General features: G+C 57.8%; 51 protein-coding genes, 4 tRNA genes and 1 other RNA gene (1 of these 56 running past the window's edge). 24 read left to right on the top strand and 32 right to left on the bottom strand.

Going from position 1 to position 57,671, the window contains the following annotated elements; genetic code table 11:
• Positions 1-348, top strand: partial view of a DUF4191 domain-containing protein gene (locus tag QP891_RS08830; RefSeq protein ID WP_284769476.1) — the 3' portion only. It extends 438 nt beyond the left edge of the window; 348 of the gene's 786 nt are visible here — the last part of the coding sequence; its start codon lies beyond the left edge, outside the window; it ends in the stop codon at positions 346-348.
• Positions 349-492: 144 nt separating this feature from the next.
• Here QP891_RS08830 and QP891_RS08825 read toward each other — a convergent pair whose 3' ends face one another.
• Entirely contained in the window at positions 493-966 is a 474-nt protein-coding gene (locus tag QP891_RS08825) for an RDD family protein (protein WP_284782403.1), read from the bottom strand.
• 118 nt (positions 967-1,084) lie between these two features.
• Here QP891_RS08825 and glnA point away from each other — a divergent pair, with 118 nt between their 5' ends.
• The 3 genes from glnA to QP891_RS08810 all read left to right on the top strand — a co-directional run bounded on the left by glnA (position 1,085) and on the right by QP891_RS08810 (position 4,099).
• Positions 1,085-2,518 carry a type I glutamate--ammonia ligase gene (gene glnA / locus QP891_RS08820; protein WP_284769474.1) on the top strand — a complete coding sequence of 478 codons (1,434 nt, stop codon included), beginning with the start codon at positions 1,085-1,087 and terminating at the stop codon, positions 2,516-2,518.
• 231 nt (positions 2,519-2,749) lie between these two features.
• A complete protein-coding gene (locus QP891_RS08815) occupies positions 2,750-3,694 on the top strand; it encodes an SLAC1 family transporter (RefSeq protein WP_284769473.1) in 945 nt (314 codons plus the stop codon).
• Positions 3,695-3,724: 30 nt separating this feature from the next.
• Entirely contained in the window at positions 3,725-4,099 is a 375-nt protein-coding gene (locus tag QP891_RS08810; protein WP_284769472.1) for a hypothetical protein, read from the top strand.
• On the opposite strand, the gene QP891_RS08805 is transcribed toward QP891_RS08810, so the two are convergent.
• Genes QP891_RS08805 through thrC form a run of 4 tightly spaced genes read right to left on the bottom strand, consistent with a single transcriptional unit; the run spans position 4,096 to position 7,088 of the window.
• Positions 4,096-4,641 carry an NUDIX hydrolase gene (locus QP891_RS08805; RefSeq protein ID WP_284769471.1) on the bottom strand — a complete coding sequence of 182 codons (546 nt, stop codon included), beginning with the start codon at positions 4,639-4,641 and terminating at the stop codon, positions 4,096-4,098. The genes QP891_RS08810 and QP891_RS08805 overlap by 4 nt on opposite strands.
• A gap of 30 nt (positions 4,642-4,671) precedes the next feature.
• Entirely contained in the window at positions 4,672-5,517 is an 846-nt protein-coding gene (locus QP891_RS08800; RefSeq protein ID WP_284796351.1) for a trypsin-like serine protease, read from the bottom strand.
• The gene (locus QP891_RS08795) at positions 5,492-5,638 is read right to left on the bottom strand and encodes a hypothetical protein (RefSeq protein WP_005278279.1); all 147 of its coding nucleotides are present in this window, start codon (positions 5,636-5,638) and stop codon (positions 5,492-5,494) included. Before QP891_RS08795 ends, QP891_RS08800 begins: the two co-directional genes overlap by 26 nt.
• Before the next feature lie 7 nt (positions 5,639-5,645).
• A complete protein-coding gene (gene thrC, locus QP891_RS08790) occupies positions 5,646-7,088 on the bottom strand; it encodes a threonine synthase (RefSeq protein ID WP_284769469.1) in 1,443 nt (480 codons plus the stop codon).
• Positions 7,089-7,126: 38 nt separating this feature from the next.
• Between thrC and QP891_RS08785 the strand changes: the two genes are divergently transcribed.
• Positions 7,127-8,434, top strand: a complete 1,308-nt coding sequence (locus QP891_RS08785; protein WP_284769468.1) for an MFS transporter — start codon at positions 7,127-7,129, stop codon at positions 8,432-8,434.
• Positions 8,435-8,439: 5 nt separating this feature from the next.
• Here the strand turns inward: QP891_RS08785 and QP891_RS08780 are convergent, their stop codons facing one another.
• From QP891_RS08780 to QP891_RS08760, 5 genes are all read right to left on the bottom strand, one after another.
• Positions 8,440-9,201, bottom strand: coding sequence for an AAA family ATPase (locus QP891_RS08780; RefSeq protein ID WP_284769467.1), 762 nt, complete (start codon positions 9,199-9,201; stop codon positions 8,440-8,442).
• A gap of 586 nt (positions 9,202-9,787) precedes the next feature.
• On the bottom strand, positions 9,788-10,120 hold the full coding sequence (locus QP891_RS08775) for a hypothetical protein (RefSeq protein WP_284769466.1): 333 nt from the start codon (positions 10,118-10,120) through the stop codon (positions 9,788-9,790).
• Positions 10,113-10,484, bottom strand: a complete 372-nt coding sequence (locus QP891_RS08770; protein WP_284769465.1) for a Cgl2226 family protein — start codon at positions 10,482-10,484, stop codon at positions 10,113-10,115. The genes QP891_RS08775 and QP891_RS08770 overlap by 8 nt, the downstream gene beginning before the upstream one ends.
• 97 nt (positions 10,485-10,581) lie before the next feature.
• The gene (locus QP891_RS08765) at positions 10,582-13,641 is read right to left on the bottom strand and encodes a bifunctional [glutamine synthetase] adenylyltransferase/[glutamine synthetase]-adenylyl-L-tyrosine phosphorylase (protein ID WP_284769464.1); all 3,060 of its coding nucleotides are present in this window, start codon (positions 13,639-13,641) and stop codon (positions 10,582-10,584) included.
• Between the two features lie 7 nt (positions 13,642-13,648).
• Positions 13,649-14,986: a glutamine synthetase family protein gene (locus tag QP891_RS08760; protein WP_284769463.1), complete on the bottom strand. Its 1,338-nt coding sequence runs from the start codon at positions 14,984-14,986 to the stop codon at positions 13,649-13,651.
• A gap of 195 nt (positions 14,987-15,181) precedes the next feature.
• Here QP891_RS08760 and QP891_RS08755 point away from each other — a divergent pair, with 195 nt between their 5' ends.
• Together QP891_RS08755 and QP891_RS08750 are read left to right on the top strand one after the other, a co-directional pair.
• Positions 15,182-16,222, top strand: coding sequence for a DUF2786 domain-containing protein (locus QP891_RS08755; RefSeq protein ID WP_284769462.1), 1,041 nt, complete (start codon positions 15,182-15,184; stop codon positions 16,220-16,222).
• Positions 16,223-16,397: 175 nt separating this feature from the next.
• On the top strand, positions 16,398-18,155 hold the full coding sequence (locus tag QP891_RS08750; RefSeq protein WP_284769461.1) for a CYTH and CHAD domain-containing protein: 1,758 nt from the start codon (positions 16,398-16,400) through the stop codon (positions 18,153-18,155).
• 69 nt (positions 18,156-18,224) lie between these two features.
• Here the strand turns inward: QP891_RS08750 and QP891_RS08745 are convergent, their stop codons facing one another.
• Positions 18,225-18,419, bottom strand: a complete 195-nt coding sequence (locus QP891_RS08745) for a hypothetical protein (RefSeq protein WP_023023202.1) — start codon at positions 18,417-18,419, stop codon at positions 18,225-18,227.
• A gap of 251 nt (positions 18,420-18,670) precedes the next feature.
• On the opposite strand from QP891_RS08745, the gene QP891_RS08740 reads away from it, so the two are divergent.
• On the top strand, positions 18,671-19,945 hold the full coding sequence (locus tag QP891_RS08740; protein ID WP_284769460.1) for a galactokinase family protein: 1,275 nt from the start codon (positions 18,671-18,673) through the stop codon (positions 19,943-19,945).
• Positions 19,946-19,948: 3 nt separating this feature from the next.
• On the opposite strand, the gene rnpB is transcribed toward QP891_RS08740, so the two are convergent.
• The 4 genes from rnpB to QP891_RS08720 form a co-directional block, all read right to left on the bottom strand.
• Positions 19,949-20,402: RNase P RNA component class A (gene rnpB, locus QP891_RS08735), an RNA gene on the bottom strand.
• Positions 20,403-20,417: 15 nt separating this feature from the next.
• On the bottom strand, positions 20,418-21,593 hold the full coding sequence (locus QP891_RS08730; protein ID WP_284769459.1) for a bifunctional RNase H/acid phosphatase: 1,176 nt from the start codon (positions 21,591-21,593) through the stop codon (positions 20,418-20,420).
• On the bottom strand, positions 21,590-22,309 hold the full coding sequence (locus QP891_RS08725) for a zinc ribbon domain-containing protein (RefSeq protein ID WP_284769458.1): 720 nt from the start codon (positions 22,307-22,309) through the stop codon (positions 21,590-21,592). The genes QP891_RS08730 and QP891_RS08725 overlap by 4 nt, the downstream gene beginning before the upstream one ends.
• Entirely contained in the window at positions 22,310-23,452 is a 1,143-nt protein-coding gene (locus QP891_RS08720; protein ID WP_284769457.1) for a Nif3-like dinuclear metal center hexameric protein, read from the bottom strand.
• A 93-nt stretch (positions 23,453-23,545) separates the two neighbouring features.
• Here QP891_RS08720 and QP891_RS08715 point away from each other — a divergent pair, with 93 nt between their 5' ends.
• Together QP891_RS08715 and QP891_RS08710 are read left to right on the top strand one after the other, a co-directional pair.
• Positions 23,546-24,037 carry a low molecular weight protein-tyrosine-phosphatase gene (locus tag QP891_RS08715; RefSeq protein WP_005285561.1) on the top strand — a complete coding sequence of 164 codons (492 nt, stop codon included), beginning with the start codon at positions 23,546-23,548 and terminating at the stop codon, positions 24,035-24,037.
• 10 nt (positions 24,038-24,047) lie between these two features.
• The gene (locus QP891_RS08710; protein WP_284769456.1) at positions 24,048-25,007 is read left to right on the top strand and encodes an SURF1 family cytochrome oxidase biogenesis protein; all 960 of its coding nucleotides are present in this window, start codon (positions 24,048-24,050) and stop codon (positions 25,005-25,007) included.
• A gap of 5 nt (positions 25,008-25,012) precedes the next feature.
• Here the strand turns inward: QP891_RS08710 and QP891_RS08705 are convergent, their stop codons facing one another.
• From QP891_RS08705 to QP891_RS08690, 4 genes are all read right to left on the bottom strand, one after another.
• Complete coding sequence (locus QP891_RS08705; protein ID WP_284769455.1) at positions 25,013-25,357, bottom strand: hypothetical protein; 345 nt, start codon at positions 25,355-25,357, stop codon at positions 25,013-25,015.
• Between the two features lie 95 nt (positions 25,358-25,452).
• On the bottom strand, positions 25,453-25,782 hold the full coding sequence (locus tag QP891_RS08700) for a hypothetical protein (protein ID WP_237791676.1): 330 nt from the start codon (positions 25,780-25,782) through the stop codon (positions 25,453-25,455).
• A gap of 310 nt (positions 25,783-26,092) precedes the next feature.
• Positions 26,093-26,168, bottom strand: a tRNA-Val gene (locus tag QP891_RS08695).
• A 67-nt stretch (positions 26,169-26,235) separates the two neighbouring features.
• Positions 26,236-26,634, bottom strand: coding sequence for a DUF3052 domain-containing protein (locus tag QP891_RS08690; protein ID WP_284769454.1), 399 nt, complete (start codon positions 26,632-26,634; stop codon positions 26,236-26,238).
• A 358-nt stretch (positions 26,635-26,992) separates the two neighbouring features.
• Here QP891_RS08690 and aceE point away from each other — a divergent pair, with 358 nt between their 5' ends.
• The 3 genes from aceE (at position 26,993) to QP891_RS08675 (ending at position 30,976) form a co-directional block, all read left to right on the top strand.
• On the top strand, positions 26,993-29,737 hold the full coding sequence (gene aceE, locus QP891_RS08685; RefSeq protein ID WP_284769453.1) for a pyruvate dehydrogenase (acetyl-transferring), homodimeric type: 2,745 nt from the start codon (positions 26,993-26,995) through the stop codon (positions 29,735-29,737).
• 154 nt (positions 29,738-29,891) lie between these two features.
• Entirely contained in the window at positions 29,892-30,191 is a 300-nt protein-coding gene (locus QP891_RS08680) for an acyl carrier protein (RefSeq protein WP_284769452.1), read from the top strand.
• Positions 30,188-30,976, top strand: a complete 789-nt coding sequence (locus QP891_RS08675) for an HAD-IIA family hydrolase (RefSeq protein ID WP_284769451.1) — start codon at positions 30,188-30,190, stop codon at positions 30,974-30,976. The genes QP891_RS08680 and QP891_RS08675 overlap by 4 nt, the downstream gene beginning before the upstream one ends.
• Before the next feature lie 76 nt (positions 30,977-31,052).
• On the opposite strand, the gene QP891_RS08670 is transcribed toward QP891_RS08675, so the two are convergent.
• Entirely contained in the window at positions 31,053-31,469 is a 417-nt protein-coding gene (locus tag QP891_RS08670; RefSeq protein WP_284769450.1) for a hypothetical protein, read from the bottom strand.
• Positions 31,470-32,288: 819 nt separating this feature from the next.
• Positions 32,289-33,083 carry a serine hydrolase domain-containing protein gene (locus QP891_RS08665; RefSeq protein ID WP_284782371.1) on the bottom strand — a complete coding sequence of 265 codons (795 nt, stop codon included), beginning with the start codon at positions 33,081-33,083 and terminating at the stop codon, positions 32,289-32,291.
• Between the two features lie 145 nt (positions 33,084-33,228).
• Here QP891_RS08665 and QP891_RS08660 point away from each other — a divergent pair, with 145 nt between their 5' ends.
• A complete protein-coding gene (locus QP891_RS08660) occupies positions 33,229-34,929 on the top strand; it encodes an alkaline phosphatase D family protein (protein WP_284769449.1) in 1,701 nt (566 codons plus the stop codon).
• Positions 34,930-35,053: 124 nt separating this feature from the next.
• Here the strand turns inward: QP891_RS08660 and QP891_RS08655 are convergent, their stop codons facing one another.
• Positions 35,054-36,142: an alkene reductase gene (locus QP891_RS08655; RefSeq protein WP_284769448.1), complete on the bottom strand. Its 1,089-nt coding sequence runs from the start codon at positions 36,140-36,142 to the stop codon at positions 35,054-35,056.
• Positions 36,143-36,297: 155 nt separating this feature from the next.
• Between QP891_RS08655 and QP891_RS08650 the strand changes: the two genes are divergently transcribed.
• Complete coding sequence (locus QP891_RS08650; protein ID WP_284769447.1) at positions 36,298-36,885, top strand: hypothetical protein; 588 nt, start codon at positions 36,298-36,300, stop codon at positions 36,883-36,885.
• 3 nt (positions 36,886-36,888) lie between these two features.
• Here the strand turns inward: QP891_RS08650 and QP891_RS08645 are convergent, their stop codons facing one another.
• The 7 genes from QP891_RS08645 to QP891_RS08615 form a co-directional block, all read right to left on the bottom strand.
• The gene (locus QP891_RS08645; protein ID WP_284769446.1) at positions 36,889-38,487 is read right to left on the bottom strand and encodes a mechanosensitive ion channel family protein; all 1,599 of its coding nucleotides are present in this window, start codon (positions 38,485-38,487) and stop codon (positions 36,889-36,891) included.
• Between the two features lie 102 nt (positions 38,488-38,589).
• Positions 38,590-39,645 (bottom strand): trimeric intracellular cation channel family protein, encoded by a 1,056-nt coding sequence (locus QP891_RS08640; protein WP_284769445.1) that lies wholly within the window; start codon positions 39,643-39,645, stop codon positions 38,590-38,592.
• A 108-nt stretch (positions 39,646-39,753) separates the two neighbouring features.
• Positions 39,754-39,827: transfer RNA gene (locus tag QP891_RS08635), tRNA-Ile, on the bottom strand.
• A gap of 358 nt (positions 39,828-40,185) precedes the next feature.
• Complete coding sequence (locus tag QP891_RS08630; protein WP_284769444.1) at positions 40,186-41,706, bottom strand: helix-hairpin-helix domain-containing protein; 1,521 nt, start codon at positions 41,704-41,706, stop codon at positions 40,186-40,188.
• Positions 41,699-42,439: a hypothetical protein gene (locus QP891_RS08625; protein ID WP_284817034.1), complete on the bottom strand. Its 741-nt coding sequence runs from the start codon at positions 42,437-42,439 to the stop codon at positions 41,699-41,701. The genes QP891_RS08630 and QP891_RS08625 overlap by 8 nt, the downstream gene beginning before the upstream one ends.
• A 711-nt stretch (positions 42,440-43,150) precedes the next feature.
• On the bottom strand, positions 43,151-43,285 hold the full coding sequence (locus tag QP891_RS11985) for a transposase (protein ID WP_350309205.1): 135 nt from the start codon (positions 43,283-43,285) through the stop codon (positions 43,151-43,153).
• A gap of 301 nt (positions 43,286-43,586) precedes the next feature.
• Positions 43,587-43,663, bottom strand: a tRNA-Ile gene (locus QP891_RS08615).
• 128 nt (positions 43,664-43,791) lie between these two features.
• Between QP891_RS08615 and QP891_RS08610 the strand changes: the two genes are divergently transcribed.
• The 8 genes from QP891_RS08610 to QP891_RS08575 all read left to right on the top strand — a co-directional run bounded on the left by QP891_RS08610 (position 43,792) and on the right by QP891_RS08575 (position 54,514).
• Positions 43,792-44,706 (top strand): DUF5067 domain-containing protein, encoded by a 915-nt coding sequence (locus QP891_RS08610; RefSeq protein ID WP_284770983.1) that lies wholly within the window; start codon positions 43,792-43,794, stop codon positions 44,704-44,706.
• 92 nt (positions 44,707-44,798) lie between these two features.
• The gene (locus tag QP891_RS08605) at positions 44,799-45,611 is read left to right on the top strand and encodes a PTS sugar transporter subunit IIAB (protein ID WP_284770982.1); all 813 of its coding nucleotides are present in this window, start codon (positions 44,799-44,801) and stop codon (positions 45,609-45,611) included.
• A gap of 11 nt (positions 45,612-45,622) precedes the next feature.
• Positions 45,623-47,212, top strand: coding sequence for a PTS ascorbate transporter subunit IIC (gene ulaA / locus QP891_RS08600; RefSeq protein WP_284770981.1), 1,590 nt, complete (start codon positions 45,623-45,625; stop codon positions 47,210-47,212).
• A 153-nt stretch (positions 47,213-47,365) separates the two neighbouring features.
• On the top strand, positions 47,366-47,785 hold the full coding sequence (locus QP891_RS08595) for an organic hydroperoxide resistance protein (RefSeq protein WP_284770980.1): 420 nt from the start codon (positions 47,366-47,368) through the stop codon (positions 47,783-47,785).
• Positions 47,786-47,910: 125 nt separating this feature from the next.
• Positions 47,911-49,380, top strand: coding sequence for a DUF3375 domain-containing protein (locus tag QP891_RS08590; protein ID WP_284770979.1), 1,470 nt, complete (start codon positions 47,911-47,913; stop codon positions 49,378-49,380).
• The gene (locus QP891_RS08585) at positions 49,380-50,030 is read left to right on the top strand and encodes a DUF4194 domain-containing protein (protein ID WP_023017165.1); all 651 of its coding nucleotides are present in this window, start codon (positions 49,380-49,382) and stop codon (positions 50,028-50,030) included. Before QP891_RS08590 ends, QP891_RS08585 begins: the two co-directional genes overlap by 1 nt.
• Positions 50,023-53,394, top strand: coding sequence for an ATP-binding protein (locus tag QP891_RS08580; RefSeq protein ID WP_284770978.1), 3,372 nt, complete (start codon positions 50,023-50,025; stop codon positions 53,392-53,394). The genes QP891_RS08585 and QP891_RS08580 overlap by 8 nt, the downstream gene beginning before the upstream one ends.
• Positions 53,381-54,514, top strand: coding sequence for a DUF3322 domain-containing protein (locus QP891_RS08575; protein ID WP_284770977.1), 1,134 nt, complete (start codon positions 53,381-53,383; stop codon positions 54,512-54,514). Before QP891_RS08580 ends, QP891_RS08575 begins: the two co-directional genes overlap by 14 nt.
• A 338-nt stretch (positions 54,515-54,852) precedes the next feature.
• Here the strand turns inward: QP891_RS08575 and QP891_RS08570 are convergent, their stop codons facing one another.
• The 3 genes from QP891_RS08570 to QP891_RS08560 form a co-directional block, all read right to left on the bottom strand.
• Positions 54,853-55,233: a hypothetical protein gene (locus QP891_RS08570; protein ID WP_284770976.1), complete on the bottom strand. Its 381-nt coding sequence runs from the start codon at positions 55,231-55,233 to the stop codon at positions 54,853-54,855.
• Positions 55,234-55,295: 62 nt separating this feature from the next.
• Positions 55,296-56,465, bottom strand: coding sequence for an aminotransferase class I/II-fold pyridoxal phosphate-dependent enzyme (locus tag QP891_RS08565; RefSeq protein ID WP_284770975.1), 1,170 nt, complete (start codon positions 56,463-56,465; stop codon positions 55,296-55,298).
• The gene (locus QP891_RS08560) at positions 56,462-57,178 is read right to left on the bottom strand and encodes a 6-carboxyhexanoate--CoA ligase (protein ID WP_284770974.1); all 717 of its coding nucleotides are present in this window, start codon (positions 57,176-57,178) and stop codon (positions 56,462-56,464) included. The genes QP891_RS08565 and QP891_RS08560 overlap by 4 nt, the downstream gene beginning before the upstream one ends.
• 255 nt (positions 57,179-57,433) lie before the next feature.
• Here QP891_RS08560 and QP891_RS08555 point away from each other — a divergent pair.
• Positions 57,434-57,506, top strand: a tRNA-Asn gene (locus QP891_RS08555).
• The last annotated feature ends 165 nt before the right edge of the window (positions 57,507-57,671 follow it).

Genomic DNA, 57,671 nt, shown 5'->3' with positions numbered 1-57,671 from the left:
GGCGTCATCTTCGTGTGCGAAGGCAATAAGAACCGCCTTCGCCCCACCCTGAACCAGCTGAAAAAGCGCGTGGACAAGATTGCCGGTGGCGTGCCGGTCTATGAGGTCTACGTCGGCAACGGCGAGGACGAGGTGCCGGTTTCCAAGCTGCGCAACCACCTCATGAAGCTGCCGCGCAACTACAATAAGAACGCCACCTACGACAATATCCGCCGCATTGAGGCCATGGACTCCATGCCGGGAACGATGCCGGGTATGCCCAAGGGCCCAATGCCGCAGCAGGCACAGAACATGTCGGGCATGAACCGCCGCATGCGCCGCGCGCAACAGCGCAAGGGAAAGGGCTAAATACTGCTTTAGCCACTCGCCCCGGCTAGGCTTTCGGCTCTCGCCTTGCTCTAAAGCACAAACGGTCCCTGCAACCACCCGATTGGGAAAGGTTGCAGGGACCGTCGTAGTTTTACGGTGCGCGGGACTTATCCCCGCGCGCCGCTAAGAGTTAATGACGATGGTGCCGGTTGCTCGGTCGTGCATGCCGCGGCCGTCCGCGTCCACCATGGCGGCGGGGAAGATTACACCGGTAAGCAGCGTGCGCACTGCCGCGCGCCAGAAACCCACCTGCGCGCCCGGCACATCCAGGCGGGCCACGCCCATGCCGAGGATGAGCATGCCCGGGGTGCGTGCAAATAGCCAGCCACATACGATGCCCATTAATGCCCAGAGGGCGTAGCCCAAGAAGGATACGCCGCCGAGCTGCGTGGTGAACATGAGGATGAGATTGGCCAGCAGCATGCAGATGATCCAGTCAATGGCTACGGCGCCTGCGCGGCGGCCGACCGACGCCATGGACCCAGGTCCGGATTCCGGCAAGCCCAAGTGTTCACCGGGCCACCGGCCGGGGGTTCCTGCATCGTCATATTCGCCCGGAATATTGGGCCCATCGAGCCACGTGCGCTTGTCTGCCATACTCACCAATTTAGTTGCCCCTCTCCCAGAAGTGAAACGAGGCCAATGGCCATGCCGGATGGATAAAACTAGTAGGCTATAGGCAGATAATTCATCGGCCAACAAACAGGAGGCAATCTTGTCTTTCGAGACAGTGCAGGACATCGTCCAATTTATTCAGGATGAGGACGTAAAGTTCGTGGATGTCCGCTTTACGGACGTCCCCGGCACCGAGCACCACTTTTCCATCCCTGCCAGCGAATTTACTGAAGAAGAAGCAGAAAATGGTTTGGCCTTTGATGGTTCTTCCATTCGTGGTTTTACCACCATCGAAGAATCCGATATGACGCTGCTGCCGGATCCGGCCACAGCGCATATCGATCCCTTCCGTTCGGCGAAGACCCTGAATATCAAGTTCTTCGTCCACGATCCCTTTACCTTTGAGCCTTTTACCCGTGACTCGCGCAATATTGCCCGCAAGGCCGAGGAATACTTGCAGTCCACCGGCATCGCCGATACCTGTAACTTTGGCGCCGAGGCCGAGTTCTACCTCTTCGATTCCGTGCGCTATGGCACCGATATGCAGCACGGCTTCTTTGAGGTGGACTCCGATGAAGGCTGGTGGAACCGCGATAACGAGACCAACTTGGACGGCACTCCCAATACCGGTTACAAGACCCGCGTGAAGGGCGGCTACTTCCCTACCCCGCCGTACGATAAGCACAGCGAGGTCCGCGATGACATCGTGGCCAACCTGCAAGAGGTCGGCTTCCAGATCGAGCGCTTCCACCACGAGGTGGGCGCGGCCCAAAACGAGATCAACTACCGCTTCAACTCCCTGCTGCACGCCGGCGATGACATCCAGACCTTCAAATACGTGGTCAAGCGCACCGCCCAGGAGTGGGGCAAGGCCGCGACCTTCATGCCAAAGCCACTGGCTGGCGATAATGGTTCCGGCATGCACGCCCACATGTCCCTGTGGAAGGACGGCGAGCCCCTTTTCCACGATGAGGCTGGTTACGCAGGGCTTTCCGATATCGCCCGCTACTTCATCGGCGGCATCCTGCACCACGCAGGCGCCGTGCTCGCCTTTACCAACCCAACGCTGAACTCCTACCACCGCCTGGTTCCGGGCTTTGAGGCGCCGATCAACCTGGTGTACTCCCAGCGCAACCGTTCGGCTGCGATCCGCATTCCAATTACCGGTTCCAACCCAAAGGCTAAGCGCATCGAGTTCCGCGCACCGGACCCATCCAGCAACCCATACCTGGCCTTTGCTGCCATGATGATGGCCGGTGTGGATGGTGTGAAGAACCGCATCGAGCCGCACGCCCCGGTGGATAAGGACCTCTATGAGCTGCCGCCGGCAGAGGCTGAATCCATCCCGCAGGCACCGACCTCCCTGGAGGCTTCCTTGGAGGCGCTGAAGGAAGACATGGACTTCCTGACCGAGGGCGATGTCTTCACCGAGGATCTCCTCGAGACCTACATCAACTACAAGTACGAAAACGAGATCAACCCCGCGCGCCTGCGTCCCACCCCGCAGGAGTTCGAGCTCTACTTCGACTGCTAAGGCGTCGCTAGTTCTCAGCTAGTTTCTCCTACAAGGCAGCCACCTAAACAATGCTTAGGTGGCTGCTTTCTTTTTGCTTGCATCGGCACAGGTAAGCGTGCCCGAGAGTTTCGTCATACCCGCCGCCCACTTTGACAGTGGCCGCTCCCCAGCGCACACATGAGGGTTTTTACTAGGCAAAAAGTGGCGCAGTCTAAGTAAGAAGCTCTGGATGAAACTAGAATCTGGGTAGTGACTGATAAATTCCGCCACCTTCCCCCGCCTGGTCCGGCTTGGGCCGGCAGCCTTATGGGTACTTCCATTGTCTCGCGCATGTTGGTTGAAGAAGACATGTTTGTTGCCGCTGGTGTATTTGCTGCACTTGCGTGCGCTATCTTCGTTGTTTTGACCGCCGGTTACACCCGCTACCGCAGTCCTCGGTTTGAGCGGACCACCATGGCGGAGTGGTCTATGTTTTTCATCGGCGTCCTCGCGCTTGGGGCGGCATTATCCGGTTTGACGGGCATTGGAATATTCCGCCTCGTCGGCTTTTGGGTGGGTGGTCCCGTCACCGTCATCACGTGGGGAATTCAGCTCACTCGCTTCGATGGAGAGCCGCGCTTTACCTGGGGTCTCCCTTTGGTTGGGCCGATGATTTCGGCATCGGTGGCTGGGTGGCTTGCCCTTGATTACGGGCAGACCTACCACATCATGGGCACCGTGCTCTTCGCTATGTCTTTGCTGACGGCAGTCCCGGTATTTGCCTACGTCTACTGGGCAGCCTGGCACGGCAAGGTGGATTTTAGTGGTGGAAAATCCGCCACCGCCTGGGTGCCACTGGGCGTGGTTGGGCAATCTACCACCGCAATGCAGATCCTCTACCCCGGCAGTGTCTCCGTGTACTACGGGCTTATTGCCCTAGCTATTGCCATCCCGCTATCGCTTTATGCGATGGTGACCTTTTATCCGCAAGCAGCCCGCTGGGTCTCCTATTCCCCTGCGTGGTGGGCGTGCACCTTCCCGCCTGGCACCGTGAGCATGGGCGGGCATCAAACGGCATTGGTCAATGGCTCGGAGTGGCTTGACGTTGTCGCGCTGAGCATTCCCTTGCTCCTTATTGCGCACTGGTGCCTGTGCTCAGCGCGGTTCTTAGGCTGGCTCTGGGAAGGCCGCACGCGCAAAGAACTGTCTCACTAAGGGATGTCTTCCCTCGTCTATCATCGGGCCATGAGCTCTTCGCCTATTACCTTCATCGCCTGGGATGCTGCGGACCTTGCTGGAGTGCGGGAGGTGCTCGCCGGCTTGCGGCGCGACGGGGTCTTCTTGTACCGAGCAGGCCTAACGCTTGAAACCTCCTGGCTTGGCGATGCCGCCCAGGATTTCTATGGCACCGCCTGGGAATGGGGTCTAGAAGATAGCGAGCTATTTTTTGAGCTGGCGCGCCGCGGCAAGCTGCTGATGACGATCGATGCCACGGTCATATGCTGCGGATCCGATAAAGACGCGGCGGAGGCTCAGGAGTGTATCGCCCAAGAGTTGGTTGTAGCGAGCAGCGCCGAGGAGCTACGACACCTGCTTATTGACACGCAGGAGACGCGCTAGAGCCCGGGCTGCTCGCTGCGCTTCATCCAGCCCATGCGGGGAGAAAAGCCTTGCGGGTGCTTGAGATGCGCCACGGCATCCGCGATCATCAGGCGATGGCGGCGCGACAAGCTATCCGGAAGGTGGGCCACCGAGAACCACTGCGCTTCAGTATTTTCTTCATCGCTGATGACGGGCTCAGCACCGTCGGCAACAGACAGGCGCAGCGCAGTTCCCATGAACATGCATTCATCGCCATTGGGATAGGTCACTGGGCCGGATTGGCCAACGCCGAGGAGCGCTTCCACCTTGGCATCGAGGCCTACCTCTTCCTTGACCTCGCGCAAGGCGGTGGTCGTAATCTCCTCGCCCGGCTCACAGATACCTTCAACCGGGGTCCACACGGCATTATCGGCGCGCTTGACTAGCAGTACGGACGGCACCTCCCATAGGGCCGCACCGGTGGGGACATCGCGGAGAATGATGGCGCTGCACGCCGGGACGAAGATCTGATCGTGTCCGATGGATTCGCGCAGCTTCACAATATAATCAGGCGTTGGCATACCACCTAGCGTAGCCAATCTTGGCTGGTCTTATGCCACGGGGCCGAGGACCTTCAGCGCCAGTTCCTGGATATCCGGTGCGGTGGTAAAGGCCACGTCGATGTTTTGTTGCGTGTCTTCACAGCTATGCCCCTCGTCCAAGGGCTCGGTAATTCCAGAGACCAGTCCCACGATGGTCTGCCGGCCATCCACATCGCCGTAGACAGGCCCGCCGGAATCCCCGACGGCGCTGCACATCTCCGCCAAGGCGGCGTTGGAATCGTGTTCTAGGCCTTGATAGTTCAGCTGTGTGGAATCCACCGAGTTTTTCAGGTTCCCACAGGTCACAATGGTGGAACTGCCTAGCTTGCACACCGCATCCGGCAATTTGTCTAGCTGCGTCGCCACGGTGGTGGCTACCTCGCCTGGGGTGAAGTACTGCGCATCGCGGTACAGCTCGATAAAGGCAACGTCTAAGTGATTGGTCTCCTTGGCAAAGAAATCCGAGTAAATTACCTCGCCTACTGGATCGGCTGGGTAGGCAAAGTCACCCTCTTGGGTTCCGGCCCAGACCTTATCGCCAGGTTTGCCGCAATGGGAGGCTGTCACGGCGATGGTGCGGCCATCGGCAAGCGCGAAAGACCACGCCGCGGTGCAGGACTGGAAGTTAAAGTACTCGCCCGGCTGCGGGTCACTCGTGGTTAAATTCAGCGCGGCGCCTGGAGGTACCGGCACCACCGCGGGCTCATAAAATTCATTCGGCGGTGCCGGCGGTGGTGTGTCTGTGGATTGCGCAACCACTTCATCCGGCTGCTGGGCAGCATCGGTGCTACACGATGCCACCGCGAACAGCCCTGCTGCTGCCAGCAGGCTACTGGCTATCCGTACCCGCGTCACCTGCAGAGTCCTTGTCCTGTTCTTCCTTATCCGCCTCTGCTTGTGCTTTTAAATCGCGGATGAATTTTTCCGGATCGAATTCGGTATAGTGCTCCGGTCCAGCGAAGTTTTCTAATGCCATGTGGTGGCTACACCTCCGTGTTCTTGATGCTCGAGGTAATAAAGTCCTTGACCGCTGCAGCATCGTTGGGCAGATCCGCCACGTGGCGCTCCGCGCTCAGGATGTCAGCAAAACGCTCGGGTGGCTGCGGTGCGCTCCCGATGGCCTCGGTGATGGTTTCGCTGAATTTTACCGGCAGTGCCGTCTCTAAGCAGACGATGGGCGTCGTCACGCCCTCTTTTTGGGCCGCACGCGCGACCTTGATGCCATCGGCCGTGTGCGGATCCGCCAGGTAACCATAGCGTTCGTTCACGTCCTTGATGGTGGCAAGGCGGTCATCATGGGTGGAGGAACCGGACAAGAAACCGTAGTCTTCACGCGCGGCCGTAATGAGGTCTTCTTCAAGGTTAAACCCGCCTTCTTTGACCTTAGTGCCAAAGAGATCCGCAACGCGGGCAGCATCGCGGCCTAAAAGATCGAAGGCAAAGCGCTCGAAATTGGAGGCGCGGGAAATATCCATAGACGGCGATGAGGTGGCCATGGTTTCCGCAGCTGGGCGCGGGCGGTAGTTGCCGGTGCGGAAGAACTCATCCAAAACGTCATTCTCATTCGTCGCCACGATGAGGCGATCGATGGGAAGGCCCATGCTGCGCGCGATATGCCCGGCGCAAATATCGCCGAAGTTACCGGTAGGAACGCTAAAGGATACCTTTTGCTCGTTATTATCGGTGACCTTGATCCAACAGGAAATATAGTAAACCACCTGGGCCAGCAGGCGCGCCCAGTTAATGGAGTTGACCGCACCGATGCGGTAGTTGGCCTTAAACTCCGCATCACTGGAGACGGCTTTTACCACGTCCTGGCAATCATCAAAGACACCGTCGAGGGCGATATTGAAGATATTCGGATCATCCAAGCCAAACATTTGCGCCTGTTGGAAGGCGGTCATGCGCCCGGCTGGAGTCAACATGAAAACGCGGATGCCATCGCGCCCGCGCATGGCGTACTCGGCGGAAGAACCGGTATCGCCAGAGGTAGCGCCCAAAATATTCAGCGTCTCCCCGCGGCGGGCGAGCACGTATTCAAAAAGCTCGCCCAAAAGCTGCATGGCCATGTCTTTAAATGCAGCGGTGGGACCCTCGGATAGGTGACCGATAAAGAGGTCATCGCCAAGCTCGGTGACCGGGACGATCTCAGGGGAGGCAAACTTCGGGCTGGTATATGCTCGGGCGGCGATTTTATCCAGATCTTCCGCTGGAATATCATCGATAAACAGCTTGATGACCTCGGCCGCAAGGGCGGCATAGCCGTTGGTTTTAGCCACTTCACGCCACGCATCCAGCGTGGCAGAGTCCAGTTGCGGGTAGGTTTCAGGCAGGTATAGGCCACCATCGGGCGCGAGCCCTCCTAAAAGGATATCCGTAAAGGATGCGGGCTGGCCGGTGGTATCACGGGTCGAAATATACTTCACAAGATGAATCCTAGTAGTTAACGCGTAAGGTATCAGCCATGTCGCAGCCAAATCCGAGAGAAGTTATCACAACCCAGGCGTTAATGATTTGGGTGGCGGCCATGGCGGTCTACCTCGTAGCCATTACCGGGCGGTCTTCCTTCGGCGTAGCCGGCCTCGATGCCATCGAGCGCTTCGACGTCGATGCTGGGCGCATCGCAGTATTTACCTCCGTGCAATTGGGTGTCTATGCCATCGCGCAAATCCCCACCGGCATGCTGATCGATAAATTTGGCCCCCGCATCCTGCTCGTGGTGGGCGCGGTCATTATGGGCGTAGGCCAGGTCATGCTCGGCTTTACCAGCAATTACGGGGTAGCCATCTTCGCGCGCGTGCTCATCGGCGCCGGCGATGCCACGGGCTTCCTGTCGGTAATGCGCATCCTGCCCTACTGGTTCCCACTACACCGCACGCCGATGTTTACCCAGGTGACCTCCTCCATTGGCCAGATGGGCCAATTCATTTCCGCAGTCCCCTTCCTCTGGTTGCTCGGAACGGCGGGATGGACCGCGGCGTTCGTGACCCTGGGTGCAGTAGGCATCCTCGTCGCCATTGCCGCCGCAGTCGCGGTCGCTGACTCCCCAGAAAAGCTCGGGGTTATTCCGCTGGAGAAGGAACCACCCAATTCCCAGGGCAGCAGCATCGGCGCGCGCTTGAAGGCGGTCTTTACCTCGCCCATTGCCTGGCAGGCATACTTTATTCACTACAGCGGGATGTTGCCGCTGATTGTCTTTGTCATGCTGTGGGGCATGCCCATGATGACCCAAGGCATGGAACTATCCAAGGGCAAGGCCAGCCTAGTGCTCACCCTCTTGGCGGTATTTTTGGTTCTGGTCGGACCCTTGCACGGCCGGATTTCCTCCCGTGCGCAGAATATCCGCCCGTGGGTCGCACTCGGGTTCGTCAGCCTGCACGTGCTGACCTGGGTGCTATTTTTCGCCTTTGGCACCGGCGGGGGTTTGGCAGCCATCACTGCGGTCTCCTTTATCTTGGCGCTGTGCACGCCGACGGCGAATTATGGCTTCGACATCATCCGCGAGAACATGGACCGCTCTGTCGTCGCTACCGCAACCGGCTTAGGCAATATGGGCGGGTTTACCTCCGGCATGTTGGGTGCGCAATTATTCGGCATGGTCTTGGACCACTCTGCCGATGCCCCCAAGTACTCCATGCCCGATTTCACTTCCGCGGCCCTCGCCGTTCTAGCCGTATGGCTGTGCGGCATGGCCGGCGTCGTCATCACCCACATCCTGCGCCGGCGCGGTGGCTATGCGGGGCCTTCGGTGCGGATCGTGGAAGTTACCTAGCGGCTTTATTGAGGCCTTTCGGCCTCATCTGTTGCTATCTCCGTCGCGCCAGTCTCCTCTGCCTCTGGGTCCAAGATAAATTTGATAGTTCCTTCTGGATCCCCGAGGAACTCCCTGGTGGCAGCCACAGCTTCGGCCTCATCAAAGGAAATGCGCTGGAAGCCGGTATCATTTAATTCCACGATATCGGCATTGGGGCAGCCCAGTAATATCGGTGAATGCGTAGCGATAAATACCTGCGCGCCGCGGTCAACGGCTTGGGCGATTTCAGCGATCAGCGCCAATTGCCGGACTACGGATAAGCCCGATTCTGGCTCGTCCAAGATATATACTCCCGCGCCATCGACGCGCTCATAGAGCACATCGAAGACGGATTCGCCGTGCGAGCGGGCCTGCACATCCACCTGGGTAGGCAGGGTGGAACGCCCGCCGGATTCCTCCGGGGATTGCTCGCGCGTCAGGAGGTATTCGTGGGTTTCTGCGCGCAGGAAATAGGCCCGCTGAATAAGCCCCGTGCGCTCGCAGGCCACCGGGCTTAACGGCACGATTGCTTCCGGATCCCCCATTCGGCCACCCTTGGGAGAGCACCCAAGATCGGTTGCCATGGCGGCCAATAGGCTGGATTTTCCTATACCGTTATCACCGACGAAAATCGTCACCGGGCGGGTAAAGGAAAAACGCCTTAAATCTGCCAGGTAATCGAAGACTGGCAGGCTGCGGCGATAATCCCGCGGCATGGATTTCAGGCGGACGGCATCAACCAACATGCCTGGTACTTTAGCAGCAGCGGCGGTGCTTGGACGGGGTCTTCACGTTATCGCCGCGCTATTGCGGTTGCTAGCTCGAATGCGGACTTTAAGTGCAGGATTAACGGATCCCCGGTTGCTGCTTGGGCAATGGTCTCTGCTGGAACCGCATTTACCGCAAAGGCAATACCTAATCCCCCGCTAATAGGAAAGACTATAGCTGCGGCCACCGCCGCGGTTGTAGATAACTTATTGTTGATTGTCATCGTCTCCTCCAGTCCCTCGGTAACGCACACCTTGAATCGTTACCGTTTCGTTATGGGATAACTTTAGGGAGACGAGCTGTTAAGGCCATGCCCTCAGTCTGCCGGTTTCCTGAAACTTCATGGGGCGTTCCTCGGCTGGAATACGCCCAAGCGGCTGCCCCAGCCGATGCACAGGCTGTGGTCTAGGCAGAGTCTGGTACTGACCTAATTCGCCGGGGCGCTTTCAGCCACGATGCCATCGCTGGCTGGGATGACAATCCCTTTCTCAAAGGCACCGATGATGGCCTTTTCATCTTCTTCATCCAGCTCGCCAGAGGCCACGGCGCTCTTTAACTCGCGCTCTAGATACTGCCGGACACATCTGACTTTCCGGATTTATTCTGGGTAATATCGCGAGGCACCGATTCCAGGGGAATCCCCAACGCCTTTGCCAGCGACATCACGCGATTGGCCTCTGAATACGCATCGCTTCCTACCGCACCATTCACCTGGGCGGGCGCTTCTTCTTGCACCACTCCCCCGGCTACGGCATCCCCCACGGTCATCGTCCCTTTAGGCGGGTGATGGCGGCTGGTTGCCCACGTGCCAACGACGACGGCGATAATGGCCGCCACGGCAATACAGCCCCAGAGGTAGATAAGCTTCCTGCGGTGGGCTCCCGAAGATTTAGCCATGGTAATCCGAGTTTCCTCCGAAGAAGCCATAACCATTGCCGCGCGAGGAATTACCATTGCCGCGTTCATTCAAAATATCAATGAGCGAGCGGATCGTGGCCTCCCCAATGCGGTCGCCGCGCCCGCGCGAGCGGGAGTCCGCACCGCCCTCTCGGCCAAGGTCGTCTTGGTGATGCGGCGCATCGAGATTCTGCCCGCCGCGGGATGCGCCTGTTTGTGGGGCCGAGACCTCAATGGTCAAGGTGGTGCCATCTAATTCTAGGGCGTCATCATCACGGACTCCTGCCGCGCGAGCGGCAGAAAGCAATGCGGCCAATTCTCCAACCGTGGCGGAGTCCACATCGAGCTGCAGCTGAAATGACATAACCAAAGATCCTTTCTCTAACTTATCCCTACTCTAGGGCGCGAAACTTCAAAAGTTAAGGGAATTAGCGCTGTATAGAACAAGTTATGCGGCAACTTTAAGAATGCTCGAAGGATTCCTCCTCTCCCCAAAAGACTTCATCGACCACCTTGCGTGCGTGCCGGGTCAGTTTCAGGTAGGTATCTAGGAAATCCTGGTTATCCTCCGGCGTCCAGCCGGCCGCGCCGGCTACTTGAGCCAATTGCTGGCCCGGCCCAGGCAATTGATCCACGCGCTTGCCGCGCACCAGCACCAACGCGTTGCGGGCATCCGTTGCCATCAACCACGCATCCCGCAGGTCACTAGTTTGATCGGCGCTTAAGATACCGCTTTCTTCCAGCGCCTCCAGCACCGGCAAGGTTCCTGGTTGCCGCAGCTCGGGATATTCGTGCCCGTGCATCATAATCAGCAGCTGCACCGTCCACTCAATATCGGTCAGGGCCCCGCGCCCCAGCTTCGTGTGGGTGGTGCGGTCGGCCCCACGCGGCAGGCGCTCATTATCCACCCGAGCCTTCATGCGCCGGATGGCGCGAATGGTGGACTGGCTTGCACCGCTATCCGGGTAGCGGTATTCATCGATCATCTCCATAAAGCGCTGGCCCACTTCCTCGTCTCCGGCGATGAAGGCCGCGCGCAGCAGCGCCTGCATTTCCCAGGCCTCGCCCCACTCGCGGTAATAGCGCTTGTAGGAGGCAATGCTGCGCACCACAGCACCCGAACGCCCCTCTGGGCGCAGGCCCAAATCAACGTCCAAAGGCGGATCTCCGGAGGGCTTGGCAAGTCGACGGCGCAGCTTATCGACGATCCCGATGGCCCACCGCATAGCCTCGCCTTCATCGTCTGCAGCCTCAGGCTCTGCCACAAAAAGAACATCTGCATCGGAGCCGAACCCAAGCTCACGGCCACCGAGCCGACCCATACCAATAACCGCAATGCGCGCCGGCGGTTCCGCATCCTCGTGGTCCATCCGCCAAGCCCGCACCTCAGCGCGCAGGGCGGCTTCCAAGACCGCGTTCCAGATGGTCGACAGTTCTTGGCACACCTGCTCAACAGGGATGATTCCTAGGAGATCGCCACTGGCAATGCGCGCCAGCTCCACCCTGCGTAGCGAGCGCGCGACCGCCACCGCCTTATCCGGGTGCGCATGGCGCTTGCTGGAATTAACCAGCGCCTTGGACACCTGCTCCGGCTTAGTTTCGAGCAACTTGGGGCCGGTCGCGCCATCGGAAAGCTGTTTTACCGAATCCGGGGCACTGATAATAAGGTCCGCGGTAAACGGCGAAGTTCCTAGAATATGCATCAAGCGCTGGCCGACGATCCCCTCATCCCGCAGGATGCGCAGGAACCACGACTTATCGCGGGCGGCCTCAGATAGCTTGCGGTAATTGAGCAACCCCATATCCGGATCCGCGGTGTCTGCTAGCCACTCCATCAAGGTCGGCAGCAAAATTGCTTGAATGCGTGCCTTGCGGGACGTACCGGATGCCAGGGAGGTCAGGTGCTCGAAGGCGCGCACCGGTGAGCTATAGCCCAATGCCGCCAGCTGCAGCTTTGCCGCCTCGGGCGAAAGTTTCAGCTCATCGGCGGACATGGTCACCACGGAATTAAGCAGCGGGCGATAAAACAGGCGCGAGTGCAACTCAGAAATGCGCATCCTGATGCGGCGCAAATGCGCCAACATGCCCTGCACCGCAGACTTTGTGCCCTGCGGGGAGAACCCCGAAATCACCGCGAGCCAGTTCAGGCCCGCTTCATCATCGTCTGCCGGCAGCGTGTGCGTGCGGCGGAAGCGCTCCAATTGCAGGCGGTGTTCTAAAAGGCGCAAGAATTCATAGGCCTCAATGAGCTGCGTGCCATCTTCGCGGCCCACGTAGCCGGCAGAGATAAGCGCGTCGAGGGCATCCACTGTCGAAAGCGCACGCAGGGATTCATCGGAGCGACCGTGCACCAATTGCAGCAATTGCACCGCGAATTCAATATCGCGCAGCCCGCCGACGCCCAACTTGAGCTCGCGATGTTTGAGCTCATCCGGCACATTATCTAATACGCGTCGGCGCATGGCTTGGACGTCTTCCACGAAGGAATCGCGCTGCGAAGCCGTCCAGACCATCGGCCGGATTTGCTCCAGGTAATCCTCCCCCAACGGCAGGTAGCCGGTCATCGCCCGCGCCTTGAGCAGCGCCTGGAATTCCCAGGTCTCTGCCCACCGGCGGTAGTAGGTCACGTGCGAATCCAGCGTGCGCACCAACGCCCCAGACTTACCCTCCGGCCGCAGGTTCGCATCGACATCAAAAAATGTCGTCGACCCAATCCGGTTAAACTCCGCGGCGAGCCGGGTGGCCTTGGGCGTTGCCTCGCTGCCGACGAAGATAACGTCCACATCGGAAATGTAATTGAGCTCGCCGGCACCGCACTTGCCCATCGCCATGACGGCAAGCTGCGCATCGAGCGGATCATCGCCGTAGATCTTGCGCACCGCAACGGCAAGGGAGGCGGTAAGGGCGGCATCGGCAAGCGCAGTCGTCAGCGTGGTGACCTGCCGGAAGCTTACCTCCGGCTGCGGGCGGGATTGCCCCTTGCGGGAGTGGAAGGTACCCGCCACATCGTGCGCGGCAAGCCGCATCATCAGCGTGCGGTACTGGGTCCGCATCTCCTTTTTATACTCACCTTCGCTCGCGCGGTACGTGCCCGGCGCGCTGAGATCCTCCCTCGCTGGATCGGGAGCATCGAGCTCTGCCGCAAACGTTGCCGGCTGCGCGCCGACCGTTTCAAGCAGGCTGGTGAGCATCTCTTCTGGCTCCGGCAGGGGCTTTTTCAGCTCTTCCCACAACTCGGGGTGGGCAGCGAGGTGATCCCCAAACGCCGTCGACGCACCCAAGAGCGCGAGAAGGCGCACCCTCACTTGCTCATTGCTGCGGATTTCCGCATCGAGCTCCGGGGCCTGCTCGTAAATGCGCACGAGGTTATTAAGCGCTAAATCTGGATCACCGACCGCAGCCAGCGTCCATAAGAGGTCAACGGACTCCGGGTTATTCCATCCCAGTTGTTCTAAGTCTTGTGCGGCATGGGACCGGCTAAGGCCCAGCGACGCCGGCGACGGCACCGTGGCAGGACGCATTATTCTCCTAGAAGTTCAGGTTGTTGCGCAGCTCGACTGTCGTAATTTGGCGCTGGTAATCGCGCCATTCTTCCCATTTGGCGCGCAAGAAGAACTCGAAGACGTGCTCGCCCAAGACCTCCGCCATAAATTCGGACTTTTCAAACTCGCGCAGGGCCTGGTCCATGCTGGAGGGCAGATCCTTATACCCCATGGCGCGGCGTTCGCGGTGGGTGAGCTGGTGGACATCGTCTTCCGCGGGCTCGTCTAATTCGTAGCCTTCCCGGATGCCGCGCAGCCCGGCTGCGAGGATGACCGCATAACCCAAGTATGGGTTCATGGAAGCATCGATGGACCGGATTTCCACCCGGCGCGATTCCTCCTTGGTCAGGCGATACGTTGGTACGCGCACCAGGGCGGAGCGGTTCTGCACGCCCCAGGTGGCCGAACCCGGTGCTTCATTGCCAAACATCAGCCTCTTATAGGAGTTGGGCCACTGATTGATAATGGGGCTCATCTCCGTGGAGTGCTCCAAAATTCCGGCGATGAACTGCTTGGCGGTGTGTGAGAGCGAAAATTCATCATCCGGATCGTGGAAGGCATTGGACTGGCCTTCAAAAAGGCTAAAGTGCGTATGCATTCCGGAGCCCGGGAGATCCTCAAAAGGCTTGGGCATGAACGTAGCCCGCACATTTGAATCCGTGGCCACCTGCTTAATAACGCGCCGGAAAGTCATAATATTATCCGCCATGGTCAACACATCGGCGTGGCGGAGATCGATTTCCTGCTGGCCCGGCGCGGTTTCGTGGTGGCTAAATTCGGTGGCGATGCCGAGCGATTCCAGCGCCAGCATGGCGCGGCGGCGAAATAGCGGCGCGGTATCGTGTGTCGCTTGGTCGAAATACCCGCCATTATCGGTGGGGACCAGGTCTGTCAGTTCCTTGCTGTGTTCCAGCAGGTAGAACTCAATTTCTGGCGAAGCCATACAGGTAAATCCATCATTGGCGGCCTCGGTGACCTGGCGGCGCAGGATATGGCGCGGATCCACCACAGAGGGCTGGCCGTCTGGCTGCGCAATATCGCAGAACATGCGCGCCGTTTGCAGGTCCGGCTCGTTGTCATCAAAGGGCAGGATTTGGAAGGTGGAGGGATCCGGCAGCGCAATGGTGTCCGATTCAGAGATGCGGGAAAACCCTTCTACCGAAGAGCCATCAAAGCCAATCCCCTCCTCAAAGGCGGATTCGAGTTCGGAGGGGCTCATCACTACGGATTTGAGGGCGCCCATGATATCCGTAAACCACAAGCGGATAAAGCGGATATCGCGTTCCTCAACGGTGCGTAAGACGAATTCGTGTTGGCTATTCATGCCCTAAACCTTACCGGCTCACCGCTAGGCAGTGTGCAGTTCATTAGTCAATTTCCACATGGTCAGATTCGCAGGTCGCCAGAGTATTCAGGGGGTAGCTAGCGGGGGTTAATGCAGCAGGTACGGCTTCGCGCACGTGATTTGCTAGTGGGGCAAGCGAACACCTGTACAAGCTTTCTAAAGGAAGAAACAAGTATGACCTCCCACGTTGATGAACTTTCTGCCAGCGTTATCGATGCCGTAGTGACCGCCGCCCAATACGGGTGGTCCCCTGACGATTTACGCCACATCCTTGGTTCTTATTCTTATCCCCTCATCTACCGCGCTAGCCCGCACGTACCTGCCCGCATCACCTCACCCGTGCTGCGCAAAGCGTGGTTGCAATTAGAAACCCCGCAAGAAAACTTCATTCCCCGCGATAAAATGCGCGCCATCATGAAAGAGCTGGTGCACCTGCCACGTTTGCGCGATACCGAACTTTTAGCAGGCGGCGAGTTGAGCCAGGCTGGTGGCTCTAGCGATAAGCAGGACAAAATCCGCCACAAAGTCTTGGGGCTATTGCGCAAGGCAGAATCCACTTCCTTTGCAGAAGAGGCAGAGGTACTCATTTCCAAGGCACAGTCGCTGCAGCAGAAATACCGCATCGAAGATCTCTTAACCGTTGACCAACCGCGTCTCATTTCCCACCGCGTGCATGTTCACCCGCCATATATCAAACACCAGGTCACCTTGTTGGGCACCATCGCCAATGCCAATGGGTGCACCACCCTCCTCATCCACGAAAAGGGCCTTGCCTGCATCATCGGCGCGCCCGAAGACGCCGCGCACTGCGCCGACCTTTTCTCCTCCCTGAACCGCCAATGCGATTGGTACATGCGCAATAGTGAAGGGGCCGAGTTTGCAAGGGCGACACAGACCACCGCGGCCTATCGCCGCAGCTTCCGCCTTTCCTATGCCGCCCGTATTGGGGAACTGCTGCAGCTGGCCAATGAAGACGGCATCGAAGAAAAACTCGATGAATCTCCCTATTGCAGTCACCACGCAGAGCTCATCGCCACTCAGACGCTGCCTGCGCTCCAAGCGCGCACCGATCATGCCGCGGAAACCCGAAACCGCTTATTTCCCAACCTGACTACCTCCTCGCTATCCATGAATAGCTTGCACGGCATCACTGATGGCATCACGGCCGCGGAAAAGTCTCACTTGGGCGGGCCTGCCGCGGGCATCGATTCTTAATACCGGCGGCCCCCTCACCCCGCGGCTTCTTCTACCCGCTTTCAGCCCATGGTGCCGGCTGCGCATTTCTACCTGTGCGCACAGCAAACGCTGCGAAATTTTTCAGGCGGTCGCTGCGCGTCACGGGTAGGATCACAGGTGAAATTAATTGTTGTAAAAGCTTAAGGGTATGTGAATGTCAGCACAGACTTTCCTGGAAGTAGAAGCGAAATTCGCCGTAGCAGAATCGACTCAACTGCCTGAACTCACTCGACTCGAATCCGTTGACCATATTGCAGAAACGCGCCACCACGCTCTATCCGCCATCTATTACGACACAGAAGATTTGCGCCTAACGCACGCCAAAATCACCTTGCGCCGCCGCACCGGCGGCAATGACGATGGCTGGCACATCAAGATCCCCAGCGAGGGTGGCCGGACCGAGATCCATGCCGAGCTGGGAGAACCGGTAGACGGCAAGTACGAGGTACCCCAAGAGCTGGTACGGCAGGTGCGTTCCATCGTTCGCCACAACGAGTTAAACCCCATCGCGCAGGTGGATAATAACCGCACCGAGATGCTGCTTGCGGATGAGCACAATAATCCTGTCGCGGAATTTTGCGATGACCACGTCACCGCCTTTTCCTTCCTGCCCGGCGGGCAGCAGCAATCCTGGCGCGAATGGGAAGTGGAGCTTGCCGGTGAGCTTCCAGGCACCGAAGCGGGAAGCCACTTCATTCGCCGCGCCACTTCCCTTCTCATCGGCGCTGGGGCTAGCGTTTCCTCCTCCCCGTCTAAGTTGAAGTCAGCCCTGGGAGATTCCTACAACAATGCTCCCCTACCGCCAGCACTCGTAACCCCGGATGTTGACGAGGATTCCCCGGCAGCCGCAGTTATTACAGCGCTGCAAGCCAACCGGGACAAGCTCATTGATTACGATCCGCGCGTTCGCCGCGATGAGTGGGACTCGGTGCACCAGATGCGCGTGGCCACCCGCGAGCTGCGCAGCCACCTGCAGACTTTTCACGGCATTGTCGTCGGCCCACAGATTGAGAAGATCGAAGCCGACCTCAAAGAACTCGCCGGCATTTTGGGCGTAGCCCGCGATGCAGAGGTCGTGGAAGAGCGCTGGCAAGAGCTCTTGGAATCCGAGGACTCCGATACCTTGGATGCCGCCACCCGCGAACACATCTCCCGCGATATGGGAACGGCCTACCGGCGGGCGCACCGCAGGGTTATCGCCGCACTAAATTCTGAGGAATACCTCGAATTGCTCGAGTCCCTCGACCGCCTATTGGCAGATCCCCCTACTGCCGGTTCTCAATCCGCAGAAGATGCCGACGGTGATGACGATTCCGCTGCCGTGGACGCGACTGAGAAAGCGCCCGGAGATGCAACCGATAATTCAGCCGAAGAATCCGCGGAAACGCACCCCGCAGAGGAAGAATCGGCCGCTGAAAAGAAGACGGAAAAGTCGTCCAACACCGGCGATGCGGAGGCCGAGGACGTCGATGCCGTGATGGCACGCCACTTGGAAAAGGCCTACAAAAAGTTGGTCAAGCGCCATAAGAAGGCAGTAGACAACTGGGATAACGCGGAGCTTTCGCTGCACGAGCGCGAGGATTATTTCCACGATATGCGCAAGGCGGCCAAGAAACTGCGTTACGCAGCAGAGGCAGCCGGTTCCGCAACGAAGTTAAAGACCAAGCGTCTGTACAAGGCCTGCAAAAAGATGCAATCGGTCTTGGGGGATTTCCAAGACTCGGTTACCTCGCGGGATAAATTGCTCGAGCTATCCCAGAACGCGCACCGCCGCGGGGAAGATACCTTTGGTTACGGCCTGCTGTACCAGCGCGAACGCGCCATCGGCCTAGCCGCCTTGGATGATTACAACGAGTCTTTCAAGGACATCAAGGCCGCATTTAAGCCGCTGCGCAAAAAGCTGAAGAAGTAGCGGGCCGTGGCACCAGTTGTGGCGCGTTAGGCTGCATTAATCGCTGTCAGGTGATGGTTGGGAATTAAACTAGTCCCAGCCATCATCTTCTTTATCTGCGGCATCGGCTGCCTTGGTGCGGGCGCGCGCAATTTCTATGGCGTGCTCGGCCTCCTCGCGGGTGTCATAAGGCCCCATGCGGTTTTCCCAGCCGGATACTTTTCCTTTGCTGACTTCTTTGGTGGAGGGGTCGTAATACCATTTCTCATCTGCTGTGGTCGCCACGGTAGTCCCTTTCGTCTATATACTCTGGGCAGCACGTGTGCGCCGCCTGTTTGTGGTTGGTGCCCACACTACCCATGCACGAAAACACGCGCCCGCTAGAATATGAGGGCAGTATTTCTTTTGATGCCTCCCCTGCTCTCTCACGCGGAGCGAGGGAGCCGCTTTATCGGCTACTTTGTCCATGGCGCTAGCCCGCGCCACGTAGCCGCGTGATTTTTATCCGCCGAATTGGAAAAGGAGCTTTTGCCTTCATGCCACTGTGGTCGACGCCTAAGTCCCCTATTGCTGAGCGCGTTGCACAACAACACGCCTCTATCGTGGGAACGGAGCCCACCCATGTCGCCAGCGCGCCCGCGACCTGGCCGCTCATTGGTGAGCATATCGATCATTATGGGGGCATCGTCGCCGCAAGCCTGTCGGATCTCCGCGCGGCGGCGGCCGTCAGTTCGCGCAAGGATGGCATCATTTCCGTCCACTACGTGCCGGCCAGTGGGGAGCCTGCGCACGATTCCATTGGCCTGCAGGAGGTGGCTGCGCTCGCTGCGGCGCAACAACCCACGACGGACTCAGAGGGGCAACCGGTCATCCCGCCCGCACCAGAAGGTGGGCTGGCCGCGCGCATCGGCGGCATCGTGCACACCATGGTCAACCGCCAGTTACTGTCCAGGGAGACGGCTGGGGCGGATATCACCATCGTGAGCGATATCCCCAACGATATCGGCTTAGGCGCCGCATCGGCGGCGGATGTTGCCGTAGCTCTTGCCTTAATGGGCCCAGCCGATAACCTCGATGCGCCGCTGCGCGTGCGCATTGCAGATGTCTGCACCCAGGCGGTAACCACCTTTGCCCATAAGCCCGCCCTTCGCGCGCGCCACACCGCCGCGCTGCGCAGCAGTGGTGACGGCGTGTGCATCATCGACTATGCCGATGGTTCGGTCACCCACGCGCCCCATATGATGGGCCAGGACGTGGTGGCCTTTGCCGTGGCGGTGCCCGGGGACGTTGCGCACGAACAGGAACAGGCAATTAGTGACATCCGCCAACGCCAGCAGTTTATTGATGATGCTTGCCATTCCTTCGGCACGGAGTCGCTGCGTTTATTGCCTGATGCACAGCAGCGCGTGGTGGAGTGGCTCAAAGCCGTACACAAGGTCTACGGCGAGGACGGCCGCCCCAGCATCAATGCGGCTACTGAGTGGATGGCATTTTATGAGGAAGAAACCACCCGTGTGGAGCACTTTGTGCGCTACCTGCGCTCACACCGCCGCAACGAGCTTTTCCCCATTGTTTTGCAATCGCAGGCCTCGCTGACCAATATTTATGGCTTCGATTCCGCAGAAAAGCTCGCGGAGCTCGTCACGGTCCGCGGCGCGGTGGCCGCGCGCTCGGCGCACGCGGGACTATCTAGCGCCGTCATTGCTTATGTCCCCAGCAACCGCGCAGAAAACTTCGCGGCAGACCTAGCAGACGATGGGTTCCTGGTGGTCAAACTGGCCGCTGGCGAGCCAGCCAAGGTAGAAGGTTAAGGGCGAATGAGCCGGCCTATAAGCCGGATTCTGTCTAACCACGGCGCCCCAACAAGCGGAACGCCGCGCGGCGAACATCCATCTAGACCAACCGTTGCCAGTTGGTTCCAGCAGCTACCTTCAGGCTCGGGCGAGCAGCCTTAAAACGCCTGATCGGGCCCTGCGACGTGGCAGGGCCGTGATGCCTTGCTCCCGGCGGGGTTTACCCAGCCACCGCCATCGCTGACGGTGCTGGTGCGCTCTTAACGCACCGTTTCACCCTTACCTTGTGGTCCCAACTTGGGTGGAAGCGCAAGTGGAGCCACAAGGCGGTCTACTTTCTGTTGCACTTGCCCGCGGGTCACCCCGGGTTGCCGTTAGCAACCACCGTGCTCTGTGGAGTCCGGACTTTCCTCGGCGCCCACGTAGCAGCACCAACGCTGCCCGTTTGCGGCGACGCGATCGCCCGGCCGGCTCATTCGCGCTCCTTAGTCTAGCGCAGCCCCTCCAGGTGTCCCACATCGTTGAATCCATGCACCATAGAGCCACCGTCCCAGAACTCGACATCTGATAGCGCAGCCAGATCCAAAAACAGGTGTTGGAAGGTGGCCGGGCCCGCGTTCAAGGCTTGGCAGAGGAAGGATTTTATGGGGTTGACGTGGCTGACAATCAGCACCGTCTTGCCGCTATAGCGCCGCTGCAATTCCTTGCGGGCTGCGCGCACGCGACGGTTAACAGCCTGCAGCGATTCCCCGCCGGGGCACGGTGTGGCGGCATCGTGCAGCCATTGCTCGTGTATCTCCGGGTCGCGCTGGTGCGCTTCGGCTGCGGTCTTTCCTTCCCACTCGCCAAAGTCCACCTCGCTCAGGCCCTCTTCGGTCACCACGTCGATATCGCGGCCATGCGCGACGGCGGCCGCCGTTTCCTGGCAGCGCTTCAGCGGCGAGCACACGATGGCGTCGATGGTGGTACCGGCAAGGGCCTGTGCGGCGGCGAGCGCCTGCTTTTTACCCAGTTCAGTAAGCTCCGGATTGGCGCGCCCTGAGTATTGCTTGGCGGCAGACATTTCGGTTTGCCCATGGCGCAGCAGGATAAACCGGGTTTTATCGTCGCGCTCGCCCAGCCAGTCGGAAGGGTGCGGCGCGGAGGTATCCCACTCTTTCTCGCCCTCGACAGGCGTAGACTCACCCGGCGCGGCTGCGGACGAAGGCTCGGCGGCAGGCTCATCGGCATCGCTCTTGACGATGCCCACCTTATGCCCCGCCGCGGCCGCGTCCATCGCATCATTGGATAGGGCATCCGCCACCTTATTTTTCGCGCGCGGGACCCAGTCTAGGCTGAAGGAAGAAAACCCGTCGATATGAGTGCGGGCCTTAAGGGCCAGCTTTTGCATATCGGGGTGCTTGATTTTCCAGCGCCCGTTGATCTGTTCCACGACGAGCTTGGAATCCATATAGAACTCCACCTCGCTGGCACCTAGCTCGGAGGCTGCCTCGAGCCCGCGCAATAAGCCGTGGTATTCGGCCACGTTATTGGTGGCCTTGGCACCTACCACATAGACGATTTCGCGCAGGATGGTTGCGCCATCCGCGGCATAAACGACGGTGCCTGAACCGGCTACTCCGGGATTGCCGCGCGAGCCGCCATCGGCGTAGATGATGACCTTCATGATGCCAGGCGCACCAGGTAGGAACCGCAGTCGCTGCACTGTGGCAGCTCATCGGCAGGCGCATTGCGCACGGCGTTTTTATCGGCGGGTGGCAAGACGATGAAGCAGCCGCCGCAGGCCCGGTTGGCCTTAAACTGCGCGGCGCCAACGCCGTTTTCTTGCCGCTGCGCGTCGTATTCCTCCAGGACATCGGAGGGCAGCTGTTCGCGCAAATCCGCGATGCGCACGGCGGGATCGGGCTGGTTATCCGCGGCCTCTTGGGCGGCGTCTGCGGCTCGGCGCAGCATTTCCAGCTTGCGCTCAGAATCCGAGACGCGCGCACCGTGCACGTCCAGGTTGGAGCGCAGCGCGTGGATCTCGTTGTGGGCTTCTTGTAGCTCACTCATCAGATCCGCGATGCGGGACTTGGTGGCGTAGAGATCGTGCTCGATGTCCTTGCGCTTTTCGGTATCCAATTCGGCGCCAAGCTGGCCTTTGTCATCGCGTTCGCGCCTGCGCAGCTTGCGCTCATCGGCCTGGATGCGCAGGATTTCATTTTCCATGTCATCGACTGCCATCTGCGCGGAACCGGAGGCATCGAGCAAGCGCTTGTGTTCCTGCTGCGCCTTGTCGTACTCGACCTTTTCTGGCAGTTCCTTATCCCCGCCAATGCCTTGCGAGCGTTCCAGGTTGGCCAATTCCAGCAGTACCGGTTGTAGTTCTTGCGATAATTTCACTTATGACTCCTTTGGGTGCGCGGAGATAGTCCACGGATCAGTTCGCAGGCTAATAATTTCCGTATCTAGTTCTAATGCTGCTTCTACGATATCGCTTGCTTGCGCCGTCCAGGGAAATTCGCTGGCCCAGTGGGCTGTATCGATGACGGCTGGTCCCCCGGCGCGCAAATGCTCATCCACCGGGTGGTGGCGCAGATCGGAGGTGACATAGACATCGACGCCCAGCTTTGACGCAGCTGCCAGGAAGGAATCCCCGGCGCCGGACGAAACCGCCACGGTGCGCACAGTCTGTTCTGGGTCGCCGGCGGCCCGGATGCCCCACGCGGTCTCGGGCAGGGCATTGGCCACCTGCTGCGTAAACTCCCGCAGGGTCATCTCGCGGGGCAGCTCGCCCAAGCGCCCCAGGCCCAGCGCGGTATCAAGGTTGCCGCTTCCGGCCGTTTCCACGATGTCATAGGCGGGCACCTCATACGGGTGCGCCTCGTGCAGCGCCGCAATCAGCGTGGCCCGCAACGAGGCGGGAGCCACAAATTCCACCCGTACCTCGTCGCCGCGATGCAGCTTGCCGATGCGCCCTTCTGCAGGATCCGCGCCCTCTTCCGGTTTGAATTGGCCTGCGCCCGCGATATCGAAGGAGCAGTGAGAATAGGCGCCGATGTGGCCCGCCCCGGCATCGAAAAGCGCCTGCTTTACCTGCTCCGCACTGCCTGCAGGAATATGCACTCCCCACTTATCGATGGTCTCTGGGGCCTCCGGCACGATGGGCCGCCCCGGAGTAATGCCCACGAGTTCCGCGAGCTTATCGTTAACCCCTGGCCGGGCCTTATCGGCGTTGGTGTGGGCGGCAAAAAGCGCCACGCCATTTTTAATCAGGGCATGGACAACCTTGCCCTTGGGCGTATCGGCCGCCACTGATTCCACGCCGCGCAGTAGCAGCGGGTGGTGGACTACCAACATATCCGCGCCGAGCTCAACCGCGCGGTCCGCAACCTCTTGCGTGCAATCTAAAGCAAAGGCAACGGTGCGCACCTCGTCTGCGGGATCGCCGCAAATAAGGCCTACGGCATCCCACTTTTCGGCCAAATGGGGCGGATAGGCCTTGTCCAAAACGCGGCGCACATCGCCCACTCGCACAGCAGACATGGGGATACTCCTTTATGCTCGATTCTTGTAAATTACGCTAGTGCTATATCCTGTCTCCCGCACTACAGTACTATCTGCGCAAAGGGTTTTCGCATGACTGAATCTTCTTCTCACTCGGGTCTCTACCTCGTCTTTGTGTGCACCGGCAATATTTGCCGCTCGCCCATGGCCGAAATCATCGTTCGCGATGAAATGGAAGATGACATGCTCGATCTCCTCGCCACCGTGGATTCCTGCGGGCTCGGCGGCTGGCACGTGGGGCAAGGCGCGGATGAGCGGGCCGTGGCGGAGCTGCGCCGCGCCGGACACGATGGGGCCTCCCACCGTGCATCCAAATTGGGCGAAGAGCACATGGACGCCGATCTCTTCATCGCGATGGACTCCGGGCACTATGATTCGCTCATCGATCTGGGCATCGAGCCTGCCAAGGTCCGGCTGATGCGCAGCTTCGATCCCAATTCTCCGGAAGGCGCAGAGGTCGCAGACCCCTACTACGGCACCGAAGAAGACTTCGAAACCGCGCGCAAGAATATCGAAGCCGCCGTCCCCGGCCTGCTGGATTGGATTCGCGAAAACCACGACTAGACTTGGGGGCATGCTAAAGACGTTCCTCAAGCCTGGCTGGGTGCTCATGCTGCTTTTCGTGGTGGCATTTTCCTACCTGGCCTTTAGTGTCCTTGCCCCATGGCAATTGGGAAAGGACGATGACATTGTGGAACGCAATGAAAACATCACCCACGCCTACGAAGCCGATCCGCAGCCGATTGACCAGGTCGTGGACGCTGATGGAGCCATCTCTGGCGATGAATGGTCCCGCACCACTCTGAAGGGCCACTACCTGCCCGAGGATGAGGTGCTGCTTCGCCTGCGCCCCGCCGGTTCCGGCCCGTCCTATCAGTCCTTGGTTCCTTTCCGCACCGATGCGGGCCTGACCATGCTGGTTAACCGCGGTTGGGTCAGCGCTGAGGAGGGCAATGCGGTGCCGGATATTCCGCCTGCCCCCTCCGAAGAGATAACGATTACCGGCATGGTGCGCTCGAATGAGGCCGAGCACAAAACCGCCCCCATCACGCAGGAGGGCTACCAGCAAGTCTATTCCATCCACACCGAGCAGGTGGGCTCGCTTATCGGTGCTGACTTAGGCCAAGACTATATCCAGCTCTCCGAGGATCAGCCGGGCGTGCTCAACGCCATGCCCGTCCCACAACTCGATCGCGGCAACCACCTTTCCTACGGCTACCAGTGGATTGCCTTTGGCATCATGGCCCCACTGGGTTTGGGATACTTTATTTGGTCCGAGATCCGCGAGCGCCGCCGCCTGCGCGAAGAAGAAGCCGCCATGCAGGCCCTCAATGCGGACGCAGAATCGCTTGCCGATGCCCCCGCCTCCAGCCCCTCCGCCCACGGCGAGCCTGGAACCGAGGCTGCTACCACCGCCGCTGCCGAAGCCGATACCGCATCTCACGCCGCGGCGCTGCGCAACCGCTCCCGCTACGGCGATTCCAAGCCGGATCACTATGCCAAGCTGAAAAAGCGCCGCCGCGAGCGCTACTAACTTTCCTAGCCCTCCTGACCTGCTTTCGATTTTGTAGTGCTGGCAGACCGGTCCCACATGAGTAATGCGAAGCCTACTGCGATCCAGACCGCGAATACCCACCACGCGTGTCCTGCGCCTTGACCATCAAAATAGGACAAGGAACGAACGAGGTACCCCGTTGCGCCAATGGATGTAGCCCAGCCAGCAGGGAGCAACCATGGTCCGGTGGCTAGGCCCGAGAGTGGGTTGCCAAGGAAGATAGTAAACACCGCGCCAATTCCCACACCTGCGGTACCGATCACCGCAGCTAGGCCTGCCGTGAGCAATGAAGTGGAAAGAATACCCAGCGCGATGGCCAACCATTCCATACCAAAATTGAAGTGCCCCGAGTTTGAGAGTGTCTAATGGTTTGTGTGTAGGTTCCCAACCTGCATAAGGAGATAAGCCGAGCAGGGACCTTCCGTTAGTAGACATTTGACTCGGCAACTACTTCATCAGAATCGGGACCAAACAAAACAATTCTTTGTTCTATGGAGCTAGCAACTACTTCAAAAAGTCGCGCAGCCGCTCCAGTATCAGTTTGTTCATAAACATCGACAACCGTTTCATATTCGTCGATATCTGGTTTCAAATCCCAAAACGCAGTTACATAAGCACCACTAGGAGTGTTAAATCTGTAAGTTTCCTGGGAATCATCATCAGATTTTAGGTTAAGGCACTCTCCAGCTGTATCGAGAATCTTAATTACTCTAGCCAGCCGAGCATCAGTAACAAAAGCTATACTTTCCGCCACGTTTCCGTTTCACCGCCTTATTATCCTGTGAAACAGTAATTATTTCCTAAACGCGATCATACGGTCCTGACCCCGGAAAGTGGACACACCAAGCAGCACAAGCCACCAACGGCCATGGAGACGACCGACCAGCATGTTTCAACAGCGGCATCGACTCTAGCTACAACCACTCTATGGGAATATACAAAGGTCACATGCTCTAAACCACACACCCCACCAACACAAAATGTCATTTAGGCCGGATGCCGCATGGTTGTAGTAAAAATATTAAAGACCCCCTCTTCGATTTCTCGAAAAGCGGGGTCTAATTTGGTGCGGCCTGAGGGGATCGAACCCCCGACCTATTGGGTGTAAACCAATTGCTCTTCCAGCTGAGCTAAAGCCGCATGCGCCCTTGCGCTGTTATGTACAGTAGCGCAGGATTGTGAAGCTACACAAATCAGCTGGTGAAAGCTATTTTTTGGTGTAACCGCGCGGTACCAGGCAGGAACCTTGCCACTCGCCCAAGCGCTCAGCTTTGGTCTGCACCAAGCCGGCGAGCTGTGCCGATTCAGAAATGAGACCAGGCTCAATAGTGCCAGGCTTGCCAGCGCCTGGGGTCAGCAACCATACGGAACCGTTATCCGCGAGCGGGCGGATGGCATCCACCAAGCCGTCCACGAGGTCGCCGTCTTCCTCGCGCCACCAAAGAAGGACTACATCGCACAGCTCATCATTTTCCTCTTCGAGGAAATCCTCACCGAGTACGGCTTCGATAGATTCAGAGATTGCGGTGTCACAATCCTCGTCCCAACCAAGCTCTAGAGCGATTTGCCCTTCCTTGATTCCGAGCTTGACTGCAGCGTCAGCCACTATGCATTTCCTTCCTTATCCGGTGAATTCTTTCTCACGCCCAGCCCGCGCTTAACGCGGAGGGCGTGTGTTATTACATGTAGTTTAACGTCCCAGGGCGTCTTTTACTTGCTATAGCACCCCTTTCCCCCAATTTGCAGGCCCTTTTCTGCTCACACCGACGTCTGTTTTGTGGGAGAACTAGCGCCGTTTAGGGGCCTACTACCCACGTTTGCACACCGGGTGAGGGAAGCAAACCGCAGGTAGTAGGGGGTGCGTCGGCAAGCGCGGCGTTTTATCCGGGATAGACTCCCACTCGCGATCTGGGAACGCGTATCGTAGGAGATAAACTCTGCAGACCCTTAATTAGGAGGTTTACATGGCCGAGAAGGACCCCGCCAAGGGCGATTCCAACTTCCCGCTTATCCGCGATGGTGTTGCATCGTACCTTCACGACAGCGACCCAGAAGAAACTCGCGAGTGGATGGATTCCCTCGATGGTCTGCTGGACCATTCTGACCAAGAACGCGCACGCTACCTGATGCTGCGCCTTCTGGAACGCGCCACCGCCAAGCGCGTGGAGCTTCCCTCGTTGACGTCGACGGACTTCGTCAACACCATCCCCACCAACATGGAGCCGGAATTTCCTGGCGATGAAGAACTAGAAAAGCGCTACCGCCGTTGGATCCGCTGGAACGCTGCCATCATGGTGCACCGAGCGCAGCGCCCCGGCATCGGCGTGGGCGGCCACATCTCCACCTATGCGGGTGCCGCCCCGTTGTACGAGGTCGGCCTCAACCACTTCTTCAAGGGTAAAGACGATCCTTCAGGCGGCGACCAGGTCTTCTTCCAAGGCCACGCCTCCCCGGGCATGTACGCCCGCGCTTACATGGAAGGTCGCCTTTCTGAGGAAGACCTCGACAGCTTCCGCCAGGAAGTCTCCCTTGGTGAAGGCAAGGGTCTGCCCTCCTACCCGCACCCGCGCCTGATGCCATGGTTCTGGGAGTTCCCCACCGTGTCCATGGGCATTGGCCCGATGAACGCCATTTACCAGGCACGCTTTAATAAGTACCTGGAAACCCGCGGTATCAAGGACACCTCCAAGCAGCACGTTTGGGCTTTCTTGGGCGATGGCGAAATGGACGAGCCAGAATCCCGCGGCCTGCTGCAAACCGCTGCTCTGTACGAGCTGGATAACCTCACCTTCGTCATTAACTGCAACCTGCAGCGCCTCGACGGTCCAGTGCGCGGTAATACCCAGATCATCCAGGAGCTGGAGTCCTTCTTCCGCGGCGCCGGCTGGGACGTTATCAAGGTCATTTGGGGCCGCGGCTGGGACAAGCTGCTGGAAAAGGACACCGAAGGTGCCCTCGTCAACATCATGAACACCACCTCTGATGGTGACTACCAGACCTTCAAGGCCAATGACGGCGCTTATGTGCGCGAGCACTTCTTCGGCCGCGATGAGCGCACCGCAAAGCTGGTAGAAGACTTCTCCGATGACGAGATTTGGGCGCTGCGCCGCGGCGGCCACGACTACCGCAAGGTCTACGCAGCGTACGCCCGAGCCCTGGAGAACAAGGGTTCCGGCAAGCCGACCGTCATCTTGGCCCACACCATTAAGGGCTACGGCTTGGGCCACAACTTCGAGGGCCGCAACGCTACCCACCAGATGAAGAAGCTGACGCTGGAGGATCTCAAGAACTTCCGCGATAAACAGGAAATCCCCTTCTCCGATGAAGAGCTGGAAAAGGATCCCTACCTGCCGCCGTACTACCACCCGGGCAAGGATTCTCCGGAGATCAAGTACATGCTGGAGCGCCGTAAAGAACTCGGCGGCTTCCTGCCCGAGCGTCGCACGGACTTCACTCCATTGGAAGCACCTTCCTTGGACAAGCTGCGCTCCGTGCGCAAGGGCTCTGGCAAGCAAGAAGTCGCTACCACCATGGCCTTGGTGCGCACCTTCAAGGAGGTCATGCGCAATAAGGAACTGGGCAAGCGCATCGTGCCCATCATCCCGGATGAGGCTCGTACCTTCGGCATGGACTCCTGGTTCCCCACCATGAAGATCTGGAACCCGCGCGGCCAGAACTACGTGCCGGTGGACCACGACCTGATGTTGTCCTACCGCGAGGCCACCGATGGCCAAATTATGCACGAGGGCATTTCTGAGGCCGGTGCGGCAGCATCCTTTACCGCCGCCGCTACCTCGTATGCCACCCAGGGCGAAGCCATGATCCCGCTGTACATCTTCTACTCGATGTTCGGCTTCCAGCGCACTGGCGATGCCTTCTGGGCCGCCGGCGACCAGATGGGCCGCGGCTTCATCATCGGCGCTACCGCCGGCCGCACCACCCTGACCGGTGAGGGCCTGCAGCACATGGATGGCCACTCCCCTGTCTTGGCAGCCACCAACCCTGCGGTCATTTCTTATGACCCGGCCTTCGGTTTTGAGGTTGCACACCTGGTAGCGCGCGGTATCGAGCGCATGTACGGCGAGGACAATGAGCCGGTCATGTACTACCTCACCGTGTACAACGAGCCAGTCCACCAGCCGGCCGAGCCGGAAAACTTGGATGTGGAGGGCCTGCACAAGGGCATCTACCACTTCAATACTGCCGAGAACGGCTCCACCCCGGCCAATATCCTGGCTTCGGGTGTTGGCGTGCACGAGGCTCTTCGCGCACAGGAGATGCTGGCTGAGGATTACGATGTCAAGGCTTCGCTATTCTCCGTGACCTCTTGGAACGAGTTGGCCCGCGACGGTGCCCGCCGCAATAAGGAAGCGCTGCGCAAGGGCGAAGAGCCTTCCGAGGCATTCGCTACCTCCCAGCTCAAGGACTTCGAGGGCCCATTCGTTGGTGTCTCGGACTTCACCACCGAGCTGCAGGAGCAGATTCGCCCCTACGTCCCAGGTACCTACATCACCTTGGGCGCAGACGGCTTCGGCTTCTCCGATACGCGCGAGGGTGCCCGCCGCTTCTTCAACAATGACGCGGAATCCATCGTCGTCGCAGTGCTCGATGGCCTTGCCCGCGATGGCAAGATTGAGCGCTCCGTCGTAGAAAAGGCGGCCTCCGAGCTGAAGTTGGACGACCCAACTGCACCTAATAGCGGCGAGTAATATCGCCCGCACCTCCACAATGGAGATGTAGCTCAGGCGCTTCCGGCTTAATGCTGGAAGCGCCTGAATTGTTTTTCGCCCCATCCCCCCTAACCAGTACCGCGTGAGCCTATTTCTCCTATGTCACGCACCAATCGCTACTACACTGGTCATTATGGCAAATGACCTCAGTGCCCAATTGCAGGCAAAGTTTCAGGGTTCTGACCCAGATAAGGACCACGACCCGGATCGGGATACGCTGGGCGAGCTCATCGCCCTCATCGTCAAAGTCACCGATACCGAGGCCGAACTTGGCAAAGACACCGCGCTTTCTGATGTCGGCGTTGAATCCCTAGAGCTTATAGAGCTCACCGTGCGTGCAGAAGAGCTCTTTAAGGTGCGACTTACTGAGGAAACAATGCTTAACTGCGAGACCATCGGCGATATCGCTGACTATTTGGAGGACCACCAATGATTTCTTACCTATCCGATATGGACGGCGTACTCATCAAGGAAGGGGAAATGATCCCCGGCGCCGATAAATTCATACAGGCGCTGAAGGATAACGATATTGAGTACATGGTGCTCACTAATAACTCCATGTCCACCCCGCGCGACTTGGCAGCGCGGCTGCGTAATACCGGACTGGATATTCCGGCCGAGCGCATCTGGACCTCTGCCACGGCGACGGCAAACTTCTTGGCCACCCAGGCCAGCTCCAGCAAGGCCTACGTCGTGGGAGAGTCCGGCCTGACCACCGCGCTGCACGAGGCCGGTTGGATCCTCACCAATGATGACGCCGATTTCGTGGTCCTTGGTGAAACCCGCACCTACTCCTTTGAGGCAATTACCACCGCTATCAACCTCATCCGCAATGGCGCCCGCTTCATCGCCACCAACCCGGACGTTACGGGCCCTGCTCCCGAAGGTGTGCTCCCAGCAACTGGCGCGGTAGCAGCATTGATCACCGCCGCTACCAACCGGGAGCCCTACTACGTGGGAAAGCCCAACCCTGTCATGATGCGCTCGGCCCTCAATCACATCGGCGCACACTCTGAAAACACCATCATGATTGGTGATCGCATGGATACCGATGTCAAGGCGGGCCTAGAGGCCGGTATGCGCTCCATTTTGGTGCGCTCCGGCATTTCCGATGACCGCGAGATCTCCCGCTACCCGTATCGCCCCACCGCCGTGTTTAAGTCTGTTGCGGAAATTCCCGATAAGATCATGGATCCTTTCGCCGACGAGGAATCCTAAACGGCACCCCGCCGCGCGACCTAGCTCGTGCGGCTCGGCTCACATGGCCGCGCTCGAGCCGATTCGCTCGAGCGCTTTAGCTAAAACGCACGGTGGCGCTAAAACCATAGCGTTGCGCAAGATAGCACACCGAACTCTCGAGCGCGGCAAGCTCCGCCTCGGTTCCGGTGAGCACCTGATGGCAGCCAATGCCGATGCCGGAATCAATCTCCGGCCCCATGGCCTCACCTCGCACGAGTGCCTCCATAGAGATCTCATCGCGGTACCACCGAGTACACCACTGGGCGGTCAGCGGGTCATCGCCTGGGACGATGAACTCCGATTCGGTGCGAATGCACCGATCCATGGCGCGCTCTACTTCCGGGCGCAGCGCACGCGGCATCCCAGAAATTTTCAGCACACCAGTGACCACGACGGCCGCGCCGTTGCGGCTGGGCCACGTGTAGTTGGAGGCCGGTTGATCAACCGGCACTGTATTGACGCAAGTATTCATAGCCGATATCTCCCTCGACAAATCACCACTGCGAACCACACGCATGGCATGCGGCGCAGTGCAAGACGAGCTTCGTCTTCCCCAACGAACTGTCATTTGCGTCTGCACCCAATTTTCCTGCGTCACACCACCCTCTACAACCCTCAACTTTCACTTCAACCCCCAAGTTCTAAACCTCAACCCAAAGTCCAGACTGTGATTAAAGTGACTAAAGAAATTGAAGTTACAACAGTGAAATTTGAGAGATTTACCCCCTCAAACCATTCGCCCCGAAGCGACTTCCTGACAGAATCCGTTCACACGGCAGGTACCAGCAGAAACGCTTACCCAATAGCGCTCATCCCCTGAAACCTCGGCCGAAAACTGCCCCAATCCCGATAGAAGCGAAGCCCTCCAAAAAGCCCCGGGGCGTAAACCCACAGCGGGGGTAGCTAGCTGTCCCACCCCACCCCCACACCCAGCCTTATAGAAAACGCGCAAGCCGCAGCGGATAGTCGATATACATTTATTTGTAACTAAGAAACAGTTTGACACCGTCAACCCACGCTGCCTATACTGAGATAAATTCAAACAATCCGGTTTGAGTGCACCCCTACAGAAAGGTACAACCATGCCTGACATGCCTGAAACGTATTCTTCGTCCGATTTCGGCTTCGATCTTCTGAGCGCCTTTGACGGCTTCTTCACCCAAATCGCCATGATCCTAGAGAAGATCGTCGGCCAATCCCTGTTCTAAATAGAGCAGCTTTAAGCTCCCCACTCCACTGGAATGGGGAGCTTTTCCCGTTTTCCTATTAAGGAAAACTGCGAAGAAGCCTCTTATAGCGCCTGCCAGATCTTCGTATTGGTTTCATTCCACAGCGGCTTTGCCCAATCGCCAAAATCTCGGTCCGTTAATGCCACCATGGCGTAGTCGCCGGCCAGCCAGAGGTAGGTTCCGGACATGCCGAAGTGCCCAGTGGCATCGGCAGGCAGTGCTCCCATCCAATGGTCTTTCTCACCGCGGATCTCAAATCCAAGCCCCCAGGTGCAATCCTTAAAGCTCCCGTAACCAGGCACAATGCCGCGCAAACCAGCAAAGTGAACGCGGCGCATATCGGCCACGGTGCTGGGGTGCAAGAGCTGCGGGTCGTGGACCTCGGCAGCAAATGCAGCGAGATCCTCCACAGTGGAAACCAAGCCGTGCCCAGCCGAGCCCTCTAAGCGGGTGGAGGACATTCCAAGCGGCTCGCACACGCCTTCGCGCAGGTACTCTGCAAACTCGATGCCGGTGGCTTCTTCTACGATCTCTGCCGCCCATTCATATCCAGCAGAGGAATAGATGCGCCGCTCTCCCACTGGTTTTTGTTGTTCACGCGAATCGAACTTCACGCCCGAGGCGTGCGCGAGCAAATGCTCGAGGGTAGAACCTTCCGGACCGGCGGGCTGCTTCAAATCCACCGCACCTTCTTCCACTGCCATCATCACCGCGTACGCCGATACCAGCTTGGTAACTGAGGCAACCGGAAATTGGCACGATGTATCTCCTACCGTGTCTATCACCTCGCCGCTGTGGATCAACGCTCCAGCCACGGTATCTACGGGCCATTGACTTATCTGCTGCAACTCGCTCATGGCTTCCAGCCTACTGTGCTCTAGGCCTCAGAATAAGGTGTGCCGATCGGTGCGGAGGTAAACCCGTGGTTACTGATTAAGGAATTTCTGGTGTAATGCAGCCTGAGCGGTTGCAGGCCCTTTCTATCTAAGAAACCTTATGAATATGACTAGCAGAAACCACAGCACGCAATCAGAGATGTCTCATGTCAACCGCCGCAAATTCCTCCAAACCAGCGGCACCGTCGGCGCCGCCCTGGCGCTGACCACCACTGCCAGCACGGCCAACGCCAGCACTGCTCATGCACAAAGCAGCCTTTCCTCGCGCCCAGAACCACACATGGTAGAGCCCACGCTCGGTGAACGCCCCTTCCTGCACGGCGTAGCCTCGGGAGATCCCATTCCAGATTCCGTTGTTTTGTGGACACGCGTGACACCAGGTGCAGATGCGATGCCTGGCTCCGGTGCGGGCGCGCCTACCACCGTGGAATGGGAAATTGCGCGGGATGAGGAGTTTAGGGACATCGTCAAGCACGGCGAAGTCACCACCGATCCTGCACAGGATCACACCGTCCACGTGGATCCTCACGGCCTCGAACCAGAAAGCGTGTATTACTTCCGCTTTCATGCCCAAGATAAAATCTCCCCCGTAGGTCGCACCAAAACCGCACCGGCGGTTACGGCATCCCCAGAGGAGCTAACCTTTGGTGTGGCCAGCTGTGCCAACTGGGAGTCCGGTTTCTTTCAAGCCTATGGTGATATCGCAAAGCGCGGACGAGCCGGGCAACTAGATTATATGGTCTTTCTAGGAGACTATATTTACGAATACCCACAGCGCGAGTACGCCGGTTTCGGTCCAGTGCGCCTGCACCACCCAGCGCATGAGATTACGACGCTGGAAGATTATCGCACGCGCCTTGGCCGCTACCGCACCGATGAAAATCTCCAAGCGGCGCATGCTGCCCTGCCGTGGATCGCGGTCTGGGATGACCACGAAACCGCAGATAATTCTTGGAGGGACGGCGCCCATAACCACACGGAGGGGAAAGAAGGCGCGTGGATCGATCGCCGCAACGCCGCGATGCAGGCCTACTTTGAATGGATGCCGGTACGGGCAAGTAATCCTTCCAATGATGGCCATCTCTACCGGTGCTTGACCTTTGGGGATCTTGTGGAACTGACCATGATGGATCTGCGCACGTACCGCGATAAACAGATACTCTTTGGACCTGCCAGGATGGCCTCGGAGGGGCGAAGCATGCTCGGTTCGGAGCAGTACGACTGGCTGGTCAACAAGATCGATACCTCCGCCGCCGCGTGGAATATGCTGGGCAACTCCGTCATGTTCTCCCCCATGAACCTGGCTACCCTGCAGCGCGACGACAAGCTAGCACCCGTATCATCCTCACTGTCATCCAATATCACCGGCATTCCCGTCAATGGCGACCAATGGGATGGATACTCGGCAGAACGCCGGATGCTTATCGATGCCCTTGCGAAGCACGACTCCCACGCCCTCTTTGTTACCGGCGATATCCACTCCGAATGGGCGCATAATATCAGCAAGGATGGGCACATCTTCGGGGCCGAAATGGTGTGCTCATCTGTCTCCGCGCCCAATGTCAACGAACAGCTTCACTTACCCGAGGACAACGAGCTTTCCAAGTTGGCAGAGAGGTTCCTTTTGGAGGCAAACCCTCATACACGCCACGTAAACCTCGATCACCACGGATATAGCTACGTCACCATCCGCCCGGATTCTGCGGAAATGCACTGGCTGCGCGTTGAGGATCTCCTCAATCCCGCCGCACCAGTAAACGAAGCCGTCACGCTGACATGGCGCCCGGATCAGGGATTCAATTCTTAATTATTAGCGGGCAGTTGTTAACGCTCGCTGGGTGCACGTTCGATATAGAGAGTGAAAGATCCTCTCTGGGATATTTCACTCTCTATCACTCGCGCTCTCCCCCCTACCTGCCGCGGACTACGGGTTAGTCCGCGGCAGTTTCATAATCAATGTAGCCGCGCTCGCCACCGACGTAGAACGTGGCCTGATCTGGCTCATTAAGGGCCAGACCTTCTTCCCACCGGCGTACCAAGTCCGGGTTAGCAATGAGCTGTCGACCCACTACAACGGCATCCACGTGGTCCAATTCCAGCTCGCGCTCGGCATCTTCCTTAGTGGTGACAGTGCCGAAACCATCATTCATCAAGACCTTGGTTTCGCCATTGGCACGAGCCTTCTTTGCCAAGGCCGAGATGAGTTCGCCTTCAGGCTCGGCGTGCAGGAAGGATACATAAGCCAAGTTTAGCGGGGCGATAGCGTCCAAAAGGCCGCCGTAGGTGGCCAGCATATCCGCTTCGTCATCTTCAACAATGCCTTGTACAACGTGGGCTGGGGAGAAGCGCACGCCCACGCGATCAGCACCAATTTCATCAACGACAGCACGAATAACCATCTCTGGCAGGCGCCACCGGTTTTCTGGGCTGCCACCAAATTCATCGTCGCGCTGGTTGGCAGACGGTGCCATGAATTCGTGCAGCAGGTAGCCATTCGCATTGTGGATTTCTACACCATCAACGCCCGCGTCGACGGCCCGGCGTGCGGCAGCACGGAATTCTTCAACGATGCGCGGGAGCTCATCGGCTTCTAGGGCGCGCGGCACCGGTGCATCCATCTTGCCGGCAAAGCCGCGAACCTGGCCGTCCCAATCCAGGGCGCTCGGGGCCTCTGCCTGGGCGCCATCAATGAGATCCGGGTGGCTGGTACGGCCGCCGTGCATGATCTGCATGAACAGCACGCCGCCCTTGTCATGTACTTCGTCAGCTACCTCGCGCCAACCAGCGGCTTGCTCGTCATCGACGATGCCCGCCTGACCAGGGAACGCGCGGTTGGTCCATGCGGGGAAGGTTCCCTCGGTCACGACGAGACCGGCGCTAGCGCGCTGGGAATAGTACTTTTTGTGTAGCTCGCTGGGTACACCACTGTGACCTGCACGCTGACGAGTCAGCGGCGCCATGGTCACGCGGTTGTTCAACGTATAACGGCCAAGTTCCAAAGATGTAAATAATGATGTCATGTCTACTGAAACAGCCCGTGGTTTAAATTTGTTCCACCTTTCGCCGCATTTCCTATAAGTCTGCAGCTAGATACCGGTTTAAGTGCTAAAGTTTTCACCATTCACACCGTCGATTGCTACCAGTTTTTATGATGATGAAACGCCACACTTCCTTAATGCTTGCCGCCTTGTCCCTCACCATGCTCAGCGCCTGCGGTACCTCCGATGATTCCGATTCTGCCGATCCCGAACCTGCCTTTGTGCCCAGCGAGGCTTCCACGGCTCCTACGACCGTGACGGAAACCCTGGAGAATACTCCAGACTCCACCGAGGAAAAGGGCGATAAGGAAGGCGACGAGCATGGCGATGCCGGCTCGGATGATGACGCTCCCCCTGCTGGAAATCACACGCTTTACGCCGGGAAAATTGGCGGCGACTGCGGATATACCAACCAGGGAGACACCATCCACGCAGGCGAACATACATCCTGCGAATTTACCGGCCCCATTTTTGATGAAGCGCTCAAGCACACTTATACATTCCAGCAGCGCGATCCGAGAGCCAACGGCGCGTATAGCACCGAAATTTCCGTCGCCAGCCCTATCACCGGTAAGACCTATGACCTTCGCTGTTCAATTGGATCAGATCGCCGCGGACTCATCTGCGGGAAAGACGGAGACAATAGCTTAAGTGTCATATACCGAGCCGAGGAACTCGATCGCTTCTGGACGGACCGCCTCGAGGTAAGCGGCGGTCCTCAGTAGAATCTAGTGGGGTTCTGAAGGAATCGCGGTCTGTTGGCTATCCGCCGCCCCGCTATTTCCGTCTGCGCCGGAGTCTCCATCTCCAGTCCCTTGGCCATCACCAGAACCGCCGTTCGAGTCACCTGGGCCATCTTGATTGCTGCCGTGCCCGTCCCCCGAATTAGGAGTGGAATTGGGGTCCTGGCTGGGGTAGCTAGGAACGGTCGGCGTATTGGTGGTCGTCGGTGTTGAGCCAGCATCCGTTGGTTCGGTTGGGGTGCCGGTAGTAAGAGGGTCTTCCGTGGGCGCATTCCCTTCAGATTCCGTTGGTGCCTCTGAAGAAGATTGCGTATCTCGTTCCTTCCAATAGTCCGGCGATAACCAGCCAGCTTCCCCTTCCTCTGGATTGCTTGCCGCGAGGATGAGCAGGCCAACGACGAGGAGAGCCGCCACGAGGCCAGTGGTGGAGGCACGCACGCGTCCGCCGATGGTGGAGACCTTTTGGAATTGGGTATTGGTCTGGATGGTGCGCCAGATCTTTCTGCGAGATTTATCATCGTCGTCTGCGGCATCTGCGTCCGCTTCATCCGTGACTGCTTGTTCATCGACCTTGGTCTGAGCAAGCTCGACTTCCTCTGGAACCAGTTCCTCTTCTACCGTGGGGTCATCCACGGGCGTATTGGGGCGGGAGCCTTCCCCAGCATCCAAGGCGTCTTTGGCCGACTGCGCCACGGCATGCTTTGGGTCCGCCGGCTTCTTCTTTTTCTGTTCCTGCAGCTCATCAAAGTCGATGGCGGAACCGTAGTGGTCCCAGAATTCCGAGAGCAACGCCGAGCGGATAGCTCGCTCCACGGACCACTGGCGGGCGGGATTGACAGTCACCATGATGCGGTAGCCCACCTGCCACGGCTGACCAGCAACCTGCGGGCTGACCAATTGCGTGGCGGGAAGAACCGTGAGCTCGCCGGCGACATCGACAGAGATCTCTGGGGCTTCAATAGCGTGCTCCGAAATCTCTTTGACGCGGCTCGTAATCTCCGGCAGGGACTCGCCCTCATGCACTGGGACATTGATATTGACCACCGCGCGGGACCATTCCTTGGAATAGTTGGTCACCACGCCGGCGGAGCTATTGGGGATGGTCACCAACTCACCGCTAGGGGTGCGCACCTTCGTGGTGCGCAGGGTCAGCGTCACCACATCGCCTTCTACCCCAGGAATGCCGGCAAAGGAGACGTAGTCACCCACGCCGAATTGCTTTTCCGTGAGGATGAAAAATCCAGAAAGGAAATCCGAAATCACGGACTGGGCGCCAAAACCAACCGCGGCAGACACTATCGTCGCAGGCACCGCAGCGCCCAGCGCCGGAACGCCGAGATTAGTCAGCGCGGCCGCGACCAATAGGAAGTACGCAACCGCTTGGACGATGTAGACCAAGGCCCCGGTCAGCGCCAGCCGCGCCTTCGTGGATTCTTCTTGCTCATCCAAATTATGTTCAATAATCCGGATGGCTAGGCGCCCCATGCGGGGCAAAAGAATGCCGATAATCACGAATGCGATGAGCGGCAAGCCGTGGTCAACGATGAGGCCCCACAGCTCAAAAAAGAAGTACCTCAAGTTCATGGTTCTAGGATATGGCACCTAGCTGAAAAATTGATGCCAGTTTTCTGCCAGAAATCCAGACCCGGAATTTAGGGGGGCATCGGCAAGCAGCTGCTTAGAAACCTAGTCGCGCGATTGGTAGCGGTCCATCAGGCGATCAATCAGCTCATCAGTAAGCTTGTCATCTTCCAAAATCGTATCGAGCAGCCGCTGGGATTCCTCGCTGGAGGTCTGCTCCTCTTCCTCATAGGAATCGCCGCTAAAGTCCACGCCAAAGTCCATGTCCTCGGACTCCGCTGGCGCCGAGCTGAACTGATCGACGTCTGATTCGAAGGACTGCAAAAACTCGCTGGCCTCTTCCGCCGCATCCTGGCGGCGCTTGCCGGAACGCACTTCCTTTTCGATGCGCCGCTGCAGCGCCTCTTCCATCTGCCGGTGGCGCCAGGAGCGCACGCGGTGCGGCTCCAGCTTGCGCCCGACCGCGCGGCTCTTGTTCTCAGCCTTCTTCGCCAGCACCTTAACCTGCGCAGCCGTATCATTAATCGGCGCCCACTCCTGGTTCGCGGGCACGCGCCAACCGGCCCAAATACCCAGCAGCGCCAAGAAAATGGACACCAACGGTCCCACGATCATGCCGACGGCCAACATATCGAAGTGGTTGCCCACCAACACGATCACGGTGCAGGCGATGGCCGGAATCACCGTCGGCTGATTATCGCCAAAGACGGCGGGCTCGCGCCCCATGGCGATATCGCGAATCATGGAACCGCCTGTAGCGGTAAACACGCCCATCATGATGCACGGAATCGGCGGCAGACCATAGGTAATGGCCTTCACGGCGCCGGTGCCGGCCCACAGGCCAGAAACCACGGCATCACCATGCGCCTGGATATAATCCCAGGTCTTTCCCTTAAAGTAGACAAAGCGCGCAATCAACGCACCCGTAAACGCCAGGTACAGGTACTCCGGCTCACTCATCGCCGCCACGGTGCCGCGATTGATAAGCACATCGCGCACCATGCCCCCGCCCAGGGAAGAAAACATCGCGATGAAGAAAAACCCGATGATGTCGTATCCGCGCTTGCGCGCAATGGTGCCGCCGATAATTCCCATCAGCAATACACCGCTGACATCGGACCAGCGATAGAGGGACTCAATGAGCGGATCTACTTCTGCCATATGGTTATTAGACTTCACCCGCCCGTGCCTGCGCAATTAACACACCCACATGCGCAGCTAAGCACAGAAAAGGCGCCGGCACTGCTTGCCGATGCCTCCCTATCACCGTGGGGCCAGCGGGGCTCGAACCCGCGACCAACGGATTATGGGTCCGTAGCTCTAACCGACTGAGCTATAGTCCCGCGTATTCCCTTTCAACGCAACCTACGCCAGCACTCAGCCGGCGAGCTACGTACTGCAGCGAATCCGCTCCCAGCAACACTAATCGGAAAGCCCAGAAAACGGCAATTTGATCAAAACCTGCAGCCGACGGGTTTTCAAGGCCCAATGCTTATCGTTAGCAAAACACCACCATAAAGAGTATCCAGTTTTCGGGGTCGAAGCATTCAGAACCTTGCGACCCAACAATCATTGACAGCTACTACAGCCACGACTGACCACATACTGCCACTAAAGAAAAATAAAGCGTCCTATTCAATTAGGCCACTATACATAGCACGACGGTTGCTAAGCCCGCATACCAAGCCCCTCCGCGACTTTTTAGGTAATGAATTCGAAAACTGCAGCTTTTATGGATTGCCTGATAGTGGATGCGCGCTTTTCACCGATGCCTTTTGCTTTTTTAAGTTGATGCTCGTCAGCGTCGTAGGCAGACCTTACGGTAGCAATTCCAATACTTTGAAGAGCTTTCTTCTGAAAATCCGTCAACGGAAGCTTTTGGACAGGTTCTTTCATGAATTGCTCAATGTCATGCCGATCAACCTGTTCAGCGTCCAAAGAGAGCTCAGGCAAGTCGCTTAGAGATTTTGAGTTTGGATGCACCTCCCTAAACCGCTTGACTGGAACTTCCCCCATAGACATTGCATCAGCAAACTTGAGACGATCATCGTTACGAGATAGTCCCTCGAGCAACAGAGAACAATTGACCAAGTATCTGTTACCCGGCGACTGTCGAGTCTGATAGTTGATGTCATGCAAAATGAGCAAGTTGCTGTAACAAAGCATATCTACTGCAAACTTCAATGCCGCGGGAACCTTATTCGAAATGAACAAGTACGCGCGAAACTCGTTTGCACCTCTGTGGGAGGCATTTTGATTCCTCACTCCGAACCACTTCAACAGGTCTTCTTGGAGGAACTGCCGGCTCCAATTCACTAGCTCTTCTCTACCACTGAACTTGTCGCCCAAAGCAGTATGATTTGAAAGCATCCGGACATTGTCTTGGGACAACACGGAGTGAGGATTTCCGCTCTCTGAGGCTAGCCTCAATAACGAGCGTGGGTTACCCGACGCCGCGATAGCAAGTAGAGGAACGTAATCGGCACCACTCCGCTTTTCCCACCGCTTCAGATAATCGGGAGCTTGATCCTGAAGCAATCGTCGACACCACTCAACGTATTCGGGCGAAGAAATATCTTTAGCTAAGTCAATCACTTCAGCGTCTTGAAAAGGCTCAAACTGAGAACCAAAATTAGTGACGCCAGGATACACTGCTGCGTTAATAGTCAAATTTGAAGAACGGAGTGATCTCATTATCGTGAAAAATATAGCTTGACGCTCGGGCGAGAACACGTGCACTGCTTCGTCGATGAACAGGACAAATTCGTGGACCATCCCTTGATCTGTAATGTCTTCAATGAAGTACATGAGGTCCTCAGCCGAACCTGTCCCACTAAAGGCTAGAGACTCTCGAATCAGACCTGCACGTTTCGCACTCCGGTACACTTTCTTAGCAATTTTGTTAATCACCCAAGTCTTGAAATCATGCGCCGAAGTCTCTGGATCAAGGTCAATCGCAGCTGATGCAAAATTCAGGCTCACCGGCATTCGCACCCTGCCTGATTGACCTTTCCCCAAACCATCGAGTAGCTTCCGCTCCGCTACTTTCATCAAGAAAGACTTCCCCGTTCCTCGAGCACCGCGGAGAAGGACAGGCTCTCTTCCCTTCAATTTTTCGATAATTTGAAGTTCCTCAGCCGCCCCCTGATAGAAATCAAGAATTTCAGAGTCAGCAATATCTTCGGTGCGCAAGCAGAGCTCACGATTAGCAGTTTTAGTCATCAAACTCAGTCCCTCTCAGCAAATCTAATAGATGTTTGTCAGATAAATTCTCATTTACAAACGTTTGAAATAAGTTTTTCCGACAATCACCCATATATTGTTCGAAATTCTCAAGCAACAGCGAGTAGGCAAGAAAGCTACATATTCTCTTCCAAATCCCAAACCACTTCGCAACGGGATCTTTCCTCAGATGCTCACCCTCCACTGCACGAATGTTTACATGTACAAAATCAGAAGTGAACCCATAATCACCCTTGACGGATTCTTCTAGCCGCGCGGCCAACCCCATCAAAGCCTCCTTCAAGTAAGGATGTTCGAGTGCCAGCTTCGACAGACCAACAAATTCGCGACTAAACACACCCTTATCTCTATCCTTCGCTCGGCCCGTGGGAATCGAATGCGAACGGTACTTCCACATACGACCGATGGAAGGATGAAGCCCAAAGTACGCAAAACCCAAAACCTGCTCTAACACAGTCCGCAGATGCGCAAACGAAGCGCGCTCGCTGTTGGCCACCAATAACAACAACCCCGGCTGCGCTGTCTGAATAATGTCTTGAAGGATTAGATTTTGTATTTCGTCTTTGACGGAAATGCCAGATAGTAATTCCAGATCATCGAGAAACTGGGCGATTTCCTGACTATATTGTTCCCTAAATCTCCCCGAATTTTTTACATCCGCAAGAAAAGAATCGATTAGCGAGTCGTAATTCGAAGGTAACGTAGAACTCATTTTTCCCTTAGGTCACACAGTGCGTTTACATTAGACGTACGATATAGGTTCCGTGTAGCATTGGTCCCGACCCCCGGAAAGTGGACGCATCGGGGGCTAGCTATGCTGCTTTGGTCAGTATAGCCGAAGTCTCGGTTTCAAAGACATCAGGAGCTACAAGATTGCACCAGGAGTGCCGCCTGCGCGTGTTGTAGCGCATGCACCACCGGAAGACGGGCCCGACCCCCGAAAAGTGGACACATCGGGGGTCGGGCCCTGATTCGTTAGTCAGCCGACTAAACAACGGCTACCGAATCCGAATCGGAGACTTTGATATGCGCAAAGCTACCGCCCCGGAAGACCCCGACGCCTAAGCACACCCACTCGGTCCGGGCCCAAGCTAAAAATCGCTTCGCCTGGGCAAGTACCAACTACCCGGAACACCCCAGTACCGCGTTCCTGAAACACCGGTACCAACAAACCGCATCCGACAACGAGGAACGATTGAGCTTTAACACATCGCACATCCCTGTGAGCCGAGTACTCGGTTCGGTGGTCATAGACAAGCTGAAAGCGGATCACCAGCGTGTCTCTTCGGCAAAATATTTCGCGGCCTTGCGCAGAATATCGCGTTCTTCGCGTAACTTTGCATTTTCTTTTGTCTCACTGGCGGATTCGCTCGGAATCAGTCGTCGCCTGGGCCTTGTCGCGCATAGTCTTCGTGCGAGCACGCTATCCGGTGCCGTAGTGCTTAAGCCAGGAATAAAGTGAGGAACGATTAACTCCAAGCTTTGTAGAAGCCGCGTGAAGTGAGTTTTTGTAGAGGGCCACAGCATCACGTTTGAACTGTTCGGAGTACCTGGACATGGTGGTAGATTACCTTTCTTCCCAACCCAACCGGGCTGGATATCAGGTGTCCACCAAACGGGGTCAGCCCTGTCTCGTACTCTAGGGCATGCTAATGCTTTGACGACGCTGAATCATTATGTGACGTGGTTTCCCTCTGGTTTGGAGGCGGTGGCGTCGCGGTTGGATGCGGGAATTAGTGAAACATCTGGAGGGCAGGAGGCTATGTCCTCTGCCCCAAATCTGCCCCAAAGTGGGGCTACTGGGTGGCATCCTGGCGACTGTAATCAATTGAAAATCGAGGATGACCAGTAGGTTTAGTTGGTGGGGCCACCGGGGCTCGAACCCGGGACCAACGGATTATGAGTCCGTAGCTCTAACCGACTGAGCTATAGCCCCACGCGGATCCCGTGTCCCAAAGGACAATGATCCGCTCCCAAAAGAGTAGCCAATGGCGCGGAAAAGACCAATTTTCACGCCCTTCCCCGTCTCTACCCCTCCCCACTCCCTTAGAGTAACTTTATTCTATGCGAAAATTACTTTCTTCTATCGTGCTAACGTCCGCCCTAATAGTCACTGCCTGTTCCGATTCCAACGACAACTCTAAATCCCCCAAATCAGAGCAGCAGACCGAATCTGCCGGAAATAATTCGCAATCCGTGGTCGGCACTTGGAAGCAAGAAGACAGCACCTCCGACGATGGCTGGATGGAAGCCAGCATCACTAATGACGTCATTACCGTCGAGTGGACATTCGACAATGGCGAAAACCGCTCGATTTATTGGATCGGCCCCTTCGACGCAGCGGCCGCCGCGGGTGGTGAAACAGTCACCTCGAAACGGGATATTGTTGCTACTAGTGCGATGCTGATGGCCGCCTCCGCCGATGAAAAAGAATTCACGGTGGACGGTGGTACTTTGACTTTCGACGTAGCTATTCAAGATGTCACTCACACCGCGAAGTTGAAAAAGATTAGTGATGAACCCACCACGGTCAATTCTTTAAAGAGCACCGATTCTGAGCGCAGTTTCAAGGACAACGTCCTTGAGGTACCGGCCGCAACCATTAAGATTACGGATCACCGGGTAATCCCCGTTGGCGATCCAGGCAATGAAGATGGCACTAAACCGCTCATTGCGTTTTATTACGACATCACCAATAAAACCGATGAAAAGCTAACAACAATCGACTTCTTTATGTATTTCACCGCTGTCCAAGACAACAGCGCCGACACCGTAAATGAACTCGAGGTGGCCCCGTTGTACGACCCAGAGCTCTCCGATTCACAACTCGAGCAGATCAAAAAGGGCGGCACCATCTCCGGCGTAGCTGCCTATGAGCTAGACGATGACTCTACTCCAGTGGAGTTGGTAGCTAAATACAACTTTGGGCAGAACGAAATTGGCCGCCAGACGTTCACGCTGGACGGTTCCTCTGACTAGAAGTAGTAACACCCTTGTGCCTTTCATCCCCGCTCTCTAAGCTTTGGAGTGACTTTATTTCATAAGAGCTAAGTGTGTGACGGGAGAAACACATGGCCACAGTGGATTCCTTGCTGGTGCCGGGCGCAGTGGATCTGCGCTGCACCGCGAGCGACTGGCGCGAGGCAATACGGCAGGCTGGCGCGCTTTTGGAACACGCCGGCACGGTGTCCGCAGACTATACGGACGCCATGATCCGCTCTGTAGAAGACAACGGACCATATATTGTGGTCGCGCCGGGGTTCGCATTCGCCCATGCACGCCCGTCTCAGGCAGTGAAAGAAACCTCCCTGTCGTGGGTTAAGCTTTCAACCCCAGTGAAGTTCCACCATGAGTCTAACGATCCGGTGGACCTAGTCGTAGCGTGTGCGGCCAAAGACAAATCCGAGCACATAGAAGCGATGAAGCACTTGGCACGGCTTTTGGCTACCAAGCGGGAAGAACTCGACCGCGCTGAGACCGAAGAGCAACTACGGCAGGTAATCACCGGCACCACGGAGAAGAAAACCACAGCGGCCACGTCCCCGGCGCGCCCGACATCACAAAAGCCAGCAGAACCGGCTAAAGATTCCGTAGCCTCCAAGGGAAAGATACTCACGGTATGCGGAAACGGCCTAGGCACTTCCCTTTTCCTCAAAAACACGCTGGAACAATTACTGGATAAGTGGGGCTGGGGTCCCTACCTAACCGTGGAAGCCACAGACACCATCTCTGCCAAAGGTCGCGCGAGCGAGGCGGACTTTTTGCTCACCTCAGGTGAAATTGCGGCCACGCTTGGTGATGTCGGCGTTCCCGTTTATGTCATCCAGGATTTCACCTCCATTTCAGAAATCGATGGGGCTCTGCGCGAGCTCTATGACATTTAAGGAATAGCCTGATGGATTTTCTTCTCGCCCTAGCAAACTTTCTCGTCAATGAGATCCTGTCCGTTCCCGCCTTCCTCATCGGCATTATCACCGCTGTCGGCCTAGCTGCCATGGGGCGCGGCGCGGGCAAAACCATCGGCGGTGCCATCAAAGCCACGCTGGGTTTCCTGCTCATCGGCGCTGGCGCTGGCCTCGTTTCCGATTCACTAGAACCACTCGGCGCCATGATTACTGGCGCGACGGGCGCGCAAGGGGTGGTGCCGACTAATGAGGCGATCGTCGGCATCGCCCAAGATCAATTCGGCAGTCAAGTCGCGTGGATTATGATCTTAGGCTTCGTGGTTTCCCTTGTTCTTGCCCGCTTCACCCCGCTTAGCTACGTCTTTCTTACCGGCCACCATGTTCTTTTCATGGCCACCTTGCTCACAATGGTGCTCGTCGCAACGGGGTATCCTTCGTGGGTCATCGTTGCCTTTGGCGCGGGACTGCTTGGCATTTTGATGGTGTCTTTGCCCGCTATAGCCCACCCCTTTACCCGCCGCATTACCGGCGACGATTCCGTGGCCATTGGGCACTTTGGCACGGCGGGGTATCTGGTTTCAGGCGGCGTCGGCAAGCTTGTAGGCGGTAAAGGCGAGAAAATGTCGCCTTCGTCTGAGGATCTCAAACTCCCGGAGGGCTTGCGCTTCCTGCGCGATTCGATGGTGGCGACGGCCCTTTCTATGGCGCTGATGTACCTCGTGCTCGCCGTATTATTTATTGCACGTGCAGGCTCCGATGAGGCTTTCACGGCCTTCCCGGATGGCGCTACCGATGTAGACAATTACCTCATGCAATCCATTACGCAGGGCCTACAGTTTGGCGTGGCCGTTGCTGTCATTCTTTTCGGTGTCCGCACCATTTTGGGTGAGCTTGTCCCCGCCTTCCAAGGTATCGCGGCAAAGATAGTTCCCGGCGCAATCCCAGCGCTCGATGCCCCGATTGTCTTCCCTTACGCTCAAAATGCCGTGCTCATTGGGTTCATTTTCTCCTTCACCGGCGGGCTCGTCGGCTTGGCTGTGCTATCGCTATGGCTCAACCCGGCTTTTGGTGTCGCCCTCATTTTGCCGGGCCTCGTGCCACACTTTTTCACTGGTGGCGCGGCCGGCGTGTACGGCAATGCCACCGGCGGGCGCCGCGGCGCGGCTTTGGGTTCTTTTGCCAATGGCTTGCTCATTACTTTCCTGCCCGCCTTCCTGCTTAGCGTGCTCGGTTCCTTCGGAGATGCCAACACCACCTTTGGCGATGCCGACTTTGGCTGGTTGGGTCTTTTGCTCGGCTGGTCTATCCAGGCTGGCGGTGTATGGAGCGGCATTCTCATCGCAGTGATTGGCCTGGCCATCCTCGCGGTGGGTTGGATGTGCCAGCGCAAGCTTGTCGATACCCACTGGGATCCCGCACCCAATCGACCTTCTCCGGCAAAGACGGCCGACGTAGTCGGTGCCACTGCGCCCACCACTGGCGGTACCGCCGAGAGTGCTGGGAAATCCAGCCAATCGAAGCGCTACTCCAAGGTACTTCCGCCCGAAGGAGCGCCCACTCCCCCGGCGCGGGTTGAGTAGGCCTGCGCCGCACACTTGAGCCGTACCACCTTTCCTAGCGCGTCCTTTCACTTCTTAGGTCGCTGAACTCGAAAAACACCGTTAGCAATTCTGAGTACAATCGGCGACTGTACTCACAGCTAGTACGAAAATGACTTTAAAAAAGGAGTAACCATGGACGCGCTTTACACCACTGAAGCACTCGCTACCGGAGCAGGCCGCGACGGCCGCGCCGTAGTGCAAAATTCTGACCTTGACTTCAATATGTCCACCCCAAAGAAAATGGGTGGAGATGGCAACGGCACCAACCCGGAGCAGCTCTTCGCCGCTGGTTATGCCGCGTGCTTCCACTCTGCCCTGCAGGCGGTAGCTCGCAGCGAGAAGACTGAGTTGGGCGATTCCTCCGTGGGCGCCCGCGTGTCCATTGGCAAGGAGGGCGAAGGCTTCAAGCTCGCCGTTGAGCTCGAGGTCATCATCCCCGCCCAGGAACACGACAAGGCACAAGAGCTTGCCGATGCCGCCCACCAGGTCTGCCCCTACTCCAACGCCACCCGCGGCAATATTGACGTCAACGTCACCGTCGCGCAGGACTAAGCAAGACTAGTACAGTCTCTTAGTCCTCGGCCCGCAAGGGCCACCATGCGCGGGTGGATCCACTGATTCGAATAAGTGAGTCAAACTACGCTGCATGTGTCCGGCGTAGCTGGCAAAATCGAATCATGTCTGTTGAAGCTCGCGCCCTTTCACTGCGGCGGTTATTACATGATTCCGCGGCAGTGCGGCTGCTGGCGGCCGATAATGCCCCGGTGATTCTGGCACTTATTGCTGAGTATTTTCCCCGCGGCACTCGGGCGCGGCCGGCGGCAGAAGTATATGAGCTGATGGTCACCGATTTCGAGGTGCTCGCCAGTGAATTCTCAATGCCGCGCACACCGCAAAGCTATTGCAATGATTGGGTAAAAGCTGGTTGGCTAGTCCGCAAATCTGGCAGGAGCTCACGCGGGGAAACCTTGGAGCCAAGCGAGGAAGCGCTGTCCGCGCTCGAGGCCGTTGAGCGTTGGAAAACGCCGGTTACTACGGTCACGGCATCGCGCGTGGAATCTATCGGCTCGGCGCTACAACGCTTGGCGCGGGATACAAATGAGGATATTTCGAGCCGCGTCGCCAGCTTAGAGGCGGAGCGAGACCGCATTGACCGCGAAATTGAAAAGGCACATTTAGGGCAGTTTGAAAGGCTGACTGCCGCAGAGACGCAGGAGCGCGTCCAAGACGTGCTGAACATGGCCATGGCGGTGCCAAGCGATTTCGCCAGGGTGCGCCATGAGCTTGAAGCCCTCAATCACCGGTTGCGTCGCCAGCTTTTGGATCCAGAAGGTTACCGCGGCGAAGTGCTCGAGGAAATCTTCAGCGGTGTAGACCACATCGCGGAATCGGACGCGGGGCGCAGCTTCCGCGGATTCTATTCCTACCTCATGGATAGAGAACGCAGTGCGTGGCTGGATCAGTGGATTAAGCAAGTTTTAGAAAGCGAGGTCGGCCAAGAGCTAGCGCCAGAAAACCGTCGTCATCTGCGGAATCTCTTCCGCGATATGGAAGAAACGAGCTTCGAGGTCAATCAAACGATGACTGGCCTGGCACGCAGCTTGCGCAACTATGTCTCTTCGGAACAATTTGCAGAAGACCGGCGCATGATTGAGCTACTGCGTGAGGCGCGAGGCATGGCCATTGATGCAGCGCAGGCATCGGAGCTGAAAGCCTTTCACCGCATGGAAACGCCCTTGCAGCGCATCGGTATGTCCATTCACTCCGTCTCGCGCATCCAACTAGCCAACCCAGGACGCGAGGTCGTGGAAGAAGCACCGGAAGCCTTCCAGCCAGGCCAGGAGAACGCGGAGGCGTTGTACGAGTTAGTGCGCGAGTCAGAGATTGACTTTGAGGAACTGCATGCGGCGATTCGCGGGGCCGTCGGCAAGGCGGGTCCGTGCACGATTGGCCAAGTATTGCAGGCGTACCCGCCCACGCAGGGCCTGGCCAGCGTCGTGGGATTGGTACACATTGCGGACCAGCACCCATTACCGGCGCTGTATGATGCGCACGAGAAGGTCACCTGGACCGAAGAAGATGGGACCATTCGCGCGGCGTATATCCCTACTATGTATTTCGATAGCACCACCGTTGAGGAGTTGTAGTGAGCGCTACTGATAATCACCGCGTCGATTCGGCGCATGAGCCCCCGCTGTGGGAAAGCGATAAAGGATCGCTGACCTATAACTCGCGCCGCGCGTTGGTGCAGCTGTTGAAGGGGCCGCTCGTGCGTGCGCACAAGGAACCTGTCTTATGGTCCGCCATCATCTCGGACGAAGACAACCTGCGCGCCCGCCTGCATGAGGTATTCCTCGAGCTGGTCGTCGATGAAGCAGAAGGGTTTGCGTTTACCCGGATGGTAGAAGAGGAAACGCTGCCCATTCCGCAGGTGCTGCGCACGGATAAGCTCAAGCACATCGATACCGCCATCCTGCTGAACCTGCGCCAGGAACTTGGTTTAGCGCTGCCCGGTGAACGCGTGATTGTGGATGTAGAAGACCTCCGGGAGGGAATTGGTTACGTCCGCGCGGTTGATAACCGCGATGAAGCCGGGTTCAATAACCGCTTCAATGCGGCGATTAAACGCATCCGCAATGAATACTCTCTGCTCAGCGCCACCGAGACAGAGGGGCGCTACGAGGTTTCACCCGTCTTGCGCCAGCTTTTCGATGCCGCCACGGTCACCGCCATCCGGGATGAATACGCCCGCCTCGCAGAAGCCGAGAGCGACCAGGAGGAGGCTTCCGATGACTAACCTGTATCCAGGCCAATTCCGCATCAGCCGTATCCAGCTCATTAACTGGGGTACTTTTCACGGCTATTTTTCCATCCCGGTAGCCCGCAAGGGCTTCCTCATCACCGGCGGATCCGGTTCGGGCAAGTCCACGCTGCTTGATGCGATGTCGGCAGTATTGGTGCCGCAGAAGGACCTCAAGTTCAACGCGGCATCGCAGCAGGACCTCGGTCGGCATAATGGGCGCAACCTCGTCTCCTATATTCGCGGGGCGTGGCGGCAGCAAGAAAATGCGCACACGGGTGAAATCGCCCCGGAGTATTTGCGTGAGGGCGCAACAAACTCGGTGGTGGCGTTGACCTACGATAATGGGTCTGGCACGCAGCACACCCTCATCGCCATCTTCCGCCTCAACGGCGGTGAAAATTCGGTGAGCCAGATTAAAAGGCTCTATGGGGTGGTGCAGGGAGATGAGGACATCGATAAGCTCAGCCCCCTACTCACCCGCAGCCTGGATACCCGCAAGATTAAGGCCATGTACAAGGGGCCTGGAGCGTCATTTACCTCGACGTACACCACGTTTGCGGATCGCTTCCGCAAACGCCTGGGCATCAAGAGCGAACAGGGGCAGGTCCTGCTGCACCGCACGCAATCCGCCAAGTCTCTATCCAGCCTGGACCAGCTCTTCCGGGACTATATGCTGGATACGCCGTCTACCTTTGAGCGGGCGGAGGAGTCGGTGGAGCAATTCGAAGATTTGCGCCAGGCATACCTGCGGGTAGAGGACGTCAAGGCCCAGATTGAGACGCTGGCACCCCTGCCCCAATTGCACTCCCAACGCACCACCGCAGAGGCTGATAAGCACAAGGCCGAGGCGATGAATGAGGCGCTGCCGGCGGTGCGCGCCCGCTTGGTGGCAGAAGAACTGGACTATCGCATCCGCGTGCTGACCGCCCAGCAGGCAGAGGCGCACTCTGCGGCCGAGGCGCTCGAAGCGGAGGTCACGCACCTTGACGATGCCGAGCGCCGCGCCGCCGTAGCCGTCTCCCAACTCAGTGCCGGCGAGCTGGCCGCCCTAGAAGCCAAAATTGAAACCGCGGAGAAGGAAATTGAGCACCGCTCCAAGGAGTTCCACCACCTTGCCGCTGCCGCCGACCAGTGGACCGATCACTTTGAGCTCAGCCCGCACGGCTTCGCCGAGCTGCAAGCAAATGCCCGCCTGCGCATCGCGGACTTCGAGGCTGACTCGGCCCAGCTTACTGAGCAGCAGCAAGAAGCCGGCGTGGCCTCCCGCGATGCCGCGACAGCATCCGCGTCCTTAGAAAGTGAGCTGCACTCATTTAGCTCGCGGCACACCAATATTGATAAGGCCCTCGTAGAGCTGCGCACCCAACTCGCGCAAGATACTGGCTACGCCGAATCGGAGCTTCCCTTCGCTGGCGAGCTACTGGATATTGCCCCGCAACAGGCGGAGTGGGAACCGGTGATCCAAAAATTGTTACACGGATTCGCCGCCACCCTGCTCGTTCCGGAAACCGCGCGGGAAGCCATTAACCAGTGGGTCAATTCGCGCAACGTGGGTACCCGGCTCGAGTACCGCACTATCCCCGAGTTTGCTCCTGCGCCTGCGCCTGCGCGCAGCCCGCAACAGCTCATCCACAAATTGGAGTTTCAAGATCACCCCATGGCGCAGTGGGTGCGCCACCATATTTCGAGCCGATTTAACTACGAATGCGTCAACTCGGTGGCGGCGCTCGAACAGGTAACCAAGACCCCAGCCGTCACGCGCGATGGCTTGGAAAGCCGGCCCAAGGATAAGGATGGCTCGACGCGATTTATCAAGGATGATCGCACGCGCTTTAAAAGCACGCGGTGGTACCGAGTAGGTTCCACCAATACCGCCAAGATTGAGCTCCTGCGTTCCCAATTGGCGGAAGCGAAAGCCACTGCTCGTGCCATGGCCAAACAGGTCCACGAGCTCAACCGGAAGATGGATATCCTGCGCACGCAACGCGATAAAGCGCAGCGGGTACTGGAGACTAAGTTCCAAGATATTGATACCGCTTCTGCTGAGGCGCGCAAACGCGATTTGCAAGAACAGTATGATTCTTTGGCTTCCTCTCCGGAGGCGCAGGCCTTAGCCACGGCACACGAGCAGGCAAAGGAAAAGCTCACCGCCGCCCGCGCTCAACTGAACGAAGCACAAAAACACCTCGGCAACGTGGAGGGCGAGCTGAACCGCTCCACTCAGCGGCGCCAGAGCATCGGCGAGGTGCCCAGGGTGGAGGATCAGGGCATCGCCAAGGCGGTCGAAGAGGCCCTGCACAAGGGCAGAAGAAAACTCACCATCGATGACATCGATGCCCGGCGCGATGAGGTGCAGGCTAACCTGCAAGAAACCGCGCGTAGGGCCGTGCGCCGCATCGAGGAGACGAATGCCAAGATTGTCTCTGTCCTCCACAAATACCTATCGCAGTGGCCGGCGGAAGCGGCGGATTTGGAACCGCAGGCCAGCTTCGCCGGCGAGGGTATGGAAAAGTTGAAATTCCTGCGCGCGGACCGCTTGGCGGATTTTCGCGCTCAGTTCTTGGAGCTGCTCAATGGCACGACGGTGCAAAACCTATCGCACCTCGCCTCTTCGCTTCGCCATGCCCGTAGCGATATCGAACAGCGCATGGAGTTTATTAATAAGTCACTGGAGCGCACGCCCTTCAATGGGGACCGCACCCTGCGCATTGATGTGAAGGATGCCAGGGGCCAGGTCGTGCAAGATTTCCAGCGGGATCTCGATGCCGCAACGTCCCATAGTTTGGCGGAGATTAGCGCCGATGAGCCCGAAGCTGCGGTAGCGCGCTACCACGCCCTGGACAAGATTCTCAGCCGCTTGGGCTCGTCTGAGCCAGAGGATATTCGGTGGCGCAACCTGGTCCTCGATACCCGCAAGCATGTCAGCTTCATCGGCCGCGAGTGCTATCCCAATGGCACGACCGCCAATACTTATCAGGATTCCGCCTCTCTTTCCGGCGGCCAGGCCCAAAAGCTGGTGTTCTTCTGCTTGGCTGCGGCGCTGCGCTTCCGCCTGGCGGAGCCGGATCAGGACGTTCCCACCTACGGTTCCATCATTTTGGATGAGGCCTTTGATCGCGCCGACCCGGCCTTTACGCGCACCGCCATGTCCGTGTTTGCGTCCTTTGGTTTCCACATGATTTTGGCAACGCCATTCAAACTCATCCAGACGCTATCGCCGTACGTGGATGGCACCATCGTGGTCAATTACGACGAGCCCATTATCCAGGGACGCCCGCAGGCGCGTACGGGCTATTCGCTTATCGATGCCACCTCCTACCCCCAGGAATCCCCGGAGTCCCCCAATGCGGATGCCTAGTGACCTGCACACACATGCGGAAAAATACCTGCGCAACCACTTTGCGGAGGCTTTGTCGACTCCCGATTCGCTGAGCATCGACTGGCCGCTGCACCCGCCTACGGCCGCCACCGCCGCGCGCGATGTCCCCGCCACCCAGGAGTTCATCCGCGCCTGGCAGCACTGGCCGCACCAAGAAGAGATCCACTACGAACAGCGCAATTGGTCCCGCACGGGCCTAGGCACCAATTCCGTTCCCACCCGCGCGGTCCTTACCGGTGCTCCCCGCATCGCCGCGGCCGCAGGCCTCAGCGCCGAATACTCCCGCGCGCTACAGCGCGCACACGACATCGCCGGGATCTTCCCCGACTCCCCTGCATTCGCCGACGCCGTGTACCGCACCTATGCCCAGTGGAAAGACCTTGACACATACGATCTGCGCTGCTTGGCACCATGCTTGACCTGGCTGCGCGCCCACCCGGACTCCGGCGAGTGGGAGCGCGCCGTTCCGGTCGAAGCTGTGGATGGCAAGTGGATAGGCACCCACCGCCGCCTGCTGCTCGCCCTGCTTTCGCCCTTCGGCATCACGGATTTGGGACTGCGCCGCACCGACGCCCGCCTGCGTCTGCGCTACCTCAACCACGCCCCGGCGCTGTCCGATGTCGAGGTTCCCCTTTCCCAGGCTGGACCACTCTTTCCCACCGCGCCCCCGCGCGTTCTCATCGTAGAAAACAAGCAGACCTTCCTAGCCCTGCCCCTGCTTTCCGATGCCGCCCCACCCACCATCGCCATCCTCGGCGCCGGCAATGCCGCCCGCCAACTTCACGCCCTTGCCTGGCTCCACGATGCCGAAATCACCTACTGGGGCGACCTTGACGCCGCCGGCTTCAGCATCCTCAACGGCGTGCGCGCCCACTTTCCCCACACGAAGTCTCTCCTTATGGATACCACCACCGTCACCGCGTTCCGCCACCTCGCGGTCCCCGATCCTGGTGATGGCTCCGCCATGCTTAGCCACCTCACCACCGAAGAGCAGCGCGCCTATCGCCTCCTCTTCACCGACGGCAAGCTACGCATTGAACAAGAACGGATTCCATTCGCGCATGCCACTGACGCGATTCAATCTACGTTTCAACGCTAGGTTCTAGGTTGGGCAATCTCATCAGAGGACGCAACCCATTGCGAACCCAGTTTCGGGATCTCGCTCCTATCGTCCGTTCTAGAAACTCTAGAGATCTCGCTCTCTAACTAGATCCTCGACCTACAATATTTGAGGGTCCCCGCCAACCAGGCAGGAACCCTCAAACCGCGTGTGACCACGCCTTTGCTAGTAGCAACAAGCCGTCTTCTCCGAAGCGGACTATCACCTCTGATAGTTGCTACCGTATTCTTCTTTCTCCGCAGCAGCAAGACGTACGCGAGTAAAATTACCTGTTGAGCCCCTCGGCTAGTAAAACCTTGCGGCGGCGTCTCTATCTCTCATTGCATCGCGGTCCACTCGATGTCCTCGAAGCCCCAGTCGGTGAAGTGGCAGGTGATGGTCTCGGTGGCATCGATAAGCGCGTGCTCCATTGTCTCTTCATCGTCACCAGTAACGGAGAGCTCGAGTATCACTGAAGTATCTTCTTCGTCCAATAGCTCCACATCCAACGGGCCACCATCACCGAGGCCCGACTCAAAGCGCGCAACCCAATTATCGCCGCCAAAGAAACCGGAATCATTTAAGGCGTACTTTTCTTCCAAGTCCCATATGGCTTCAATAATGTCCCAGTTGCCGGTAATCGCAGCGGATAGCTCGGCGTCACGCCCGTACAGCACCAGCTCGCGGAGCCACGAATAATCAATGATGAAGCTGCTCATAATGCCTGCCATTGTATGCGACGAGAACCCCATTCCTTAGACGCACTCACTGTGAGTTTTGCTTATAAACTCAGCTGTTTAAGTTCGGTACAGAGAGCATCGATTTGCGCCCGCGTATGGGTTGCCATGAGGGTAACACGGAGAATCGCAGCGCCTCGTGCAACAGTAGGCCATCGGATTGCAGGGACGATAAATCCGTGCCCCAGCAGTGCGGCGCTAGCGTCCATCGCGGCGGCCTCATCGCCCACGTGCACAGGGATAATCGGCCCTTGCTTTGGCGTAGTACCGCGTGTGTTGTGCCAATAAGCAATATTCTCCTGCAGTTGGCTAACCAGGCTGGGATCAGACTCAATGAGTTTTAGCGCCGCAAGCACAGCGGCAGAGGTGGCTGGCGTGGGCGAGGTCGAAAACACGAAGGACCGGGCTTGTTGCCGCAAGAGCTGCGCCACCGGCTTACTCGTTGCAACGAGCCCGCCTTCAGCACCAAGCGCCTTGCTAGCGGTAATAAGTTGGATATCGGGCTGGACGCCGAAATATTCTGGGAGGCCAAAGCCGCGGTCACCGACGGTGCCGAATGAATGAGCATCATCGACCATAAGCCAGGCGCCGTATTTGCGCGCCACCCGCGATAGCTCAGGCAAGGGTGCAAGCACCCCGTCCATGGAAAAGAGGCCATCGGTAATAACCAAGGCATACTTGGTGGTCCTGTTAGCCAAGGCATCTTCCACAGCGCAGGTATCGCGGTGCGCCGTAACGAAGAGGGAGGAGCCACTCGCCTTTGCGAGCCGGCAGCCATCGATGATGCTGGCGTGGTTGCGCGCATCGGAAATAATGGTGAGCTCGGGCGAGGCCAACGCCTGCAACGTCGATAGATTGGCCTGATACCCGGTGGCAAAGAACACCGAGTCTGGATACCCAGTCAGCCGGGCCGCAGCAGCCTCTACCGCAACGTGTAATTCAGACGTACCGGTGGTCAGTCGCGAGCCGCCTGAACCTGCGCCGTAGTGATCAACGCTGTCCTTTACGGCGCTTTTAATCTCCGGATGCTCTGCCAGGCCCAGGTAATTCGACGAGCTAAAGAGCACCGCGTCTTTGGCTGTCTTCCCGGCGGCCGTCCGCAAGGAGCTTTCCGGCACTTGTCCACTTCCGAAAACCGAAGGGCTGCGCCACAGGCCGTCTTCTCGCCACTTGTCCAGGCGCGCAGATGCGACTTGTTCTAGGCTCTCGTTCACTTTTCTGCCCCAACATCCACGAGCACGGCGCGGTTTTCCAGATAATCAATCAACGCTTCAATATCGGCGCCTGGTTTGATGATGAAGGCCCGCGCTCCCTCATCCGATCCAGGCTCTTTAATGCGTGGAAGGCGGTGGTACGTGTCATCTATGCAGACGTAACCGGTGGTATAGGCCGGGTCATCAGACACACAGACCTCTGCTAGAACATCGGGGTGCGCGGCTACCTTGCTCGCAAGAACGATGGCCTCACGGGCCGCGTCCTTGCCTTTGAAAGCCGCGTCTTGAGCATTGTGCGCGTCCATGTGGCTCACGCGGACGCCGCGCTGTGCGTCTGGCTCGCAGCGCTTACCTGTATCGGCTGCAATCAGCATCGCACCGCGCATATTCCTAGCGGTAAACGTCTCTTCAATGACTACCTGGGAATGAGCGGTCATGGGGCGCAATAGTTCCTCGATGACGTCCCTAGCCTGCGAGGGCGATTGCACCGCTTCTTCTTTTACTCCTACGGAAGGGACGTGCAGAATATCGGACTCAGTCAAAGCCTCCACGGTGATGAAGGTATTTTCCGCCATTCCCTTCGGGTGCGCCAAAGCACGCTCGGATAACGCCGCACAGACCGCCGGAACCTCGTGTTCCCTGACAATTCGCTCTGCTCCCGAAATGTGCTGGCCTGCGGAATCAGACCGCATTCGCACTGAGAAATAAGTCATAATCTGAGGGTACCGGACGTATTGAACGGTGTTCAGGAAAAGGGAAAAATAGCGGGACACGGCCAAACTCCAGGTCTTGGTTCCAACAAAGGAACGCACATGCAATGCGCTTGCCGATGCCTCCTCCCCCTCACCCCACGTTCCACGCCCCTAAATTTTCCGGCTAACCAGGCGATTTGTGTGAAAACGACGTTAGCCTATATAGTTAATTCTCGTTGCACAGAGAGCGGCACGTTCGAAGTACAACATGGATATTCCTCCATAGCTCAGTTGGCAGAGCATTCGACTGTTAATCGAAGGGTCACTGGTTCGAGCCCAGTTGGAGGAGCAACACAAACCCACTGGTAACGGTGGGTTTTTACTTGTTCCGAGTGTCATCGTTGTATCGCGTGCTACAAACGTGCCACTTGATGGTTGGGTTAAGTAGCAGAATGTGTGTCCGTTCGGCGTGTTGCGGGGCGGGTACACGGTTAGTTACTTCATGGGGTCTTTT

Origin of the sequence: Corynebacterium sp. MSK310 (assembly GCF_030227355.1) — a bacterium.
GTDB classification, from domain to species: Bacteria; Actinomycetota; Actinomycetes; order Mycobacteriales; family Mycobacteriaceae; genus Corynebacterium; species Corynebacterium rhinophilum.
This window is presented reverse-complemented; position numbering and strand designations above follow the sequence as displayed.

What these genes read in the sequence shown, in the direction of transcription:
- QP891_RS08825 (WP_284782403.1), bottom strand. Translation starts at nt 966, where the DNA reads ATGGCAGACAAGCGCACGTGGCTCGATGGGCCCAATATTCCGGGCGAA.
- QP891_RS08810 (WP_284769472.1), top strand. Translation starts at nt 3,725, where the DNA reads ATGAGCTCTTCGCCTATTACCTTCATCGCCTGGGATGCTGCGGACCTT.
- QP891_RS08805 (WP_284769471.1), bottom strand. Translation starts at nt 4,641, where the DNA reads ATGCCAACGCCTGATTATATTGTGAAGCTGCGCGAATCCATCGGACAC.
- QP891_RS08795 (WP_005278279.1), bottom strand. Translation starts at nt 5,638, where the DNA reads ATGGCATTAGAAAACTTCGCTGGACCGGAGCACTATACCGAATTCGAT.
- QP891_RS08785 (WP_284769468.1), top strand. Translation starts at nt 7,127, where the DNA reads ATGTCGCAGCCAAATCCGAGAGAAGTTATCACAACCCAGGCGTTAATG.
- QP891_RS08780 (WP_284769467.1), bottom strand. Translation starts at nt 9,201, where the DNA reads ATGTTGGTTGATGCCGTCCGCCTGAAATCCATGCCGCGGGATTATCGC.
- QP891_RS08775 (WP_284769466.1), bottom strand. Translation starts at nt 10,120, where the DNA reads ATGGCTAAATCTTCGGGAGCCCACCGCAGGAAGCTTATCTACCTCTGG.
- QP891_RS08770 (WP_284769465.1), bottom strand. Translation starts at nt 10,484, where the DNA reads ATGTCATTTCAGCTGCAGCTCGATGTGGACTCCGCCACGGTTGGAGAA.
- QP891_RS08765 (WP_284769464.1), bottom strand. Translation starts at nt 13,641, where the DNA reads ATGCGTCCTGCCACGGTGCCGTCGCCGGCGTCGCTGGGCCTTAGCCGG.
- QP891_RS08760 (WP_284769463.1), bottom strand. Translation starts at nt 14,986, where the DNA reads ATGAATAGCCAACACGAATTCGTCTTACGCACCGTTGAGGAACGCGAT.
- QP891_RS08755 (WP_284769462.1), top strand. Translation starts at nt 15,182, where the DNA reads ATGACCTCCCACGTTGATGAACTTTCTGCCAGCGTTATCGATGCCGTA.
- QP891_RS08750 (WP_284769461.1), top strand. Translation starts at nt 16,398, where the DNA reads ATGTCAGCACAGACTTTCCTGGAAGTAGAAGCGAAATTCGCCGTAGCA.
- QP891_RS08740 (WP_284769460.1), top strand. Translation starts at nt 18,671, where the DNA reads ATGCCACTGTGGTCGACGCCTAAGTCCCCTATTGCTGAGCGCGTTGCA.
- QP891_RS08730 (WP_284769459.1), bottom strand. Translation starts at nt 21,593, where the DNA reads ATGAAGGTCATCATCTACGCCGATGGCGGCTCGCGCGGCAATCCCGGA.
- QP891_RS08720 (WP_284769457.1), bottom strand. Translation starts at nt 23,452, where the DNA reads ATGTCTGCTGTGCGAGTGGGCGATGTGCGCCGCGTTTTGGACAAGGCC.
- QP891_RS08715 (WP_005285561.1), top strand. Translation starts at nt 23,546, where the DNA reads ATGACTGAATCTTCTTCTCACTCGGGTCTCTACCTCGTCTTTGTGTGC.
- QP891_RS08710 (WP_284769456.1), top strand. Translation starts at nt 24,048, where the DNA reads ATGCTAAAGACGTTCCTCAAGCCTGGCTGGGTGCTCATGCTGCTTTTC.
- QP891_RS08705 (WP_284769455.1), bottom strand. Translation starts at nt 25,357, where the DNA reads ATGGAATGGTTGGCCATCGCGCTGGGTATTCTTTCCACTTCATTGCTC.
- aceE (WP_284769453.1), top strand. Translation starts at nt 26,993, where the DNA reads ATGGCCGAGAAGGACCCCGCCAAGGGCGATTCCAACTTCCCGCTTATC.
- QP891_RS08680 (WP_284769452.1), top strand. Translation starts at nt 29,892, where the DNA reads ATGGCAAATGACCTCAGTGCCCAATTGCAGGCAAAGTTTCAGGGTTCT.
- QP891_RS08675 (WP_284769451.1), top strand. Translation starts at nt 30,188, where the DNA reads ATGATTTCTTACCTATCCGATATGGACGGCGTACTCATCAAGGAAGGG.
- QP891_RS08670 (WP_284769450.1), bottom strand. Translation starts at nt 31,469, where the DNA reads ATGAATACTTGCGTCAATACAGTGCCGGTTGATCAACCGGCCTCCAAC.
- QP891_RS08665 (WP_284782371.1), bottom strand. Translation starts at nt 33,083, where the DNA reads ATGAGCGAGTTGCAGCAGATAAGTCAATGGCCCGTAGATACCGTGGCT.
- QP891_RS08660 (WP_284769449.1), top strand. Translation starts at nt 33,229, where the DNA reads ATGACTAGCAGAAACCACAGCACGCAATCAGAGATGTCTCATGTCAAC.
- QP891_RS08655 (WP_284769448.1), bottom strand. Translation starts at nt 36,142, where the DNA reads ATGACATCATTATTTACATCTTTGGAACTTGGCCGTTATACGTTGAAC.
- QP891_RS08650 (WP_284769447.1), top strand. Translation starts at nt 36,298, where the DNA reads ATGCTTGCCGCCTTGTCCCTCACCATGCTCAGCGCCTGCGGTACCTCC.
- QP891_RS08645 (WP_284769446.1), bottom strand. Translation starts at nt 38,487, where the DNA reads ATGAACTTGAGGTACTTCTTTTTTGAGCTGTGGGGCCTCATCGTTGAC.
- QP891_RS08640 (WP_284769445.1), bottom strand. Translation starts at nt 39,645, where the DNA reads ATGGCAGAAGTAGATCCGCTCATTGAGTCCCTCTATCGCTGGTCCGAT.
- QP891_RS08630 (WP_284769444.1), bottom strand. Translation starts at nt 41,706, where the DNA reads ATGACTAAAACTGCTAATCGTGAGCTCTGCTTGCGCACCGAAGATATT.
- QP891_RS08625 (WP_284817034.1), bottom strand. Translation starts at nt 42,439, where the DNA reads ATGAGTTCTACGTTACCTTCGAATTACGACTCGCTAATCGATTCTTTT.
- QP891_RS11985 (WP_350309205.1), bottom strand. Translation starts at nt 43,285, where the DNA reads ATGTCCAGGTACTCCGAACAGTTCAAACGTGATGCTGTGGCCCTCTAC.
- QP891_RS08610 (WP_284770983.1), top strand. Translation starts at nt 43,792, where the DNA reads ATGCGAAAATTACTTTCTTCTATCGTGCTAACGTCCGCCCTAATAGTC.
- QP891_RS08605 (WP_284770982.1), top strand. Translation starts at nt 44,799, where the DNA reads ATGGCCACAGTGGATTCCTTGCTGGTGCCGGGCGCAGTGGATCTGCGC.
- ulaA (WP_284770981.1), top strand. Translation starts at nt 45,623, where the DNA reads ATGGATTTTCTTCTCGCCCTAGCAAACTTTCTCGTCAATGAGATCCTG.
- QP891_RS08595 (WP_284770980.1), top strand. Translation starts at nt 47,366, where the DNA reads ATGGACGCGCTTTACACCACTGAAGCACTCGCTACCGGAGCAGGCCGC.
- QP891_RS08590 (WP_284770979.1), top strand. Translation starts at nt 47,911, where the DNA reads ATGTCTGTTGAAGCTCGCGCCCTTTCACTGCGGCGGTTATTACATGAT.
- QP891_RS08580 (WP_284770978.1), top strand. Translation starts at nt 50,023, where the DNA reads ATGACTAACCTGTATCCAGGCCAATTCCGCATCAGCCGTATCCAGCTC.
- QP891_RS08575 (WP_284770977.1), top strand. Translation starts at nt 53,381, where the DNA reads ATGCGGATGCCTAGTGACCTGCACACACATGCGGAAAAATACCTGCGC.
- QP891_RS08570 (WP_284770976.1), bottom strand. Translation starts at nt 55,233, where the DNA reads ATGAGCAGCTTCATCATTGATTATTCGTGGCTCCGCGAGCTGGTGCTG.
- QP891_RS08560 (WP_284770974.1), bottom strand. Translation starts at nt 57,178, where the DNA reads ATGACTTATTTCTCAGTGCGAATGCGGTCTGATTCCGCAGGCCAGCAC.